Genomic DNA, 57,671 nt, shown 5'->3' on the forward strand with positions numbered 1-57,671 from the left:
AACCTCGTGGACATCATCCTGTCCAACAACGGCTACAACGTCGTCAACCTCGGCATCAAGCAGCCGGTCTCCGCGATCCTGGAGGCCGCCGAGGAGCACAAGGCCGACGTCATCGGCATGTCCGGGCTCCTGGTCAAGTCCACGGTGATCATGAAGGAGAACCTGGAGGAGCTCAACGCCCGCGACCTGGCCGCCAAGTACCCGGTGATCCTCGGCGGCGCGGCACTGACCCGCGCCTACGTCGAACAGGACCTCCACGCCATCTACGACGGCGAAGTCCGCTACGCCCGTGACGCCTTCGAGGGCCTGCGCCTCATGGACGCCCTCATCGGCATCAAGCGCGGCGTCCCCGGCGCGCGACTGCCCGAGCTCAGGCAGCGCCGGGTCAGGGCGGCGACGGTCGAGGTCGAGGAGCGCCCCGTCGAGGGCGCGGTCCGCTCCGACGTCGCCACCGACAACCCCGTCCCCGAGCCGCCCTTCTGGGGCACGCGTGTCGTCAAGGGCATCCAGCTCAAGGAGTACGCGTCCTGGCTGGACGAGGGCGCGCTGTTCAAGGGCCAGTGGGGCCTGAAGCAGGCCCGCACCGGCGACGGGCCGACCTACGAGGAACTCGTCGAGACCGAGGGCCGGCCCCGGCTGCGCGGCCTGCTCGACCGGCTCCAGACGGACAACCTGCTGGAGGCGGCCGTCGTCTACGGCTACTTCCCGTGCGTCTCCAAGGACGACGACCTGATCCTCCTGGACGACCAGGGCAACGAGCGGACCCGCTTCACCTTCCCGCGCCAGCGCCGCGGCCGCCGGCTGTGCCTGGCCGACTTCTTCCGCCCGGAGGAGTCCGGCGAGACCGACGTCGTCGGCCTCCAGGTCGTCACCGTCGGCTCCCGCATCGGCGAGGAGACCGCCCGGCTGTTCGAGGCCAACGCCTACCGCGACTACCTCGAACTGCACGGTCTGTCCGTGCAGTTGGCCGAGGCGCTCGCCGAGTACTGGCACGCGCGCGTGCGCGGCGAACTCGGCTTCGCCGGCGAGGACCCGGCCGAGATGGAGGACATGTTCGCGCTGAAGTACCGCGGCGCCCGCTTCTCCCTCGGCTACGGCGCCTGCCCCGACCTGGAGGACCGCGCGAAGATCGCGGACCTGCTGGAGCCGGAGCGCATCGGCGTACGGCTCTCCGAGGAGTTCCAGCTCCACCCCGAGCAGTCCACCGACGCCATCGTCATCCACCACCCCGAGGCGAAGTACTTCAACGCCCGGTGACCGCGTGACCCGGTGGCCGAGCCGGTGTGCCCAGGGCACGCGGGATAAACGAGGCGATTCTTTCGTGGACGACGTAAACTGGTCGGTCCACCGCAGGCCGGTTCCCCCGTGGGAACCGGCCTGATCGTCCCTCAAGGAGGTGCGCCCGTGACCAGTACGGTCCCCGCGCTCGGACCACGTACGGCCGAAGGCTCGGCCCTTCAGGCCGTGCTGCTCGACATGGACGGCACCCTGGTGGACACCGAGGGCTTCTGGTGGGACGTCGAGGTGGAGGTCTTCGCCTCCCTCGGACACACCCTCGACGACTCCTGGCGCCATGTCGTGGTCGGCGGCCCCATGACCCGCAGCGCGGGCTTCCTGATCGAGGCCACGGGCGCGGACATCACCCTTCCCGAGCTGACCGTGCTGCTGAACAAGGGCTTCGAGGAGCGCATCGACCGGGAACTGCCGCTGATGCCGGGCGCCGCGCGGCTGCTCACCGAGCTGTACGAGCACCGGATCCCGACCGCCCTGGTCTCCGCCTCCCACCGGCGCATCATCGACCGCGTGCTGGCCCGCCTCGGCACCCGGCACTTCGCCCTGTCGGTCGCCGGCGACGAGGTGGCGCGCACCAAGCCGCACCCCGACCCCTACCTGGTGGCCGCCGCGGGTCTCGGCGCCGACCCCGCGAGATGCGCCGTCGTCGAGGACACCGCCACCGGCATCGCCTCGGCGGAGGCCGCGGGCTGCCACGTCGTCGCGGTGCCGTCCGTGGCGCCCGTCGCCCCGGCCGACCGGCGTACGGTCGTGACCTCCCTGGAAGAGGTCGACCTGGCATTTCTGCGGGGTCTGATCGCCGCGCGATGACGGAAATGCGCCGGGTGTTCACCGAGCGTGCGGCGCGGATTGCACGGGAATTCCGGTCTGTTGTGCGAATGAATTCGGCCCGTCCGCACGGCCGAATTACGGCACGGGAGCGCACCGGGCCGACCGTGTGACGTTCGCCACGCGGAGGGTGCCCGGACGGGCGTCCGGCGTGAGCCGTTCACCCGATTTCGGACAGCGGCGGCGCGCCCTTGTGTCCCGTTTGATGGAGCCCTGCACCAATCTTTCCGCTGTCGCGTTTTCGGTCTGTCCACGCCCGGTTTCCCTGCGTGATGAAGCTTCAACTCCGGTTGCGGCGAAGCGGCCTGCGGGCGCGCACTAATCTCGTCACGAGGACAACACCCCCTTGCCCCGTGCTCCCGCCGCAACACCCCTGCTTGTCGGGTACACGGACCTCGACAGCTGTGGAGAAACTCGAGAATGAACCGCAAGACTCTGGTGCTGCCGACCGTGATCGGTCTGCTCGCGCCGGTGCTCGCCGCCTGCGGCGGGACCGGCGGCGACGGAGGCGACGGCATCGTCGTCGGCACCACGGACCGGTTCACCGTCTCGAAGGACGCCCCCGCCCCGCTCGACCCCGCCTACGCGTACGACGTCGGCCCCTGGAACATCCTGCGCCAGACCGTGCAGACCCTGATGGTCCAGCCGCGCGGCGACGGCGACCCCGTGCCCGAGGCCGCCGAGAAGTGCGGATTCACCGACTCCGGCAACGAGCGCTACGCGTGCACCCTGCGTGACGGCCTGACGTTCGCCGGCGGCGACGCCGTGACCGCGGACGACGTCAAGTACTCCATCGAGCGGGCCCTGGCCATCAAGGCCGACAGCGGCGTCTTCGCCCTGCTGTCGAACATCGACACCATCGAGACGCAGGGCGAGCGCGAGGTCATCTTCCACCTCAAGACCGCCGACGCCACGTTCCCGTTCAAGCTGTCCACACCGGTCGCCGGCATCGTCAACGCCGAGCAGTACCCCAGGGACCGGCTGCGGGACGGCTTCGCGGTCGACGGCTCCGGGCCCTACGTCCTGAAGTCCGAGGTCGAGGGCGACGAGCTGGTCAAGGCCGTCTTCACCAGGAACCCCAAGTACAAGGGCGCCCTGGAGGTGAAGAACGACGAGGTCGAGATGGTCTCCTACGAGGACGCCGACGCCATGGGCAAGGCGCTGGACGGGGGCGACATCGACCTGATGACCCGCACCATGTCGCCCGAGCAGATCCGCGAGCTGTCCAACCACTCCGGCGGCGAGGTCGACCTGATCGAGACGCCCGGCCTGGGCATCCGCTACCTGGCCTTCGACACCGCCGACCCGGCCGTGAAGTCCAAGGCCGTCCGCCAGGCCATGGCCCAGATCGTCAACCGCAGCGAACTCATCTCCAAGGTCTACGGCTCCCAGGCCGAGCCCCTGTACTCGCTCGTCCCGGCCAGCGTCACCGGCCACTCCAACTCGTTCTTCAACAAGTACGGCGACCCGGACACCGGCAAGGCCAGGTCGCTGCTCGAACGGGCCGACATCGCCACGCCGGTGAAGCTGACGCTGCACTACACGACCGACCACTACGGCCCGGCCACCGAGGACGAGTTCGAGGTGCTGCGCAAGCAGCTGAACGCCAGTGGCCTGTTCGACGTCGACATCAAGGGCACCCCGTGGTCGACGTTCCGCCCGGCCGAGCAGAAGGGCGAGTACCAGGTCTACGGCATGGGCTGGTTCCCGGACTTCCCGGACGCCGACAACTTCCTCGCGCCCTTCCTCGACAAGGACAACTTCCTCGGGTCCCCGTACGCCAACGGCCGGATCCGCGGCGACCTGATCCCGGAGTCCCGGCGCGAGGCCGACCGCCTGTCGGCCGCCTCCAGCCTCCAGGACATCCAGGACATCGTCGCCGAGGACGTCCCCGTACTGCCGCTGTGGCAGGGCAAGCAGTACGTCGCCGCGCGGGGCGACGTCACGGGCACCGCGTACGCCCTCAACTCGTCCTCGACCCTTCAGCTCTGGGAACTCGGCCGCGGCGTGAGCGGCTGAGACCTCCCGCCACCGGGGCCGCAGGCAGCGGCCCCGGACACCGGGGGCACGTGACCGCGGCCCCGGGACGACGAAACGACGACAAGGCACCTGCACGTGAACATGCGCAACCAGTGGCCGGTCCTGCCCCTCGTGGCGGGACTGGCCTCAGGCCTGTTGACCGGATGCGGAACGGAGACCGGGGGATCCGGGGGCAGCGGCTCCAACGTGGTGATGGGGATGTCCGACGACGTCCTCGCCACGGACCCCGCCTCCGGCTACGACCCCGGCTCCTGGCTGTTGTTCAACAACGTCTTCCAGTCCCTGCTGAGCTTCCCCAAGGGCGCCACCGAACCGCAGCCCGAGGCCGCCGAGGCGTGCGCCTTCACCGGCACGGAGACCAAGGTCTACCGGTGCACCCTCAAGGACGGCCTGAAGTTCAGCAACGGCAACCCGCTCACGTCGAAGGACGTCAAGTTCTCCTTCGACCGCATGCTGAAGATCAACGACGACGCCGGTCCCGCGATCATGTTCCCCATGCTCGACGAGGTCGAGACGCCGGACGAGAAGACGGTCGTCTTCAGGCTGAACACGCCGGACGCCACCTTCCCGAGCAAGATAGCCTCCGGCGCCGGCTCCATCGTCGACCACCGGCAGTACGAGGGCGACCGGCTGCGCTCGGACGGCAAGGCGGTCGGCTCCGGCCCGTACACGCTGGAGTCGTTCAACGACGACGAGGCCGTCTTCTCCGTCAACGAGCACTACAAGGGCACCGCCGACGTCCAGAACTCCGGCATCACCCTCAAGTTCTTCCACGGCGACCAGGCCGGGCTGAAGAAGGCCGTTCAGAACGACAAGATCGACATCGCGTACCGCGGACTCACCGCCGCCGACATCGCCGACATCGAGCAGTCCGGCACCTCGTCCGGCGTCGACGTCGTCGAGGGCAGCAGCGCCGAGGTCCAGCACCTCGTGTTCAACATGGACGACCCGGTCGCCGGCCGGCTCGGCGTGCGCAAGGCCATCGCCCACCTGATCGACCGCGAAGCGCTCATCAGGGACGTCCACCAGGGCACCGCGACCCCGCTGTACTCGATCATCCCGGCCGGCATCGCGGGCCACAACACGGCCTTCTTCGACGCCTACGGCGCCCAGCCCTCCAAGGACAAGGCCCAGGCCGCGCTGCGCGCCGACGGCATCACCGGCAAGGTGAAGCTGACCCTGTGGTCGACACCGTCCCGCTACGGCCCCGCCACCGACGCCGAGTTGAAGGCCATCGCCAAGCAGCTCAACGACAGCGGCCTGTTCGACGCCGAGATGAAGTCCGTCCCCTTCGAGCAGTACGAGAAGGACGTCGCGGCCGGCAAGTACGGCGTGTACGTGAAGGGCTGGGTGCCCGACTACCCGGACGCCGACAACTTCACCGCCCCGTTCTTCGGCAAGGGCAACGTGCTGGACAACAACTACGCGAACCGCACCATCACCGGCTCGCTGATTCCGCGCACCGCCGCCCAGAGCGACCGCTCCGCGACCGACGACGAGTACAGCCGCCTCCAGGACATCGTCGCCGAGGACCTGCCGATGCTCCCCCTCTGGCAGGGCAAGCAGTACGCGGTCGCCCGCGACGGCGTGTACGGCCTGGAGTACTGCCTCGACGCCTCGACCGTGTTCCGTTTCTGGGAACTCAGCAAGGACTGAGGCGCACACCGCAGCACGGCACGCGAAAGGGCGCCCTCCGCACCGGACTTCCGGCCGGGAGGGCGCCCTCTCGCATGCGCGAAACGGGGCGGTCGCGTCGCCTACTGGGCGCCGGGACGCACCAGCCCGCTCTCGTACGCGTACACCGCTGCCTGCACCCGGTCGCGCAGACCCAGCTTGGTCAGGACGTGCCCCACATGCGTCTTCACGGTGGTCTCGCTGACGAACAGGTCGGCCGCGATCTCCGCGTTGGACAGCCCGCGCGCCACCAGCTTCAGCACCTCCACCTCACGGTCGGTCAGCGTGTGCAGCGTGTCCGGCACCGGCTCCTCGCCGGACGGCAGATGCGTGGCGTACTTGTCGAGCAGCCGCCGGGTGATGCTCGGCGCGAGCATCGCCTCACCGGCCGCCACCACGCGGATCGCCTGCACGAGTTCGTTGGCCGGGGCGTCCTTCAGCAGGAAGCCGCTGGCCCCCGCCCGCAGCGCCTCCACCACGTACTCGTCGAGGTCGAAGGTGGTCAGCACCAGCACCTTCGCCGGGCCGTCCCGCCCGGGCCCGGTGATCTGCCGGGTCGCCTCCACGCCGTCCATCCGCGGCATGCGGATGTCCATCAGAACCACATCGGGCTGCAGCGCCCGCACCTGGTCGAGCGCCTGGAGGCCGTCTCCGGCCTCGCCGACGACCGCGATGTCCTGCTCGGCCTCCAGGATCATCCGGAAGCCCGTACGCAGCAGCGGCTGGTCGTCGACCAGTAGGACGCGGATGGCCACGTAAGTCTCCTTCGCTAGTCCGGCCCCATTCTGCCCTGCGTCGCGGCGTCCGACTCGGGCGCCCTCAGCGGCAGCGGGTAGGGCGGGGGAGTGCCGCCGAACTCCGGGCAGTGCGCCTGGTGGTCGCACCAGCCGCACAGCTTGGTCGGGCGGGGCCGCCAGTCGCCCGTCCGGGTCGCCTCCCGGATCGCGTCCCACAGCGCCAGCAGCTTGCGCTCGACCCGCTCCAGGTCCGCGAGCACCGGGTCGTACGTCAGGACGTCGCCACTGCCGAGGTACACCAGCTGGAGCCGGCGCGGCACGACCTTCTTCAGCCGCCACACCACCAGGGCGTAGAACTTCATCTGGAACAGCGCGCCCTCCGCGTACTCCGGGCGGGGCGCCTTGCCCGTCTTGTAGTCGACGATGCGCACCTCGCCCGTGGGCGCCACGTCCACCCGGTCGATGATGCCGCGCAGCCTGAGGCCCGAGTCCAGCTCCGCCTCCACGAACAGCTCGCGCTCCGCCGGTTCCAGACGCGAGGGGTCCTCCAGCGTGAACCAGCGCTCGACCAGCCGCTCCGCCTCACCGAGCCAGCGTGCCAGGCGCTCGCCCTCCGGATCGTCCGCGAACAGCTCGACGACCTCCGGGCGCGTCTCGCGCAGCCGGTCCCACTGGCCCGGGATCAGCGACTTGGCGCGCGGCGCCGTGCGCTCCGCCGCCGGGGCGTCGAAGAGGCGCTCCAGCACCGCGTGCACCAGCGTGCCCCGGGTCGCCGCCTCGCTGGGCTTCTCCGGCAGCCGGTCGATGACCCGGAACCGGTACAGCAGCGGGCACTGCATGAAGTCGCTCGCACGCGAGGGGGACAGCGACGCCGGCGGTATCGCGGCGGGCCCGGTCGCGGGGTCCGCAATCGCCACGGTCGCCGCCGGCCCCGCCGGGTCCGGCGGATCCACCGCCGGGGCAGGGCTGCTGTGGGGCACTGTCGCGCCCTCGGTGCTCGTCTCCATGACGACAGACCTTACGGCCCGGCACCGACAGCGTCCCAGCCACGGCCCCGGCGCCCCCCGAAGCTGTGGAAAACAACAGGGGGTGCCGGACGGAACGTGTCGCGACGGCCGCATACCATCGACTCCAGACCCTCCCGTCCGGCAGGCGCGGGAGACGCTTCGAACGAGGGGAAACCGGTGGACGAGAGCGGCGGGAGCGGACAGCCGCGGTCCGGCAACGACCAGTCGGCCGAGGAGCACACGGGGTCCCCGGCCCCGGCCGGAAGCCCCGCACGCCCTGAACCGCCCGCGCCGGAACCCTCCGCCCCCGAAACCGCGGCGGGTGAACCGTCGACGCCCGGCGCCGAGGCGGGTGAACCGTCGACGCCCGGCCCCGCGGCGGCCGAACCCTCCACGACCGACCCCGCCCCGGCTGAACCGTCCACGCCCGAACCCACCACGCCCGAACCGTCCGCGCCCGGCGACACCGGCGCCCGCCCTCCCGCCGGCGAACGACCCACGCCCGCCCGGGGCTTCGGGAAGCCGGCGGACGGCTCGGAGGCATCGGAGGCATCAGGGACTTCGGGGACGTCAGAGGGCGCGGGGGGCGCGCCGCCCGAGAAGGACCCCGCCCACGAGAGCTTCGGCGCGCCGACGGGCAACACCCGCGCCGACGACCACGACCCGCACCGCACCCTCGCGCACTCCGGCCGGGGCGGTCCCTCGCGGCGCCCCGGGCCCGGCGGCGGACTCCTCATGGGCCGGCCGTTCGGCGTGCCCGTGTACGTCGCGCCGAGCTGGTTCCTCGTGGCCGCCCTGATCACCTGGGTGTTCGGCGGCCAGCTCGACCGGATCCTGCCCGAACTCGGCGCCGCCCGCTATCTGGTGTCCCTCTTCTTCGCGGTCGCCTTCTACGCGTCCGTGCTCGTCCACGAACTGGCCCACACGGTCGTGGCGCTCCGCTACAAGCTGCCGGTGCGCCGCATCCAGCTCCAGTTCTTCGGCGGCGTCTCCGAGATCGAGAAGGAGGCGGAGACCCCCGGCCGCGAGTTCATGCTCGCGTTCGTCGGCCCGCTGCTCTCCCTCGTCCTCGCGGGCGTGTTCTACCTCGCCATGCAGCCCGTCGAACCCGGCACGGTCCCCGGCGTGCTGCTGGCCGGCCTGATGATCTCCAACCTCATCGTGGCCGCGTTCAACCTGCTGCCCGGCCTCCCGCTGGACGGCGGCCGCATGCTCCGCGCCGTGGTCTGGAAGCTCACCGGCAGGCCGATGGCCGGCACCGTCGCCGCCGCCTGGGTCGGCCGGGCCCTCGCCGTCGCCGTCCTCGTGGGCCTGCCGCTGCTCACGCAGTCCGGCGCGCTCGGCTCCGCAGCCGAGGACAGCGTCGGCATGGACACCGTCATGGACGCCCTGCTCGCCGCGATCCTCGCCGCGATCATCTGGACCGGCGCCGGCAACAGCCTGCGCATGGCCCGGCTGCGCGAACACCTCCCGGAGCTGCGCGCCCGCGCCCTCACCCGCCGCGCCGTGCCCGTCGAGACCGACACCCCGCTCTCCGAGGCCCTGCGCCGGGCCAACGCCGCGGGGGCCCGCGCCCTGGTCGTCGTCGACAACGAGGGCACCCCGCTGTCCCTGGTCCGCGAGGCCGCCATCGTCGGCGTACCCGAGCACCGCCGGCCCTGGGTCGCGGTCAGCGGCCTCGCCCAGGACCTCACCGAGGGCATGCGCGTCTCGGCGGAGCTGTCCGGGGAGGAACTCCTGGACGCCCTGCGCGCGACCCCGGCCACCGAGTACCTGGTGGTGGAGGAGACCGGCGAGATCTACGGCGTGCTGTCGGCGGCCGACGTGGAACGCGCCTTCGTGAAGGCCATGGCCCGCCCCGCGTGAGGTCCGCTCCCGTGGTCGGCGGCCCCGCGAAACGCCGGTAGGCTGGTCACATGTCCGAACCGACCGGTGCCGCCCGCAGGCGCGGGCCCTTCAAGGTCGGGGACCAGGTTCAGCTGACCGACCCCAAGGGCCGCCACTACACGTTCACGCTCGAGGCCGGGAAGAACTTCCACACCCACAAGGGTTCCTTCCCCCACGACGAACTGATCGGCGCTCCCGAGGGCAGCGTTGTCCGCACCACCGGGAACGTCGCCTACCTCGCGCTGCGCCCCCTGCTCCCCGACTACGTCCTGTCCATGCCCCGCGGGGCAGCCGTCGTGTACCCGAAGGACGCGGGGCACATCCTGGCCTTCGCCGACATCTTCCCCGGCGCGCGGGTCGTGGAGGCCGGCGTCGGCTCCGGCTCGCTCAGCAGCTTCCTGCTGCGCGCCATCGGCGACCAGGGCATGCTGCACAGCTACGAGCGCCGCGCGGACTTCGCCGAGATCGCCCAGGCGAACGTGGAGCGCTACTTCGGCGGCCCCCACCCCGCCTGGCAGCTCACCGTCGGCGACCTCCAGGACAACCTGTCCGACACCGACGTCGACCGTGTCATCCTCGACATGCTCGCCCCGTGGGAGTGCCTGGAGGCCGTCTCCAAGGCGCTCGTGCCCGGCGGCATCCTGTGCTGCTACGTCGCGACCACCACCCAGCTCGCGCGGACCGTCGAGTCCATCCGCGAGATCGGCTGCTTCAACGAGCCGACCTCCTGGGAGACGATGATCCGCAACTGGCACATCGAGGGCCTGGCCGTCCGCCCGGACCACCGGATGATCGGCCACACCGGCTTCCTCCTCACCGCCCGCCGCCTCGCCGACGGCGTCGAGCCGCCCATGCGCCGCCGCCGCCCCGCCAAGGGCGCCTACGGCGAGGACTACGCCGGCCCCAACGCCGACGGAGGCGCCGGCCGCTGAGGCGGCCCCGTGCCGCGTACAACGACGCAGCGCCGTGGCCGAGTTCCCGTACGTACCCGGGAACTCGGCCACGGCGCCTTCGCGTTGACGCGTCACCAGAGGGACGACAACCGGGGAAGGTTTAGGAAACGCAAACCCGCTGACCCCGCCGTTCCCCCGCGATGTGACGTGTGGCACCATGCAGGCCACCCCCACCGGCACAGCCCTCACAGGAGACACTCCTAGTGCAGCAATCCGCCGTCCCGGAGCTCGCCCACACCCACACGCGTCCCATCCACTGGCTCGCCACCGCCACGGCCGTGGCCGGCGTGGTGGCCCTGTCCTCCGTCGTGCAGCCCGGCCCCGCGACGGCGGCCCAGGCGTCCGCCCCGGAGTCGAAGTCGGCCCCGGCGGACGCCGCCCCGCCCGATCCGGCGGCCGTCGCGTTCCCGCTGGAGTGCGGGGCGGTGAAGGCGGTCGTGGTGCGCAAGGCGTCCGGCGACCTCGACGGCGACGGCAGACCGGAGACGGTGGCCGCGGTCCACTGCGACGCCCCCATGGGCACACCGCCCGACGGCCTGTACGTCCTCACCCGCGGCTCCGAGACGGCCGAACCGCGCGTGGTCGCCACCCTCGTCGACCCCAAGGACCGGCAGACGGTGTCCGAACTCGCCGTGCGCGACGGCGCCGTGGTGGGCACCCTCCTCGGCTACTCGAGCTCCGACGTGCCCCGTTGCTGCCCCGACCTGAAGGACGCGGTGAAGTGGCAGTGGAAGAACGGCTCGTTCGTCCGCTCCGCCCCCGCGGGTGCCCGCAGCGTCTGACCCGTTGACCCGGTCGGCGTGTGAGAAATCAGACAGCGGTGACGGCGCGTACCGGGCGGGTCACGCGGCGTCCGGCCCGAAGATCTCGACCTTGTCCGAAACGCGCCGCACATGGATGCACTCGCCGGGACACTCCTTCGCGGAGTCGACGACGTCCGTGAGAAGCGGCAGCGGTACGGGCGTTGTCGCGCCCTTGGCCTGCAACAGCTCGTCGCCGGAGCCCTTCACGTAGGCCAGACCGTCGATGTCCAGCTCGAACACCTCCGGCGCGTACTGGGCGCAGATGCCGTCGCCGGTACAGAGATCCTGGTCGATCCAGACCTCCAGGTCCTCGCCGTCGACTCCGGCCTCCTGCTGCACGTCCATCTCTCCTGCCGTTTGAGCGCCGAACCGGACGGGAAACCGGCCAGCTCTGACGGGTGTTGAACGCTTCGACCCTACCCCCGCCTGCTTTCCCTTCACGATCGGTGGGTATCTCCCCTCCGTGAGGGAGAGCGCAAGGGTGAAGATCGGACACACCCCGACAGTCTTTGTGATCTAGGGGTTTCAATCGACACCCGCCCAGGTAGGGTCTGGAAGCGTCCAGCTCCCCTTGGAGGAGGTGAGGACCGTGGCAGCCCACGACGACGACATGAACCGCGGCATCCGCCCGGGACGCGGGTCCGACGACCCGGCCGGGCAGATCGCCTACCTTGAGCAGGAGATCGCCGTCCTGCGACGCAAGCTCGCCGACTCTCCGCGACACACGAGGATTCTCGAAGAGCGGATCGTCGAGCTGCAGACAAATCTGGCCGGCGTGTCCGCGCAGAACGAGCGGCTCGCCAACACGCTCCGTGAGGCCCGTGACCAGATCGTGGCACTCAAGGAGGAAGTCGACCGGCTCGCTCAGCCACCGGCCGGCTTCGGTGTCTTCCTGCAGGCGAACGAGGACGGCACCGCCGACATTTTCACAGGCGGCCGCAAGCTCCGGGTGAACGTCAGCCCGAGCGTCGAGCTGGAGGAGCTCAGGCGCGGCCAGGAAGTGATGCTCAACGAAGCGCTCAACGTGGTCGACGCCATGGAGTTCGAGCGCGTGGGCGACATCGTCACCCTCAAGGAGATCCTCGAGGACGGCGAGCGCGCCCTGGTGGTCGGCCACACCGACGAGGAGCGGGTGGTGCGGCTCGCCGAGCCGCTGCTGGACGTCACCATCCGCCCCGGCGACGCTCTCCTGATGGAACCCCGCTCGGGCTACGTCTACGAGGTCGTGCCCAAGAGCGAGGTCGAGGAACTGGTCCTCGAAGAGGTCCCGGACATCGGCTACGAGCAGATCGGCGGCCTCGGCAACCAGATCGAGGCCATCCGTGACGCGGTCGAGCTCCCGTACCTCTACCCCGACCTGTTCAAGGAGCACGAACTGCGCCCGCCCAAGGGTGTCCTGCTCTACGGCCCGCCCGGCTGCGGCAAGACCCTGATCGCCAAGGCGGTGGCCAACTCGCTGGCCAAGAAGGTCGCCGAGGTGACCGGCAAGGCGGCCGGCAAGAGCTTCTTCCTGAACATCAAGGGCCCCGAGCTGCTCAACAAGTACGTCGGTGAGACCGAGCGGCAGATCCGCCTGGTCTTCCAGCGGGCCCGTGAGAAGGCGAGCGAGGGCACGCCCGTCATCGTCTTCTTCGACGAGATGGAGTCGCTCTTCCGTACCCGTGGCTCCGGCGTCAGCTCGGACGTGGAGAACACCATCGTCCCGCAGCTGCTCGCCGAGATCGACGGTGTCGAGGGCCTGCAGAACGTGGTCGTGATCGGCGCCTCGAACCGCGAGGACATGATCGACCCGGCCATTCTGCGACCCGGCCGGCTCGACGTGAAGATCAAGATCGAGCGTCCGGACGCCGAGGCGGCCAAGGACATCTTCGGGAAGTACCTCACCGAGCGCCTCCCGCTCCACGGCGACGACCTCAAGGAGCACGGCGGCGACAAGGGCGCATGCGTCCAGGCCATGATCCAGACGGCCGTGGAACACATGTACGCCGAATCGGAGGAGAACCGCTTCCTGGAGGTCACCTACGCCAATGGCGACAAGGAAGTCCTGTACTTCAAGGACTTCAATTCCGGCGCCATGATCGAGAACATCGTGGGCCGCGCCAAGAAGATGGCGATCAAGGATTTCCTCGAGCACGACCAGAAGGGTCTGCGGGTCTCCCACCTGCTCCAGGCCTGCGTGGACGAGTTCAAGGAAAACGAGGACCTTCCCAACACCACGAACCCGGACGACTGGGCCCGGATCTCCGGAAAGAAGGGCGAGCGGATCGTTTACATCCGCACCCTCATTACCGGAAAGCAGGGCGCGGACACCGGACGCTCCATCGACACGGTGGCGAACACCGGGCAGTACCTGTAAAAGGCAGGGTGGCTGCGGGTGCCCTCACCGGGTACCCGCAGCCGACTGTTTTTCAGGCCACGGCCATGACGAGAGCGTGCAAGGCAATGACGCAAATGATCTCCCCACCAGCGCAAAGGCGTTCTAGGCTCTTCCGTACCGCCGAGTCGCGCAGTGCGGGGACGGGCACCGCACACGCAACCGAGCGCCAGCGGTACTTGAGCGGCGTCCACGACCGAGGGCGCCGCCGGGCAAGGAGGGCCGCATGACCGTACGGCGAGTAATGGGCATCGAGACGGAGTACGGGATCTCCGTCCCCGGACACCCCAACGCCAATGCCATGCTCACCTCGTCCCAGATCGTCAACGCCTACGCGGCGGCGATGCACCGGGCCCGCCGGGCCCGCTGGGACTTCGAGGAGGAGAATCCGCTGCGCGACGCGCGGGGCTTCGACCTCGCCCGCGAGGCGGCCGACTCCAGCCAGCTCACCGACGAGGACATCGGCCTGGCCAACGTGATCCTCACCAACGGCGCACGGCTCTACGTGGATCACGCCCACCCGGAGTACAGCGCGCCGGAGGTCACCAACCCCAGGGACGCCGTCCTGTGGGACAAGGCGGGCGAGCGCATCATGGCCGAGGCGGCCGAGCGGGCCGCCCAGCTGCCGGGCGCGCAGCCGATCCACCTCTACAAGAACAACACCGACAACAAGGGCGCCTCCTACGGCACGCACGAGAACTACCTGATGAAGCGGGAGACCCCGTTCTCGGACATCGTGCGCCACCTGACGCCCTTCTTCGTCTCCCGTCAGGTCTTCGCCGGGGCGGGCCGCGTCGGCATCGGCCAGGACGGGCACGAGCACGGCTTCCAGCTCAGCCAGCGCGCGGACTACTTCGAGGTCGAGGTCGGGCTCGAGACGACGCTCAAGCGCCCGATCATCAACACGCGCGACGAGCCCCACGCGGACGCCGAGAAGTACCGCCGGCTGCACGTGATCATCGGCGACGCGAACCTGTCGGAGATCTCGACGTACCTGAAGCTGGGCACGACGGCCCTGGTGCTGTCCATGATCGAGGACGGCTTCATCGCGGTCGACCTCGCCGTCGACCAGCCCGTGCGCACGCTGCACCAGGTGTCGCACGACCCGGCCCTGAAGCGGCTCGTCACGCTGCGCAGCGGCCGGACACTCACCGCGGTCCAGCTCCAGATGGAGTACTACGAGCTGGCCCGCAAATACGTGGAGGAGCGCTACGGCGCGGACGCCGACGACCAGACCAAGGACGTCCTGACCCGCTGGGAGGACACCCTCAACCGCCTGGAGAATGACCCGATGAGCCTGGCCGGCGAGCTGGACTGGGTCGCCAAGCGGGAGCTCATGGAGGGCTACCGGCGCCGTGACGACCTCGACTGGGACGCCGCCCGGCTGCACCTGGTCGACCTCCAGTACGCCGACGTACGGCCCGACAAGGGCCTCTACAACCGTCTGGCGGCCCGCGGGCGCATCAAGCGCCTGCTGACCGAGGAGGACGTGGAGAGGGCCCGTACGAAGCCGCCGGAGGACACCCGCGCGTACTTCCGCGGGCGCTGCCTGGAGCAGTACGCGGACGACGTCGCGGCGGCCTCCTGGGACTCGGTGATCTTCGATCTTCCGGGGCGGGACTCGCTGCAGCGGGTTCCAACCCTGGAACCGCTTCGCGGAACGCGTAATCACGTCAAGGAGCTGCTGGATCGCTGCCGCACGGCGGAAGACCTGGTCAAGGTCCTGTCGGGACACTGAACGCACGGCGGACCGGGCACGCCCGCGCGGGGTGAAAACCCCGTGCCAGGGAATCAAGGAGGTGGGCCCCGTACGTTGGAAGAACTGCGGGGCCGATGTCGGACCCTGCTTGTAGGGTCTGATCAAGAACGTCGAACCGAGCGGGGTGAGGGTTATGGCGACCAAGGACACCGGCGGCGGACAGCAGAAGGCGACGCGTTCCACCGAGGAGGTCGAGGAGCAGGCGCAGGACGCGCAGGCCTCCGAGGACCTCAAGGAGCGCCAGGAGAAGCTTTCGGACGACGTGGACTCCGTGCTGGACGAGATCGACGACGTCCTCGAGGAGAACGCCGAGGACTTCGTGCGGTCCTTCGTCCAGAAGGGCGGCCAGTAGGCCCCCTCGGACTGACGAGCGGGCGTGAGCGCTGCGTGCGGTGCGGTCGAGACCGTGCCGCGCGCAGCATGCGTTTCGTGCCCGGACCGGGACGTGTTTCTTTGGTTCCGCCGGGCATGTGGATCACCGCCGTCGGACGGGTAGGGTCCGTGGCATACCAGGCCCGGCCGGGACACCGCGCCGGGGAGTTTTCCAGGATCGGCCCGACGTCACAGGGCGGGCTGTTGCATACGTGGAAGGAATCGCGTGGAAGCCAACACTCGTAGCACCGGGCGTCTACCAGCTGCCTTCCTGACGCCGGGATCGTCGTCCTTCGTGGACTTCCTGTCCGAGCACCAGCCCGAACTGCTGCCGGGCAACAGGAAGTTGCCGCCCGTCCAGGGCGCGATCGAGGCGCCGCACGGCACCACGATCGTGGCCGTGACGTTCCCCGGCGGCGTCGTGCTCGCCGGTGACCGGCGGGCCACGATGGGCAATGTCATCGCGCAGCGGGACATCGAGAAGGTCTTCCCGGCGGACGAGTACTCGGCGGTGGGCATCGCCGGTACGGCGGGCCTCGCCGTGGAGATGGTGAAGCTGTTCCAGCTGGAGCTGGAGCACTTCGAGAAGGTCGAGGGCGCGCAGCTGTCCCTGGAGGGCAAGGCGAACCGGCTGTCGACCATGATCCGTTCCAACCTCGGCATGGCCATGCAGGGCCTGGCCGTGGTGCCGCTCTTCGCGGGGTACGACGTGGACCGCGGCAAGGGCCGCATCTTCTCCTACGACGTCACGGGCGGCCGCTCCGAGGAGCAGGGCTACGCGGCGACGGGCTCCGGCTCGATCTTCGCGCGCGGCGCCATGAAGAAGCTCTACCGGGACGACCTGAACGAGTCCGAGGCCACCACGCTCGTGGTCCAGGCGCTGTACGACGCGGCAGACGACGACTCGGCGACCGGTGGTCCCGATGTCGCCCGCCGGATCTACCCGATCGTCACCGTGATCACCGACGACGGCTTCCGCCGGCTCACCGAGGACGAGTCCTCCGAGATCGCCCGCTCCGTCCTGCAGCGGCGTCTCGAGCAGCCGGACGGTCCGCGGGCCGCGCTGCTCTGAGCGCGGGCGCGTGAGCTTCTTGATCAGGTGATCCAGTGACTTCGACAGAAAGGGACGGATAACCGGTGTCGACGCCGTTCTATGTCTCACCCCAGCAGGCCATGGCCGACCGGGCGGAATACGCCCGCAAGGGCATCGCCCGCGGCCGCAGCCTGGTCGTGCTGCAGTACGCCGACGGCATCGTGTTCGTCGGCGAGAACCCGTCCCGCGCGCTGCACAAGTTCAGCGAGATCTACGACCGGATCGGCTTCGCGGCCGCCGGCAAGTACAACGAGTACGAGAACCTCCGCATCGGCGGCGTGCGCTACGCCGACCTGCGCGGCTACACCTACGACCGGGGCGACGTCACCGCCCGCGGCCTGGCCAACGTGTACGCCCAGACGCTGGGCACGATCTTCTCCAGCGTCGGCGAGAAGCCGTACGAGGTGGAGCTGGTCGTCGCCGAGGTGGGCGAGACGCCCGAGGCCGACCAGATCTACCGGCTGCCGCACGACGGCTCGATCGTCGACGAGCACGGCTCGGTGGCGGTCGGCGGCAACGCGGAAACGATCAGCGGCTACCTCGACCAGCGCCACCGGGACGGCATGACGCTGGCGGAGGCGCTGCGGCTGGCGGTGCAGGCGCTGTCCCGCGACACCAACGGCAGCGAGCGGGAGATCCCCGCGGAGCGGCTGGAGGTCGCGGTGCTGGACCGTACCCGGCCGCAGAAGCGGAAGTTCCGGCGGATCACGGGCAGCCGGCTGTCGCGGCTGCTCGCCGAGGGCACCGGCGAGACGCCCGCGGGCTCCTCGGACGCGGACGACTCCGACGAGTAGCCGCCACCCGCGTCACCTCGCGTCGCCGCGCGCCCCGGACCCTTGTGGGACCGGGGCGCGCGGCGTGTGCGGCGGGAGGTGTGCCGGGCGTCAGAGGCGGGCCGGCGGGGCCGTGGAGCCCCGGACGACGAGTTCGACGGGGATGTCGCCGGCCTCCGGTGCGCGGCCCTCCAGGACCGCCAGGAGGGCGCGCATGCCGCGCTCGCCGAACAGCTCCGCGTCCAGGCGGACCGTGGTCAGCTCCGGGTCGATCGCCGTGGCGAGGGCGAGGTCGTCGAGGCCGGTCACGGACACGTCGGACGGGACGGCGAGGCCCAGCCGGCGGATCGCCTTGTAGGCGCCGGCCGCGAGCTTGTCGTCGTCGCAGACCACCGCCGTCGGACGGGCGCCCGGCAGGGTCAGGGCGGCCTCGGTGGCGGCCCGGGCGCCGTCGATCGAGATGGGGGCCCGGGCGGTGCGGATCCCGGTCCCGGGCACCCGGCCGAGCCGCGCGGCGAGTTCCCGGGCGCGCACCTCGAACGTCCAGGAGGGCACGTTGGCCGCCAGATGCAGGAAGTTCCGGTGTCCCAGCGCGAGCAGGTGCTCGGTGACCTGGCGCACGCCGTCCGCGATGTTGAGGTTCACCGTCGCCGCGCCGAGGCTGCCCTCCGGGTCGCTGTCCAGCATCACCAGCGGAAGCTGGTCGCCCCGGATCGCGGAGAGCGCGTCCGCCGCCATCGAGGACGCGATGACGCCGTCCAGGGCCGCCTGGGCCGACGCGAAGGGGTCACGGGCCGGTCCGACGCCCTCGGGGGAGGGGTAGAGCACCACGCCGAAGCCGTGCTCGGCGGCGACCCGCGCGGCGCCCGTGTAGACCCCGGCGAAGAACTCCGTGGTGAGCGCCGGGACGACCAGCAGGACCGTGCGGGTGCGGCCCAGCCGCAGATTGCGGGCCGCGAGGTTCGGGCGGTAGCCCAGGTCGCGCGCGGCGTCGCGCACGCGCTGCGCGGTGGCCTCCGAGACGCGCCCGCGCCACTTGTCGCCCAGCACCAGGGAGACCGCGGCCTGGGAGACCCCGGCGGCCTGGGCGACGTCCCGGCTCGTGGGGCGTGTGCTGCCTCGTGCCACCGTGGGCCCGCTCCTTCGTCTGGACTCGTGAACTGGGCACATGGTACGTATGACAGAGGTAGTTATACGTAAAACTCGTGTCGGTGGCCGGAAGCGTCACGGGCGGACGGAGGGCGGACATGGCCACGGGATATCTGGAGATCCTCAGGGCGAAACACGCCACCCGCCTACTCGTCGGCACCCTCGTGGGCCGGCTGCCCAACGCCACGGCGGCCATCGCGATCGTCCTGTTCGTGCGCGCCGAGGGCGGCACGTACAGCCTCGCGGGCGCGCTCGCGGCCGTGTACGGCGTCTCCAACGCCGTGGGACAGCCGCTGCTCGGGCGGCTCGTCGACCTGTACGGGCAGCCGCGCGTCCAGCTGCCCGCCGCGCTCGCCTCCGCCCTGGCCATGGCCGTCTTCGCCTTCGCCGGCACCGACCCGCTCTTCGTCGCCCACCTGGCGGTCGCCGCGGCCGGCCTGTTCACGCCACCCCTGGAGGGCGGCCTGCGGGCGCTGTGGCCCAGCGTGCTGCGCAAGGACGGGCAGGTGCACACGGCGTACGCCATGGACGCCGTCGCCCAGGAAGTGATGTTCACCGTCGGGCCGCTGCTCGTGACCCTGTGCACCGCCCTGTGGTCCGCGCAGGCCGGGCTCCTCGTCCTGAACGCCGTCGGCGTGCTCGGCGCGCTCTCCGTGGTGATCTCCGAGCCCTCGCGCGCCTGGCGGTCGGCGCCGCGCGAGGCGCACTGGCTGGGCGCGCTGCGCGCGGCGGGACTCCTCGCGCTCCTCGCCGCGTTCCTGTTCGTCGGCGTGGCGCTCGGCTCCATCACCGTGGCCGCCGTCTCCTACGCGGACGACCACGGCGGCGACGCCGTCTACGGCTGGCTGATGGCGGCCATCGGCCTCGGCGCCCTCGTCGGCGGCGCCGTGTACGGCGCCCGGCAGTGGGCCGGGGAACCCGCGCGGCGACTGCGCGTCCTGGTCGCCCTGCTGGCGGTGTGTTACCTGCCCCTGATGCTGATGCCGGGCCCCGTCGCCATGACGCTGCTCACCGTCGTCGCCGGCGTCTTCCTCGCACCGGCCATCGCCTGCGCGTTCGTCCTGGTCGACCGGCACGCGCCGCGCGGCACGGTCACCGAGGCGTTCTCCTGGCTCGTGACGACGTTCACCGTGGGCGCCTCCGTCGGAACGGGCCTGACGGGACCGGTCGTAGAGGCGGGCGGCGCCCTGTGGGGCTTCGCCGTACCGGCCGTCGCGGGCGGTGTCTCGTTGCTGGTGTTGACGGTTACGGGACGGGTACTCGCAGCTCCCGCCCGGGGTGCGGTCGTTGCCGCCGGTCCGGAAAATGATCCAAACCGTGCCGTCGAACCCCGTTTCAGCTCAGGGGATCGGGCGTAATGTTCACTCATGGACCGCCGCATTTTCGGGCTGGAGAACGAGTACGGCGTCACGTGCACGTTCAGGGGACAGCGCCGCCTGTCGCCTGACGAGGTGGCGCGGTACCTCTTCCGCCGTGTCGTGTCATGGGGCCGAAGCAGCAATGTCTTTCTGCGAAACGGCGCCCGCCTCTATCTCGACGTGGGGTCACATCCGGAATACGCCACACCCGAATGTGACAACGTGATCGAACTGGTCACCCACGACAAGGCCGGCGAACGCATTCTCGAAGGACTCCTGGTGGACGCGGAACGACGCCTGCACGAGGAGGGAATCGCGGGCGACGTCTACCTCTTCAAGAACAACACCGACTCGGCGGGCAACTCCTACGGGTGCCACGAGAACTATCTCGTCGCCCGGCACGGGGAGTTCTCCCGGCTCGCCGACATCCTCATTCCGTTCCTGGTGACCAGGCAGCTCCTGTGCGGCGCCGGCAAGGTGCTGCAGACCCCGCGCGGGGCCGTCTACTGCGTCAGCCAGCGCGCCGAGCACATCTGGGAGGGCGTCTCCTCGGCGACGACCCGCTCCCGGCCGATCATCAACACGCGCGACGAGCCGCACGCGGACGCCGAGCGCTACCGCCGCCTGCACGTCATCGTGGGCGACTCGAACATGTCCGAGACGACGATGCTCCTCAAGGTCGGCGCCACCGACCTGGTGCTCCGCATGATCGAGGCGGGCACCGTCATGCGCGACCTCACCCTGGAGAACCCGATCCGGGCGATCCGCGAGGTCAGCCACGACATCACCGGCCGCCGCAAGGTCCGCCTGGCCAGCGGCCGCGAGGCCTCCGCCCTGGAGGTGCAGCGGGAGTACTACGAGAAGGCCGTGGACTTCTGCGAGCGGCGCGGCATCCGCACCGGCACCGTCGAGCAGGTCCTGGAGCTGTGGGGCCGCACGCTGGACGCGATCGAGACCGAGGACCTCGACCGCATCGGCACCGAGATCGACTGGGTCATGAAGTACAAGCTCCTGGAGCGGTACCGCGCCAAGCACAACATGACCATGTCGCACCCGCGGGTCGCGCAGATAGACCTCGCCTACCACGACATCCACCGGCGTCGTGGCCTCTACTACCTGCTCGAGAAGAAGGGTCAAGCAGCCCGGATCTGCAACGACTTGAAGATCTTCGAGGGCAAGTCCGTTCCGCCGCAGACCACCAGGGCCCGGCTGCGCGGCGACTTCATCCGGCGGGCCCAGGAACAGCGCCGCGACTTCACCGTCGACTGGGTGCACCTGAAGCTGAACGACCAGGCGCAGCGCACGGTGTTGTGCAAGGACCCGTTCCGCTCCGTGGACGACCGCGTGGAGAAGCTCATCGCCGGCATGTGAGCCGGTGCCGGACACCCTCTGGGGGCCACGGCCGGTCCGGCGACGGCTCACGAAAGGACGCCCGGTGCCCGGAGGTGTTCACCGCCTCCGGGCACCGGGCGTTCTCAGGTCGTAGAGTGGCGGCCATTGCCCCCCACCCCCGAACCCAGTTGGACTGATGAACTACACCATGAAACGACGCGTCGCGGCGCTGCTCGCCGTTCCCGCACTGTTGTTCACCGCCGCGTGCGGTTCGGACGACGACAGCAACGGCGACGCGGCGGCCGGCGTCGCCCAGGTCAAGGGAAAGGTCGGGGAGAAGCCCGAGATCTCCGTGCCCAAGGACGGCAAGCCGTCCCAGAAGACGGTGACCGAGACCGTCTCCGAGGGCAGCGGCAGCGCGATCAAGGCCTCCGACTTCGTCCGGCTGGACTGGACCGTCAGGAAGTGGGGCGGCGACCAGGACCTGGGCGGTACATGGGCGGCTCCGCAGACCGGCGCCAAGACGCCCAAGCAGCAGTCCGTCGAGCAGGTCGGCAAGCAGAGCCAGCAGCTGCCCGCCAAGGTCCTCGAGGCCGTCAAGGGCAAGAAGGCGGGCAGCCGCATCCTCGTGCAGGGCACCGCCGGTGACCTCATCGGGCAGAACCTCAACCCCCAGTCCGGCATCACCGCCAAGGACGTGCTGATCTGGGTCGTCGACCCGGTCGGCGCCGCCGCCGTCGACGCCAAGGGCGAGGCCAAGGGCGAGCAGGCCGCCTCCGAGGCCGGCCTGCCCGAGGTGAAGGCCGCACCGCGGAAGGCCGCGACCATCACCGTCCCCAAGGGCGTCAAGCCCCCCAAGGACCTCAAGCAGCAGGTGCTGATCAAGGGCGACGGCAAGAGGGTCGAGGCCGGCCAGGGACTCGTCGCCCAGTACACCGGGGTCAAGTGGGAGGACGGCAAGAAGTTCGACTCCTCCTGGGACCACGGCGGCGCCACCGCCTTCCAGATCGGCACCGGAGCCGTCGTGCAGGGCTGGGACAAGGGCCTCGTCGGCAAGAACGTGGGCGACCGCGTCCTGCTGGTGATCCCGCCCTCCCTCGGCTACGGCGCCAACCCGCAGAGCGAGCTGGCGAAGAACACGCTGGTCTTCGTGGTCGACATCCTCGGCACCGTCTGATCCCCCGGCACCGTCCGGCGGGGAAGTCTGTGAGACTGTCCGCGACGCAGGTCAGCAACAAGGAGAGATGAAGTGAGCATCGACAAGCCCGAGATCGACTTCCCGGGCGGCGAGCCCCCGGCGGACCTCGAGATCAAGGACATCTGGGAGGGCGACGGCGAGGTGGCCAAGGCCGGCCAGACCGTCACGGTCCACTACGTGGGCGTGGCCTTCAGCACCGGCGAGGAGTTCGACGCCAGCTGGAACCGTGGCACCCCCTTCCGCTTCCCGCTGGGCGGCGGCCGGGTCATCAAGGGCTGGGACCAGGGCGTGCAGGGCATGAAGGTCGGCGGGCGCCGCCAGCTGACCATCCCGGCCCACCTCGCCTACGGCAACCAGAGCCCGACCCCGGCCATCAAGCCCGGCGAGACCCTGATCTTCGTGGTCGACCTGCTCGGCGTCTGACCGTCGTACGACAGGACCCGATCACCTGGGGCCCATGCCCGTCCGGGCATGGGCCCTCGGCTTTTGTCAGGACACCGCGGAGCGGTACGGTCATCGATCGTAAGCACCATAGGGAGGCGAAGCGCGTCGATGGCCATTGCCAAGGCCGAGCGGCTGATGAACCTGGCGCTGTGTCTGCTCGGGACGCGGCGGCCGCTCAGCAAGCGCGAGCTGCGCGAGTCCATCGAGGCCTACCTCGAAGCGGGCACTGACGACTCCTTCAACCGGATGTTCGAGCGCGACAAGGACGACCTGCGCGAACTCGGCCTCGTCATCGAGACCGTGGAGAACATCGACGGCGAGGTCGGCTACCTCGCCCGCCGCGACAGCAACCGCCTGCCGCCCATCACCCTCGACGCCGAGGAGGCCGCTGCCCTCGGGCTGGCCGCCAAGGTGTGGCAGCAGGCCCGGCTCGCCGGCGCCGCCAGCGGCGCCCTGCAGAAGCTGCGCGCCGCCGGTCTCCCCGAGGACGTCGACCCGTACGAGGCGCACAGCGCGCTGGAACCGCGCATCCCCGTGCACGAGGCCGCCTTCGAACCGCTGATGCTGGCCTGCCGCGACCGCCGCCCCGTCGTCTTCGACTACCGCAAGGCCACCGCCGCGCGCCCCGAGCAGCGGCACGTCGAACCCTGGGCGCTGGAGTGCTGGCGCGGCCACTGGTACCTGGCCGGCTGGGACCGCGACCGGGGCGCCGAGCGCGTCTTCCGGCTGTCCCGCATCACCGGCAAGGTGCGCTCGCGCGGCGGCCTGTTCACCGCCCAGGTCCCCGACGTCGTCACCGTCCGCGAGACCGTCGCGAGCTGGGCCGGCGAGACCGCGGACCGCACGGCGCGCATCCGGCTGCGCACGGACGCCGGTTACCCCCTTCGGGCGAAGGCCACCGCCGTCCGGGAACTCGGCGACGGCTGGGACGAGTTGGAGATTCCGTACGGGCACGGACTGGACGCCTGGCTGGTCGAGTTCGGGCCGGACGTGGTGGTCCTGGAGCCCGCCGAGCTGCGGGCCGACGTGGTGGACCGGCTGCGTGCCGTCGCCAAGGGCTGAGGGGGAGCGGACAACACTGTGGCAGGCAAACCGGTCAGGCCCACGAGCGCCATCGACCAGACCCGGCGGATGCTCTCCCTGGTGACCTATCTGCGGGAGCGCCCCGGCGCCCGCATCGAGGACGTCGCGCGCGCCTTCGGCATCACCGAGGACGAGCTGGTGTCCGACCTCGACGTGCTGCCCATGTGCGGCACCAGCTTCCGCGGCGGCGACCTGCTCGACATCGACACCGACGGCGAGCGCATCTGGTGGCACAACCCGGCCGCCCTCGGCGCCGAGGCCGCCGAGCCGCTGCGCCTCGCCGCCGACGAGGCGACCGCGCTGCTCGTCGCCGCCCGCGCCGTGGCCACCCTGCCCGGCCTGCGCGAGAGCGACCGGCAGGCCCTGCTGCGGGCCACCGCCAAGGTGGAGACCGCCGCCGGCGAGGCCGCCGGCGCCAGCTCCCGGCTCTCGGTCACCTTCGAGTCGGAGGGCGGTGTCTTCGCCGACGTCGACCGCGCCATCGCCGAGCGCCGCCGCCTGTGGATCCGCTACTACTCACCGGCCCGCGACGAGGTCACCGAGCGGGAGATCGACCCCATCCGCCTGGTCAGCGTCGGGCACACCTACGTCGAGGCCTGGTGCCGGCGCTCCGAGTCGCGCCGCACCTTCCGGCTGGACCGGGTCGCCGAGATCAAGATCCTGGACGAGCCGTCCGCACCGCCCGAGGTGGAGCTGCGGGACCTGTCGGAAGGGCTCGTGCAGCCGGCCGCCGAGGACCCCGAGGTCGTCGTCGAGGTCGGTCCGGGCGGCCGCTGGGTCGCCGAGTACTACCCGCACGACAGCGCGGACGAGCTGCCGGACGGCGGGCTGCGCATCAGCCTGCGCACCCCCGACCCGGCCTCCCTGCGGCGCCTCGCGCTGCGGCTCGGCCGCGACGGCCGGATCGTCTCCCCGCCCGAGCTCGCCGACAGCGCCCGGCAGGCGGCCCGCGAGGCCCTGGCGGCGTACGAGGAGACGGCGCCGGGGCAGCCGGGGGCGGTGGTGCCCGTGGCGCAGGACGGGCAGGACGACAGGCAGGAGCGGGTGCTGTGAGCGAGTCGGCGACGTCGGGTGCGCGGGGCATGACGGTGGCGTCCGCGTTCGCGGGGATGAGAAGCGTCGCCCCGGTGGTGTTCCGGGCGGGCTGCCCGGAGTGCCGCGCGAGTTTCGAGCTCGCCGCGGGCGACCTGCGCCTGACCATAGGCGCCACGAGCCGCACCACGTTCTACACCTTCACCTGCCCGGACTGCGGCACGGCGGTGCGCAAGCCGGCGGGCGAGCGGATAGTCGAGCTCCTCACCGGCGGCGGCGTGCGGACGCTGCGGGTGCACTCGACGGTCTAGGCTCGACGTCATGTTCTGGCCGATGTTCGCGATTGCTCTGGGTTTCCTGGGACTTCTGGTCCTCGCGGTGTTCGCCGTGCGTGTCTTCGTGGAGGCGGAGCGTCTCGGCAGGCAGGTGTCGGACTCCGCGCGCCGTATCAACAGGGCGGCCGAGGATCTGGAGCGCGCCGCGGAGAGCACGGCGCGCGCCGCGGAAGCGCTGTGAGCGCCGCGGAAGCCCTGTGAGTGACGCCGCGCCCGCCCTCGGGGGTGGGCCCGGAGCTCAAGCCGTTACGGACCGCTTCGCCCTGTTGGCCTGCGGGGGCGGCAGGTAGGCTGCTTGTCGCGGCCGGAGAACGAGGCCCGGCCGCGGACGGGAGTACGCACAGGGGTCGCACGGGGATTGCCTCACGTTCACCCCTGAGCGTTACGATCGCTGGCAGCGCGATCTGTCGGACAGGTGTCCGACCGGTCGGACGGCATCCCACCCCAAGCCGCCTCGGTGAGAAGGTAAAGACTTATGTTCGGAAGGCTCGGCGCTCCCGAGATCATTCTCATCCTCGTCGTCATCATCCTGCTGTTCGGCGCGAAGAAGCTTCCGGACATGGCGCGTTCGCTCGGCAAGTCGGCGCGCATCCTGAAGAGCGAGGCCAAGGCGATGAAGGAGGAGAAGTCCTCCACCCCCGCCCCGGCCGACCCGCCCAACAACGACGAGCAGCCCCCGGCCCAGCGCATCATCCAGGCCGCTCCCGGCGACGTGTCCACCTCCCGTCCGGTCAACGAGCCGACGGACACGACCAAGCGCTGACGCGGGGCCGGTGACCTCCGGCCCGCCCGCACGAGATGGGAATGTGGGTTGCTGAAGCCTGCCCGCAAGAAGGAGAAGGATCCGGAGGGGCGGATGCCCCTCGCGGAGCACCTTCGTGAGCTCCGCAACCGGCTCGCGAAAGCGCTGCTGGCCATCGTTGTCGTCACGGTCGGCGCCGCCTTCTTCTACAACGACATCATCAACTTCTTCACGGAGCCGATCCTCAAGTCGGTGGGTTGCAAGGAGTCCTTCGAGGAGCTGGCGAACTCCCGCTCCACGTCGCCGTGCGCGCAGATCACCATCAACGGTCTGCTGACGCCGTTCACACTGGCGCTGAAGGTGTCCCTGATGGCCGGTGTGGTGCTGGCCGCCCCCGTGTGGCTCTACCAGCTGTGGGCGTTCGTCGCCCCCGGTCTGCACGGGCACGAGAAGAAGTACGCGTACGCGTTCGTGGCCACGGGCTTCCCGCTGTTCCTCGGCGGCGCCTACTTCGCCTACCGGGTGCTGCCCACCACCGCGAAGGTCCTGATCGAGTTCACCCCGTTCGGCGTCGACAACCTGCTGCCGCTGGACGACCTGCTCGACCTGGTCACGCGCATGGTGATCGTCTTCGGGCTCTCCTTCGAGCTGCCGCTGCTGCTGATCATGCTCAATCTCACCGGAGCGCTGAGCGGCAAGCGGATGCTCGGCTGGTGGCGCGGAATGATCATGGGCATCACGGTGTTCGCGGCCATCGCGACGCCGAGCACGGACCCGCTGACGATGATGGCCCTCGCCGGACCCATCTGGATCCTGTACTTCACGGCGGTCGCCGTCTCCCTCCTCAACGACCGGCGCCGGCGCCGCCGCGAGGCTCTGGAGCCCGCCGACGACGAGGCGTCCGAGCTGGACCTGACCCCCGAGGACATCGGCGAGGTCGAACCGGTGACCGCGCGGCGCGCCCTGCCCGAGCAGGCGGGCGGCGACCGGGTCAACGGTTATGACGACGTGACCTGAAGACCGGGCAGTACCTCATAAGGTCAGGCCGTGACCTGCGAGATCACCCTCTTCGTCAACCCCACCGCGGGCCGCGGCCGGGGCGCCCGCGCGGCGCAGCCGGCCGCTTCCGCGTTGCGGGCGGCCGGCTTCTCCGTCCGCACCGTCCTCGGCGAGCACGCCGAGGACGCCCTCATACGCGCGCGTGCCGCCGTCGCGGACGGCACCGGCGCCCTGATAGCCGTCGGCGGCGACGGCATGGCGAGCCTCGCCCTGCAGGCCGTCGCCGGCACGAGCACCCCGCTCGGCCTGGTCGCCGTCGGCACCGGCAACGACTTCGCCCGCGCCCTCGGCCTGCCGGTGCGCGACCCGGCCGCCGCGGGCCGCCTGATCGCCGACGCGCTCAAGGGCGGGCGGCTGCGCGACGTCGACCTCGGCAGGGTGGGCGACCAGTGGTTCGGCACGGTGCTCGCCTCCGGCTTCGACTCGCGCGTGAACGACCGCGGCAACCGGATGCGGTGGCCCACCGGCCGTGCCAAGTACGACCTGGCGATGCTCGCCGAACTCGCGGCGTTCCGGCCCTTCCCGTACCGCATCCGGCTCGACGACGGCGAGGTCCGGGAGGTCGAGGCCACCCTCGTCGCCGTCGGCAACGGCTCGTCGTACGGCGGCGGCATGCGGATCTGCCCCGGCGCCGACCTCGGCGACGGGCTGTTCGACATCACGGTGGTCGGGGACTGCTCCCGGGCGACGCTGCTGAAGGTGTTCCCGAGCGTCTACAAGGGTGCCCACGTCGACCACCCCAAGGTCACCGTGGTGCGGGCGGCGCGGATCGAGATCGCCGCGGACGGGATCACCGGGTACGCCGACGGCGAGCCGCTCGGCCCGCTGCCGCTGACGGCACGCTGCGTGCCCGGCGCGGTACGCGTCGTGGGCCCGTGAGCTGGGCGTACCCCGGGTCCGGCGGGATGCGATCCGGATAATGATCGTCCTGTTGTCAGTGCGGCCCGGTACGCTCGAAAGCACGATGACAGAGGATCTCTCACCGGCCGAGCGGTACGCGGCCGCCCGCAGGCGCGCTGCCGAGCAGGCCACCGCGCTCGCCTCCTTCCGCGAGATGTACGACTTCGGCCTCGACCCCTTCCAGATCGAGGCCTGTCAGGCCCTCGAGGCCGGAAAGGGCGTGCTGGTGGCGGCGCCCACCGGCTCCGGCAAGACGATCGTCGGCGAGTTCGCCGTCCACCTCGCCCTCCAGCAGGGCAAGAAGTGCTTCTACACGACACCCATCAAGGCGCTGTCGAACCAGAAGTACGCCGACCTCTGCCGCCGCTACGGCACGGACAGGGTCGGCCTGCTCACCGGCGACAACAGCGTGAACTCCGACGCGCCGGTGGTCGTCATGACCACCGAGGTCCTGCGGAACATGCTGTACGCGGGCTCCCAGACCCTCCGCGGACTGGGATACGTGGTGATGGACGAGGTGCACTACCTCTCCGACCGCTTCCGCGGCGCCGTCTGGGAGGAAGTGATCATCCACCTTCCCGAGTCGGTGACGCTGGTGTCGCTGTCGGCGACCGTGTCGAACGCCGAGGAGTTCGGCGACTGGCTCGACACCGTCCGCGGCGACACCGAGGTGATCGTCTCCGAGCACCGGCCCGTGCCGCTGTTCCAGCACGTCCTGGCCGGGCGCCGGATGTACGACCTCTTCGAGGAGGCCGAGGGCCACAAGAAGGCCGTCAACCCCGACCTGACGCGCATGGCCCGGCTGGAGGCGAGCCGTCCGTCGTACCAGGACCGGCGGCGCGGCCGGCACATGCGCGAGGCCGACCGGGAGCGCGAGCGCAGACAGCGGTCCCGGATCTGGACGCCGAGCCGGCCCGAGGTCATCGAGCGGCTCGACGCCGAGGGCCTGCTGCCCGCGATCACCTTCATCTTCAGCCGCGCCGCCTGCGAGGCCGCCGTCCAGCAGTGCCTCTACGCGGGCCTCCGGCTCAACGACGAGGAGGCCCGTGAGAGGGTCCGGACCCTCGTCGAGGAGCGCACGGCCTCCATCCCGCCCGAGGACCTGCACGTCCTCGGCTACTACGAGTGGCTGGAGGGCCTGGAGCGCGGCATCGCCGCCCACCACGCGGGCATGCTGCCGACGTTCAAGGAGGTCGTGGAGGAGCTGTTCGTCCGCGGCCTGGTCAAGGCCGTGTTCGCGACGGAGACGCTGGCGCTGGGCATCAACATGCCGGCCCGCTCCGTGGTGCTGGAGAAGCTCGTCAAGTGGAACGGCGAGCAGCACGCCGACATCACCCCCGGCGAGTTCACCCAGCTCACGGGACGAGCCGGGCGGCGCGGCATCGATGTCGAGGGCCACGCCGTGGTGCTGTGGCAGCGCGGCATGAACCCCGAGCACCTCGCCGGACTCGCGGGCACGCGCACGTATCCGCTGCGCTCCAGCTTCAAGCCGTCGTACAACATGGCGGTCAACCTGGTCGAGCAGTTCGGGCGGCACCGCTCGCGCGAGCTGCTGGAGACCTCGTTCGCGCAGTTCCAGGCCGACAAGTCGGTCGTCGGGATCTCCCGGCAGGTGCAGCGCAACGAGGAGGGCCTGGAGGGCTACAAGGCCTCCATGACCTGCCACCTCGGCGACTTCGAGGAGTACGCGCGGCTGCGCCGCGAACTGAAGGACCGCGAGACCGAGTTGGCCAGGCAGGGCGCGTCCCAGCGTCGCGCGGAGGCCGCCGTCGCGCTGGAGAAGCTCAAGCCCGGCGACGTCATCCACGTGCCCACCGGCAAGTACGCGGGCCTCGCCCTCGTGCTGGACCCGGGCCTGCCCGCGGGCCGGGCGGGCGGACACCGCGGCGTCGAGTACCACGACGGGCCGCGCCCGCTGGTCCTCACCGCCGAGCGGCAGGTCAAGCGGCTCGCGTCCATCGACTTCCCGGTGCCCGTGGAGGCCCTGGAGCGGATGCGGATCCCGAAGTCCTTCAACCCGCGCTCGCCGCAGTCCCGCCGCGACCTCGCGTCGGCGCTGCGCACCAAGGCCGGGCACATCCCGCCCGAGCGGCACCGCAAGCGCCGTTCGCAGGCCGCCGACGACCGGGAGATCGCCCGGCTGCGCACCGCGCTGCGCGCCCACCCCTGCCACGGGTGCAACGACCGTGAGGACCACGCCCGTTGGGCCGAGCGCTACCACCGGCTGCTGCGCGACACCTCGCAGCTGGAGCGCCGTATCGAGGGGCGCACGAACACGATCGCGCGGACCTTCGACCGGATCGTGGCGCTGCTGACCGAGCTGGACTACCTTCGCGGCGACGAGGTCACGGAGCACGGCAAGCGGCTCGCCCGGTTGTACGGCGAGCTGGACCTGCTCTCCAGCGAGTGTCTGCGCGAGGGTGTCTGGGAGGGCCTCGGGCCCGCCGAACTCGCCGCGTGCGTCTCGGCGTTGGTGTACGAGGCGCGGGCCGCCGACGACGCCATGGCGCCGAAGCTGCCGTCGGGGAAGGCCAAGGCCGCGCTGGGCGAGATGGTGCGGATCTGGGGGCGCCTCGACGCGCTGGAGGAGGACTTCCGGATCACCCAGACCGAGGGCGTCGGACAGCGCGAGCCGGACCTCGGCTTCGCTTGGGCCGCCTATCAGTGGGCCTCCGGGGCGGGCCTCGACGAGGTCCTGCGGGAGGCGGAGATGCCGGCCGGGGACTTCGTGCGCTGGTGCAAGCAGGTCATCGACGTGCTCGGGCAGATCTCGGCGGCCTCCGCCGCGGAGGGCTCGACGGTGGCGAAGAACGCCCGCAAGGCCGTCGACGGGCTGTTGCGGGGCGTCGTCGCCTACTCCTCCGTCGGGTAGCCCGCGAGGGTCGTCGTGGAGTGCGTGGCCGCGCGGAAGCCGGGATCGGTGAGCGCGGCCCGCACCCGCCGCAGGCCGGTCCCGTCGCCGTTGTCGTCGCCGCGCGCCTCGGTCCCGGCCAGTGCCGCATCGAGCCGCCGCAGCGCCTCGCCGCGGTCGGAGCCGTGGGCGACCACCCTGGCGGCGGGCGAGGCGTCGTGCGCCGCCGTGTCCCCGGCGCCGGTGGCCCCGTACAGGCGGGCCTCGACCGCGTGGCCGCGCGGCGGGCCGGGAGCCCGGACCACGCCCCGCTCACCCCGCGCCAGGCGCAGCGCCCAGGTGAGCAGATCGACGCCGTGGACCTCCTCGGTGACCGGATGGTCCGTCCCGCGCCGGGTGTCGACCTCCAGGAAGTACGCCTCCTCGCGGGCGGCGTCGTACAGGAACTCGACGGTACCCGCCGAGCGGTAGTCGAGCCACGCGCACAAGTCCCGTGCCCATGCCGCAAGCTGGGCGCGGACGTGATCGGGGAGTCGCGGGGCCGGGGCCTCCTCCAGCAGCCGCCGGCCCCGGTGCCGCAGGGAGCCGTCACGGTCGCCGAAGGTGACGACGAGGCCCTCGCCGTCGCCGAAGACCGGCACCTTCACGTGCCGGGCGTGCTCCACGAAGCGCTCCAGGTAGACGCCGCCCGTGAGGGGTGCCGTCCGCAACCGGTCCCAGGCGGCTGACAGTTCACCGGGGGAGCGGCATGTCGACATGGTGATTCCGCGGCCCCCGTCGGCCGGCTTCGGCAGCACCGGGTAGCCGATGCGGTCGGCCTCCCGCAGCGCCTCCTCGGCAGAGGTGAGCACGTCCGTGCCCGGGGTGAGGAGCAGCCCGGCCGCGTCGGCCGCGGCGCGCGCCGTGGGCCTGGCGCCGAACAGCTCCAGTTGCTCGGGCGTCGGGCCCACGAAGACGAGCCCGGCGTCCTCGCAGCGCCGCGCGAAGTCGGCGCCCCCGGTCGCGCGGCCCCGGCCCGGGTGGATCGCGCCCGCGCCGGTGTCCTTGGCGGCACGCAGGGCGAGGTCGGGGTCGGCGTACCCCGCGACGGCGCGCAGGCCCAGGGCGTGGGCCGTGCGGACGACGCGCTCGGCGACTTCGCCCTGGTCGGCGACGAGCAGCTTGTCGAAGGTCATGCGGCCCCTCGGTGCAGGCGGGTGCGGGCGGGTGCGGGCGGGTGCGGGCGAGAAGAGTACGGGGGACGGTCGTTGACGCCCGTGACGCACCGTGTGCGAGCGGCGCCCGAGCGTGCAAATGGGGCCGAGGGTACTCCTGTCATGAGACGGGTTTCAGGTGCTTGCCGAATATGCCATGAGGTTGATCCGGTCGGGCTAAGCTCGCCCGCAGCGCACCGAGTTGAGATGAATTCGCACGCTTGTTCCCCAATGCGCGGAAGGTGCCGCCTGCCTCCATGACGTACCCCTGCTTTCCCTTGGTTTCCATGACACATCCCCTTCCCCGGCAAGCTCCCCGTTCCTCCAGCCGATTCGTTTCAGAGGGCCTACATGGTGAGTGTTGAATCCCCTCCCGGTCGCCGTGAACTTCCGTACGCGCGCGTGCTGTTGCTGCCGGCCGCCCTGATGGCCGCGGTGACCGGGGCCGCCGTCGCCCTGGTGGCCGAGCCGGCCCGGACGGCCGTCGGCTGGTGCGGGGCCGTCGCCACGCTGCTGGTCGTCGCGGCCGCCGCCGAAGCCGTCCGCCGCGGGCGTGTCCTGCGCGACCTGCGTGCCGAACACGCCCGTCACACCACGTACCTGGAGCAGCGGCTCGCCGCCCAGGAGAGGGAGATGGGCCGCCTCGCCGAGGAGATCCTGCCCGCCGCGCTGCACCTCCTGCACGGCGGACTCTCGCCCCGCGACGCACTGCTGCGGCTGCCCGAACTCGACCCGTCCTACGCCGACTTGCGGCCTCCGCAGGTGTCGTTGCTCAAGACCGTGCTCAAGGTCATCGACACCGAGGAGTCCCTGCGCGACGCCTCGCAGCGCTCCTTCGTCAGCATCGCCCGGCGCGTCCAGGCGATCGTCCACCAGCAGGCCAAGGAACTGCGGGAGATGGAGGAGGACCACGGCCGCAACCCCGAGGTCTTCGACGACCTGCTCCGCATCGACCACGGCACCGCCCTGATCGGCCGCCTCGCCGACTCCGTCGCCGTCCTCGGAGGCGGCCGGCCCGGCCGCCAGTGGCCCCAGCCCGTCGCCCTCTACAGCGTGCTGCGCGGCGCCATGTCGCGGATCCTGGAGTACCGCCGCATCGAGCTGCACTCCATCGCCAAGGTCAACATCAAGGGCGTCTCCGTCGAGCCCGTCATCCACGCCGCCGCCGAACTCCTCGACAACGCCACCCGCTACTCGCCCCCGCACACCAAGGTGCACGTCACCGCCGTCGAGGTGCAGACCGGCGTCGCCATCGAGATCGAGGACGCTGGAGTCAACCTCAGCGAGGAGGCCCGCGACCGCATCGAGGGCATGCTGGAGCGCGCCAAGGCCGGCGCCGACCTCCAGGACCTCGGCGAGCACCCGCGCCTCGGCCTCGCCGTCGTCGGCCGCCTCTGCAAGGCACACAACATGCAGGTGTCGCTGCGCGCCTCCGCGTACGGCGGCGTCCGCGCCGTCCTGATCGTTCCGAGCAAGATGATGACGACCGAACCCGGCGTCGGACTCGCCCACGGCATCGGCGCCACGTCCGTGCCCAAGCAGGGCCCCGGCGCCCTGGAGGGCCCCAAGCGGACCCCCAAGAGGCGCCGCCCCACGAGCCCCCGCATCCCCGCGACGGTGTCCATGGAGGACGACGTCCCCGAGGTCACCGAGTGGACGGCGAACGGCCTGCCGCAGCGCCGCAGCAAGGTGAAGACCTCGCTCACCCAGCGCTACGCCGAACAGGCCGCCGCCGAGCGCGCCGCACGCGAGGCCCAGCGGTCCGGGGTCCCGGACGCCGCCGAGTCCCTCTGGACGGCGCCCGCGAGCGCGACCTCGCCCAAGGAGGAGGAGCCCCCGCCGGGCCTGTGGGTCGAGGCGTTCTGGGCGGGCCTCAAGGGCGACCCGGACCCCACCGCACTCACCCAGCCGACCACCCAGCCGACGACCGAGCCGGCCCGTGCCGAGGCCGACGACGAAGGGGACTTCAAGTGATCCAGCAGCGAGCCAACTTCGACTGGATGCTCAAGGACCTCGCCGACGGCGTGCCGGGCATCGAGATGATCGTCGTGCTGTCCGCCGACGGCCTGCGCATCGCCCGGCACGGCGGCGACCCCGACGCGGCCGACCGGGTCGCCGCCGCCTGCGCCGGACTGCAGAGCCTGGCGAGCGCCGTCGCCACCGAGATCCCCGACAGCGACGGCCGCATGAAGCTGGTCATCATCGAGATCGACGGCGGCTACTTCTACCTGATGGCCGCGGGCGCCAACGCCTACCTCGCCGTCCTCTCCGACGTCGTCGCCGAACCCGGCCTGATGAGCAACCGCATGCGCGACCTCGTCGTCCGGATCGGAGCCCACCTGACAAGTCCGCCCCGGCGGAACGGGCAGACCGTATGACTCCTCCGCGACGCCAGAGGCGCAACCCGCCGGAGGGACCTCCCCCGGACACCAAGGAAGCCAAGGAAGCCGAGGACTCCAAGGACGGCGAGGGCGAGGGCCGCAACCCCGAGCGGCTCTACGTCGTCGCCGGACCCGACGGCGAACGGGCCGAACTCGACCTCGTCACGCTGATCGTGGCCCGCGCCGAGCCCTCACCGTCCGCCACCCCCGAGCAGGCGGCACTTCTCCGGCTGTGCGCCGCCCCGCTCTCCGTGGCCGAGCTGTCGGCCTATCTGAACCTGCCGTTCAGCGTGGTGACCGTGCTGATCACCGAGCTGCTGACGGCCGAGCAGGTGCAGGCGCGCGCCCCGATCGTCCGCCAGGCGCTCCCCGACCGATCGATCCTCGAAGCGGTGATGCATGGACTTCAACGGCTCTGACACCATCCCGGGCCCACGGACCGAGGACCAACTGCCGCACACGGCCTCGGCCGCGGTGAAGATCGTGATCGTCGGGGGCTTCGGCGTCGGCAAGACCACCATGGTGGGTTCCGTCAGCGAGATCAGACCGCTGACCACCGAGGAGACGATGACGCAGGCCGGCATCGGCGTCGACGACGACTTCGGCTCGCCCACCAAGACGGCCACCACCGTGGCGATGGACTTCGGCCGCATCCGGATCACCGACCAGCTCGTCCTGTACCTGTTCGGCACGCCCGGCCAGGAGCGCTTCTGGTTCCTGTGGAACGGCCTGTTCGAAGGCGCGCTCGGTGCCGTCGTCCTCGTCGACGCCCGGCGCCTGGAGGGCAGCTTCGACGTTATGGGCCGCCTGGAGGAACGCGGCGTGCCGTTCGTCGTCGCCGTCAACTCCTTCCCCGACGCGCCCCGTTACCCGGTGCCCGACCTGCGGGCCGCCCTCGACCTGGCCGAGGACATCCCCATCATCGAGTGCGACGTGCGCCGCCGGGCCTCCAGCCGTGACGTCCTGCTGACCCTGATGCGCTTCCTGCACTCGCTCGCCATGTCGGGCTCCCTCACCTGACACCGCGCCCACCCGATCCGAACTCCCCCCGCTTCTCATGTCTTTCACGTCCTTCAGCTTCGGAGCGACCCACTGTGACGCCTGAATCCCACGCCCCGACCGGACCGGGCGACCCCCGGCTCGTCCCGCCCCCCGGCTGCCCCGCGCACGGCCTCGGCCCCGGCGGACTGCAACGGCTGCACGAGGTGGACGACCTGGAGGAGCTGTACGAGAAGCTGCGGGCCGAACACGGCCCCGTGGCGCCCGTGCTGCTCCACGACGACGTCCCCATGTGGGTCGTCCTCGGCCACGCCGAGAACCTCCACATGGTGCGCACGCCCTCCCAGTTCTGCCGCGACAGCCGTATCTGGACCCCGCTCAAGGAGGGCAGGGTCAAGCCCGACCACCCCCTCATGCCGCACATCGCCTGGCAGCCGATCTGCTCGCACGCCGAGGGCGACGAGCACAAGCGGCTGCGCGGCGCGGTCACCGGCGCCATGTCGACCATCGACTACCGCACCCTGCGCCGGCACATCAACCGCCACACCCAGGCACTCGTCAACCGCTTCTGCGAGCAGGGCCGCGCAGACCTCGTCGGACAGTTCGCCGAGCACCTGCCGATGGGCGTGCTGTGCGAGATCCTCGGCATGCCCGAGGAGTTCAACGACCGGCTGGTGGAGGCCGCCCGCGACACCCTCAAGGGCACCGAGACGTCCATGGCCAGCCACGCCTACGTCATGGAGGCCCTCGGCCGGCTCACCACGCGCAGCAGGGCCCGGCCCGACGAGGACTTCGCCGGCCACCTCGTCACCCACCCGGCCCGGCTCACCGACGACGAGGTCCGCGAGCACCTGCGCGTGGTGCTGCTCGCCGCCTACGAGGCCACCGCCAACCTCATCGGCAACGTGCTGCGCGTGGTGCTCACCGACCCGGGGTTCCGGGCGCAGCTCAGCGGCGGTCAGATGACCGTGCCCGAGGCGGTCGAGCAGTCCCTGTGGGACGAGCCGCCGTTCAGCACGGTCCTCGCCTACTTCGCCAAGCAGGACGTGGAGCTGGGCGGGCAGCACATCCGGGCCGGCGACGGCCTGCTGTTCGGCATCGCGCCCGGCAACGTCGACCCCCGGGTGCGGCCCGACCTCGCGGCCAACATGCAGGGCAACCGGTCCCACCTGGCCTTCGGCGGCGGCCCGCACGAATGCCCCGGCCAGGACATCGGCCGCGCCATCGCCGACACCGGCGTCGACGCGCTGCTGCTGCGGCTGCCCGACGTACAACTCGACTGCGACGAGGACGAGTTGTCGTGGCGGTCGTCCATCGCGTCGCGTCACCTGGTGGAGCTGCCGGTGCGCTTCGAGCCCAAGGAGCAGCAGGCGCTGACGGACGCGCCCGGCACGCCGGTCCCGCAGCAGAGCACCGACTGGGTCATCGGCACCGAACCGCCGCGGTCCGAGCCCGCGCCCCCGGCCCCGCCCGCACCGGCGGCCGTCCCGTGGCCCCAGCCGCCCGTCCCGCCGCAGCCGGCGCCCGCACCGGCCCGCCCGCTCGGCGCCTGGCAGCGCTTCCTGCGCTGGTGGCGCGGCTACTGACCGCCCGCCCACGTGTCGTACGACGCCCAGGCGTCGAGCACCCGCGCACTGCGGAACCGGTGGCGCCTGCCCGTGACCGGATCGGTGAACTCCAGCGCCCGCGCGAGCAGTTGCAGCGGGCGACGGAAGTCGCCGGCCGGTACGGGGCCGGTCACCACGGGATACAGCGGGTCGCCGAGGATCGGCACGCCCAGCGCGGTCATGTGCACCCGCAGCTGATGGGTCTGGCCGGTGCCGGGCAGCAGCCGGTACCGGCCCAGGCCGTGCGGCGCGGCGCCCGCGGCGGGGCCGTCCGCCGCCCGGTGCTCGACCAGTTCGATCCGGCTGACGGCGTTCGGCTCGCCCTCGACCTCGCGGGCGGTGAGGACACCGCGCTCCTTCACGATCCGGCTGCGCACCGTACGGGGCAGGCCGAGCCCGGGAGCGTACGGGGCTACGGCCTCGTACTCCTTGCGGACCTCCCGGTCCCGGAACAGCGTCTGGTAGGCGCCGCGCTCCTCGGGCCGCACGGTGAACAGCACCAGCCCGGCGGTGAGCCGGTCCAGGCGGTGCGCGGCGGTCAGCGTCGGGATGCCCAGCTCCCAGCGCAGCCGTGCGAGCGCGGTCTCGGCGACGTGGCCGCCGCGCGGGGTGGTGGCGAGGAAGTGCGGCTTGTCGGCGACGACGACGTGCTCGTCGCGGTGGACCACCTCCAGCGGGAACGGCACCCGGACCTCGGGCGGCAGTTCGCGGTGGAACCACACGAACATGCCCGGCTCGTACGGGGCGTCCGGCGCGACGGGACGCCCGTCCGTGCCGACGACCAGGCCCGCCTCGAACATGCCGTCGACCACCCCGGCGCCGGCCGCCGCGAGCCGCTCGGCCAGATGCTCCCGGACCGTGGCCCACGTCCCGCCGTGGGGCAGCCGCACCCGCACCGGGTCGACCCCGTCCCGCTGGGGGAGTGGGGCGGCGGGGACCGGTCTGCGGCGTCTCATCGGGCCAGCGTATGCGTGCGGGGACTACTGTCCGCGGGCCGCCCGTTCCACCTCCGCCTCCAGGGACTGCCGGGACGTCCCCTGCTCGGCGGCGTGCTCGGCGATCGCCCGCTGCGTGTCGCGGGAGAGGTCGCGCCAGGCCCGCCAGGCGGTCTCCCAGGTGGTGGTCTGCTGCGCGGACCAGGTGTGGTCGGTGGGGCGGCCGTACGCCTGCCGGAGCTTCTCGACCCGGGCGTGGGCCTCGTCGGCGGCGCGCTGCATGGCGACGAGTTCGTCGAAGGTGTGTGCCACGCGGCCGGATCCTAGGCGCGGCCGGGACACCCACCGGCCGCGCCATCCCGGCGGGCGGCCGAGCCGACCCCCTTCGGCGGACACGGCGGCAACCGGAGACCGCCGTTCAGCTCTGAGCCCCGCGCGGTCGAGCAGCCCGCCCCCATCCGGCGAGCCCGCCCTCTCTGGCGAGCGCGCCGCCTCCGGCGAGCCCGGCCCCTCCGCCACCCCGGAGGCCGAAGAGGCGCCCCCAATGTCCTACGCCGCCGACCCCGCGCCCTCCTGCTCGGCCTCGATGCGTGCGTTCCACTCGCGCTTGGAGGCCTGCCAGCCGTCCTCGTTGTGACCGAGCCGCCAGTAGCCGGAGATCGACAGGTCCTCGCGGGCGACGCCGCGCTCGACCCGCAGCAGCCGGCGCAACCGCTTCACGAAGTGCGCCTCGCCGTGCACGAACGCGTGCACGCGGCCCGCCGGGAAGTCCAGCGCCTCCACGGCCGCCACCAGCGCCTCGCCGATGGGCCGCTCGCCGCGGTGCAGCCAGACGACATCCACGTCGGAGTCGATCTTCTGCTCCTCCTCGGGCCCGGCGACCTCGATGAAGGCGTGGGCCCGCGCTCCCCGCGGCAGCGCCTCCAGGGAGCGGGCGATCGCGGGCAGCGCGCTCTCGTCGCCGACGAGGAGGTGCCAGTCGGCGGCCGGATCGGGGGCGTAGGCGCCGCCGGGGCCCAGGAAGCGGACGGTTTCGCCCGGTCGTACGCGCGTGGCCCACGGGCCGGCGAGGCCCTCGTCGCCGTGGATGACGAAGTCGAGCGTCAGCTCCCGGTGTTCGGGATCCCAGTGGCGGACCGTGTAGGTGCGGGTGACCGGCCACTGCTCGCGGGGGAACTCGGCGCGGACGCGCTCCAGGTCGAACGGCTCCGGGTAGGTCGCGCCCCCAGCCGGGAACAGCAGCTTCACGTAGTGGTCGGTGCACGTGTCCGGCGAGAAGCCGGCGAGACCCTCACCGCCGAGCACCACGCGCTGCATGTGGGGCGTCAGCCGCTCGGTGCGGACGACCCGCGCGGCGTACGGCTTGCGCGGCTTGCGGTCCGGTCGCTCTGCCATGAGGGATCTCCCTGCTTCGTGCTTAGGGTTACCTAAGTTAGCACTTCGTTCCGGTGAAAACCCCTTCCACGATCACCTGCTGGACGCCCGCCGCGCGTGCCGTCACGCCCCGAGCGTCGTCAGCAGCCGGTGCAGCGAGCCGCCGAGGCCCCAGCGGGCCGCCAGCGCCTCCAGGGCCGCCGGGTCGCGCGGCGCGGCCGGCACGGCCGTGTCGACCTCGGGCAGCGGCACGTCGTCCGCGACCCGCACCACCTTCGGCGCGACCGCGAGATACGGCCGCGCCTCGTCCAGCCGCCTGCGCTGCGCCGGGGTCAGCTTCGCCCGCGGGTCGTCGACCGCGGCCAGGATCCCGGCGAGGTCGCCGAACTCGGCCAGCAGCTTCGCGGCCGTCTTCTCACCGACGCCCGGCACGCCCGGCAGCCCGTCGCTCGGGTCGCCGCGCAGCGTCGCCAGGTCCGCGTACCCACGTCCGTCCACTCCGTACTTCTCGCGCAGCCACGACTCGTCGGTCAGCTGGAGCGAGCCCACGCCCTTGAGCGGGTACAGCACGCGGATCCCGCGCTCGTCGTCCACCAGTTGGTACAGGTCGCGGTCGCCGGTCACGATGTCGACCGGTCCGGCGGCGCGGGCGGTGAACGTGCCGATCACGTCGTCCGCCTCGTACCCCGCGACGCCCACGCGCGCGATGCCCAGCGCGTCCAGCACGGCCTCGATGACGGGCACTTGCGGGGAGAGGGTGTCGGGCACCTCCTCCTCGTCCGGCCCCGCCGCGTGCTCCTCGGCCACCCGGTGCGCCTTGTACGAGGGGATCAGCTCGACCCGCCAGTGCGGGCGCCAGTCGGCGTCCATGCAGGCCACCAGCCGGTCGGGACGGTGGTCCTTCACCAGGCGGTCGATGAATTCGAGCAGCCCGCGCACGGCGTTCACCGGTGTGCCGTCCGGGGCGCGGACCGAGTCCGGGACTCCGAAGTAGGCGCGGAAGTAGAGCGAGGCGGTGTCGAGGAGCATCAGTCGTTCCGTCACGTTCCGCATCATGCCGCACGCCACCGACAATCACGCACGGTCACCGCCCGACCGCGTTCCGCCGGGAAACGCAGGGTAGCCGTAAACGCTGTGTGAACTCGACCACTTGTGCGTTTGTCGTGGGAGGTCGGGGGCAGGCGCCGCCTCGGAGCGATGCCGGTTGCGCGTTCAACTGTTTCAGCTGTCCGCGACCTCGTCGCTTCCTTTCCATTGCCGTCGAGACGAGAAGGTACGCGTGTCAGCGACGCTTGAGGCCGAGCACCTGTTCAAGGTGTTCGGAAGACGACCGGACGAGTCGGTCACACAGCTTCAGCAGGGGGCCGACCGGGAGGAGCTGCGCGCGGAGGGCACCACCGCCGCCGTGATCGACGCCTCCTTCGCGGTCGAGCCCGGCCAGATCTTCGTGGTCATGGGCCTGTCCGGCTCGGGCAAGTCCACCCTGCTGCGCATGCTCAACGGTCTGCTCGAACCGACCGCGGGCCACGTCCGCTTCGACGGTCAGGACCTGACCGCGCTCGGCGACCGTGAACTGCGCGAGGTCCGCTCCAAGAAGATCAGCATGGTGTTCCAGCACTTCGCGCTCTTCCCGCACCGCAGCGTGCGCGAGAACGCGGCCTACGGTCTGGAAGTGCAGGGCGTGCCCCGCGCCGAGCGCGTGCGGCGCGCCGACGAGGCGCTCGCCCTGTGTGGCCTGGCCGGCTGGGAGGACTCCTGGCCCGACGAGCTGTCCGGCGGCATGCAGCAGCGCGTCGGCCTGGCCCGCGCGCTGGCCACCGACGCGGACCTGCTGCTGATGGACGAGTCCTTCAGCGCCCTGGACCCGCTGATCCGCCGCGACATGCAGGACCAGCTGCTGGAGCTCCAGCGGTCGCTGAAGAAGACCATCGTCTTCATCACCCACGACCTCAACGAGGCCATGCGCCTCGGCGACCGCATCGCCGTCATGCGCGACGGCCGCATCGTGCAGATCGGCACCGCCGAGGACATCCTGCTGCGGCCCGCCGACGACTACGTCGCCTCCTTCACGCAGGACGTCGACCGCTCCCGCGTGCTGACCGCCGAGTCCGTCATGGACCGCGACGTCAGCGGCCACGAGGCCGACTGCGACTGCGCCACCGCGACGCCCGGCACGCCGTTCACCGACCTGTGCGCCCTCAGCGCCCGGCTGACCCACCCGGTCGCCGTCCTCGACGAGCACGACGCGGTCGTCGGGGTCGTCCCCCGGCAGCGGCTGATCGGCTTCCTCGGCGACGAGGAGGCGGCCCCCGAACCCTGCGGCTCCCCGAGCGGCAACGACGGGGAGAAGGTGACCGCCCGTGCCTAGGATCCCCTTCGGCGACTGGGTCAACAGCTCCGTCGACTGGCTGCTCGAGAACGTGGCCTGGCTGTTCGACTTCCTCAAGACGGTCTTCCTCGGCGCCTACGACGGCATCGACGCCGTCCTCCAGGCCCCCGAGCCCCTCCTGCTGGCCGGCATCTTCGCCGTGATCGCCTTCTGGCTGCGCGGCACCGTCGCCGGTGTGCTCTCCTTCGCGGGATTCGCCTTCATCGACTCCCTCGGGCTGTGGGAGAACGCGATGATGACCCTCTCCCTGGTCCTCGTCGCGACGATCATCGCGCTCGTCGTCGCCGTGCCCGTCGGCATCTGGGCGGCACGCTCCGAGCGCGTCAGCGGTGTCGTCCGGCCGGTGCTGGACTTCATGCAGACGCTGCCCGCGATGATCTACCTCATCCCGGCGATCCTCTTCTTCGGCAGCGGCGCCCCCGCGGGCATCGTCGCCACCCTGATCTTCGCGCTGGCCCCCGGCGTCCGCATGACCGAGCTGGGCATCCGGCAGGTCGACAAGGAACTGGTCGAGGCCGCCGAGGCGTTCGGCACCACGCCGCGCAACATCCTGCTGCGCGTGCAGCTCCCGCTCGCCCTGCCCACCGTGATGGCGGGCGTCAACCAGGTCATCATGCTCGGCCTGTCGATGGCCGCCATCGCCGGCATGGTCGGCGCCGACGGCCTCGGCGGCGACGTCAACGAGGCCATCGGCCAGCTCAACGTCGGTCTCGGCTCCGAGGCCGGTGTCGCGATCGTCATCCTCGCGATCTACCTCGACCGCATGACCAGCGCCCTCGGCACCCAGGTCTCCCCGCTCGGCCGCCGTGCCGCCGCCCGGGTGCGCGCCACCCAGGGCCTGAAGATCTGGTCGTACCGGCCGCGTCCGTCCGTCGCCGTGATCGGCGTCGTCGTGCTCGCCCTCGTCGCGGGCGGCATGGGCATGTTCGGCAACGCCGACAAGGGCGCCGCCACCGCCGCCGACGGCAACGTCGGCCAGGGCAAGAAGATCAGCATCGGCTACATCCCGTGGGACGAGGGCGTCGCCTCCACCTTCCTGTGGAAGGAGATCCTGGAGCAGCGGGGCTACGAGGTCGAGACCAAGCAGATGGAGGCCGGCCCGCTCTACACCTCCCTGGCGAGCGGCGACATCGACTTCCAGACGGACGCGTGGCTGCCCACCACCCACGCGTCGTACTGGAAGAAGTACGGCAAGCAGCTCGACGACCTCGGCTCCTGGTACGACGAGACGTCCCTGGAGCTGACCGTCCCGTCGTACATGAAGGACGTCGACTCGCTGGAGGACCTCAAGGGCAAGGCCGGGCAGTTCGGCGGGAAGATCACCGGCATCGAGCCCAGCGCCGGAATGATGTCCCTGCTCAAGAGCAAGGTCCTCAAGGAGTACGGCCTCGACGGCGAGTACAAGGTCGTCGACAGCTCCACCCCGGCGATGCTCGCGCAGCTCAAGCGCGCCTACGCCGACAAGAAGCCGATCGTCGTCACCCTGTGGTCCCCGCACTGGGCCTACAGCGACTACGACCTGAAGAAGCTCAAGGACCCGAAGGGCACCTGGGGCAAGGGCGACGGCGTGCACACGCTGTCCCGCAAGGGCTTCGCGGGCGACAACCCCGTCGTCGGCAAGTGGCTGAAGAACTTCACGATGACCGAGAAGCAGCTCACCAGCCTCGAAGCCGAGATCAACAAGGCCGGCAAGGGCCAGCAGCAGCAGGCGGTCAAGACCTGGCTGAAGCAGAACCCCGGCGTCGTCGACAAGCTGGCCCCGGCCGGCGACGCGGGCGGCGCCACGCCCGCCGAGGCGAAGCGTCCGGTCGACGTGGCCTGGTTCCCCTGGGACGAGGACATCGCCGTCACGTACCTGTGGAAGAACGTCCTGGAGCGGCGCGGCTACAAGCTGAACCTCAAGCAGATGGACGTCGGCCCCGTCTACACCGGCCTGGCCTCCGGCGACCTCGACCTCAACTTCGACGCCTGGCTGCCGTACGCCCAGAAGAACTACTGGGACCAGCACAAGGACAAACTCAAGGACCTCGGCACCTGGTACGAACCGACGTCCCTGGAACTGGCCGTCCCCTCGTACGTGAAGGACGTCAAGTCCCTCGCGGACCTCAAGGGCAAGGCCGACCGCTTCGACGGGAAGATCATCGGCATCGAACCCGGCACCGGCGAGATGAACCTGCTGAAGAAGGACGTCCTGCCGGGCTACGGCCTCGACAAGGAGTACAAGGTCGTCGACGGCTCCACCCCGGCGATGCTCGCGGAGCTCAAGCGCGCCTACGCCAAGAAGGAGCCGATCATCGCCGTGCTCTGGTCGCCGCACTGGGCGTACAGCGAGTACGAGCTGACCAAGCTGAAGGACGAGAAGAAGCTCTTCGGCGAGGGCAACACGATCCGCACCATCTCCAGCGAGAAGTTCCCGGAGCAGTACCCGCAGCTCACCAAGTGGATCAAGGGATTCCATATGAGTGAGGACGAGCTGGGCACGCTGGAGGCCGAGATCAACGAGCGCGGCCAGGGCAACGAGGAAGAGGCCGTCGCCGCGTGGCTGGAGGAGCACCCGGACATGGTCGAGCGGATGACCCCGCAGTGACCCCCGGCCCCGGCTCCCGGCCTCTCCGGGCCCGACACCGGGCGCGATACCGGGCGTGCCGGGTGTCCTGACGGATCCGGCACGTCCCACGAAAGGGTGGACCTCCGTCGCGCGGCTGTGCGACGGAGGTCCACCCTTTCGGTATTCCGGACAGCTTCCAAACCGGGCGCCCCGCCCGGACACCCGCCCGCCCGCCCGGCGCGTGCGGTACGGATTCGGCCAAACACGCAGCGCGACGGCCGCGCGCCGCGGGAGGGGAAACCTCCCGCAGGACGGGAACACGGAAGAGCGACCGCGCATTGACCCCACCGAACCTCCCGTCGTTCCATTGGCGCGAACCGTGGGGTCGCAACCCACGCGGCGTGACAGGCATGTGGCGGGCGCGTGAATCGGTTTGCCGAACATGCGTAGGGTGCAGAGAACCCAACAGAAGAGGCGCGCCGGCGCCGGGCGCGGATGGCGAGCGACGAGCGAAGGAGGGAGCCGGAGCGATGGGCGACCACAAAGAACAGCCCCCGCGGGTGGGCGCGGCCGTGCGGCGACGGCGCCGGGCCCTGGAGCTCACCCTCGCCGTCGTGGCCGAACGCAGCGGCCTGTCCGTGCCGTTCCTCAGCCAGATCGAGAACGAGCGGGCGCGGCCCAGCACCAGCTCCCTGGAGAAGGTCGCCGACGCGCTGCGCACCACCGCCGTCGAACTGCTCGCGGCGGCCGACCCGGCGTGCAGCGTCGACGTGGTGCGCGCCGAGACGGTCGAGGTGCTCCCGGAGCCCCGGGTGCGGTCCCTGGTGCGCGGCCACCACCAGATGCACGCCTCGGAGTTCACCGGCGACCACGACGCGGGCCGCGAATTCCAGTACCGCAACGACCAGTTGATGTACGTGGCCGACGGCGCCGTGGAGATCGAGGCCGAGGGCCGCGCCTACCGCCTCGGCCGCGGCGACACGCTCTACCTCACCGGCGGCGTGCGGCACCGCTGGCGGGCCACGGTCTCCGACACGCGGCTGCTCGTCGTCGCCGTCGCCGAGCACATCGAGGCGGTCCGGGACCGGCCCGCGCAGTGAGGGTCGTCAGCCTGGTGCCGTCCCTGACGGAGGCGGTGGCCGTCACCCTGCCCGGCGTCCTCGTCGGCGCCACCGACTGGTGCACGCACCCGGCGGACCTGGACGTCGTCCGCGTCGGCGGCACCAAGAACCCCGACGTCGCGTGCGTCCTCGCCCTCGCCCCCGACCTCGTGATCGCCAACGAGGAGGAGAACCGCGCCCCCGACCTCGACGCCCTGCGCGCGGCCGGTGTCGACGTGCTCGTGACGGAGGTGCGGGACGTGCCGGGGGCCTTCCGCGAACTGGCGCGGGTCCTGCGGGCGTGCGGGGCGGCCGGCCGGCCCCGGTGGCTGGACGAGGCCGAGGAGACCTGGTCGGCGCTGCCGCCGCCGGAGCGCCGCACGACGGCCGTCGTGCCCGTGTGGCGCCGCCCGTGGATGGTGCTCGGCCGGGACACCTTCGCCGGTGACGTGCTGGCCCGCCTCGGCGTCGACCACCTCCACGCCGGCCACGCCGAACGCTATCCGCGCATCCCCCTGGACGACCTGCTCGCGGCGGCACCCGACCTCGTCGTGCTCCCCGACGAGCCGTACCGCTTCACCGCCGACGACGGACCCGAGGCCTTCCCCGGACTGCCCTGCGCGCTGGTCGACGGCCGGCACCTCACCTGGTACGGCCCGTCGCTGGCCGAGGCGCCCCGGGTGCTGGGGCGGGCCCTGCGAGCAGCGCGCCACCGGCCAGACCGCGCACCGTAGCCACCGCGGCCGTCGCCCACGCGGCGACGAGCACGCCGTACAGGCCGACGGCGAGCGCGTCGAACACGACGAGCCCGGTGTGCCGGCCCAGCGCCGCCGCGCCCGTGACACACGTGCCGACCGGGAACGTGAACGCCCACCACGTCATCGCGAACCGCATCCCCAGCCGCCGCGCCCGCACCACGTACGCCGTCGCAAGACCGAACCAGAGCAGCGCGAACCCCGTGACCGGGACGCCGTACAGCACGACGAGCATCCCCGAGCCCTGCCCGTACGGCGCCGGCAGGCTGCCCGGAACGGCGTCCGCGAACGCGCCGACGGCGGTGGTGGACTGGCCGAGCGGACCCAGCACCAGGAACAGCGTCGGCGTCAGGGCGAGCGGCAGCGGGCCGCCGGTGAGGAGTCGGCCGAAGACGACCGGCAGCATGAGCAGCGTCGCGAGCAGGCTCACCCCGAACAGCGCGAGACAGCCGAGCAGCAGGGTCTCCCGCAGCGGGCCCCCGGGCAGGTGAGCCACCAGCGGCGGCCCGAGCGCGGCCGACACCATCGGCGCGACCAGCGGCAGCAGCCACACCGGCGTCGCCTGCCCCGGCTCCACCCGGTGACGCACGGCCATCAGGTACGGCACGGCCACGGCCGCCACCAGCCCGACCGCCGCGCCGGCGGTGAACAGCACCGCGTCCAGGGCGAGGGCCGCGCGCAGGCCGGTCCAGTCGCGTCCGGCGGCGAGTGCGCCGCCGCCGACGGCCGACAGGGCCATCGAGAGGCAGCCGTAGAACGGCGCCGTGGCCGGGTCGAGGAGGTGGGCGCGGGCCTGGTCCCGGTGGTGGCGCCAGTGCAGGGCCCGGGCGCCGAGGAGCGCGACCAGCAGGACGAGGGACAGCGCCCAGGCCGCCGCGCAGGCGGTGCGCAGGCCGGGGAGGGGCAGCGGGAGCGCGGAGCCGGCCAGGGCGAGGGCGGCGGTGCCCATGACGGCGGCGTACCAGTTGGGCCCGAGGTGACGGACGGCGGCGGCGCGCGGGGGACGTGCGGTGGCACGGGGGAGGAGCGGTGGGGCGGCGGTGACCATGGCCTCCACGGTCGCGCCCGGCGTCCGCCATCACCAGGGAGGATGTCTCTATGGCAACATAAGCTGGACTTATGAGCAGGAGTAGGAGCAGCGACGGCGCGAGCACCCCGGACACGACGGGAACGCCGCACACGAACGGCAGCGCGGACGCGAACGGCACCACGGACGCGAACGGCAGCGCGGACGCGACCGACGCGGTGGGGGAGCACGACGCCTCCCGGTCGGCCGCCGGGCCGCTCGCGCACCGGGTGCCCGACCTCGGAGCGCTGGAACTGCTCCTGGCCGTCGCGCGGCTCGGCAGCCTCGGCGGCGCCGCACGCGAACTCGGCATCACCCAGCCCGCCGCCAGCAGCCGCATCCGGTCGATGGAACGCCAGCTCGGGGTGGCCCTCGTGGACCGCTCGCCGCGCGGCTCCCGGCTCACCGACGCGGGCGCCCTCGTCACCGACTGGGCGCGGCGGATCGTGGAGGCCGCCGAGGCGTTCGACGCCGGGGCGCAGGCGCTGCGCGACCGGCGCGACTCCCGGCTGCGGGTGGCGGCCAGCATGACGATCGCCGAGTACCTGCTGCCGGGCTGGCTGCTCGCGCTGCGCGCCCAGCGCCCGGACACGGCGGTGTCGCTGCTCGCCGGGAACTCGGCGGCCGTCGCGCAGCGCCTGCTGTCGGGCGAGGCGGACCTGGGCTTCGTGGAGGGACTGTCGGTCCCGGCCGGCCTGGACTCCGCCGTCATCGCCCACGACCGGCTGATCGTCGTCGCCGCGCCCCGCCATCCCTGGGCCCGCCGCCGCAAGCCGCTCGACGCGCAGGAGTTGGCGACGACGCCGCTGATCCTGCGCGAGAAGGGCTCCGGCACCCGGCAGGTCCTGGACGCGGCCCTGGGCGGCCTGGCGCGCCCGCTGATCGAGCTGTCTTCCACGACGGCCGTGAAGGCGGCGGTGGTCAGCGGAGCGGGCCCGGCGGTCCTGAGCGAACTCGCGGTCGGCGAGGAGCTGGCGATGCGCCGGCTGGTGCGCGTCCCGGTGGACGGCATCACCCTGGCACGGGACCTCCGCGCGGTCTGGCCGACGGGCCACCGCCCGACGGGCCCGGCCCGCGACCTGCTGTCCCTGACGCGCGGCTAGCCGAACGCGCCACCGCGGCAGGCCACGCGGGCGGGGCACGCGCGGTCGTGTGCCGCCCGCGCGTCAGGCGGACCGGTCACCCGCGGTCGCGGGCCGCCCGTACCAACCCCCGCATCACCCGCAGGTCCGTCCCCATCTCCGGATGCCACTGCACGCCCAGCGTCCACCCCGCCGCCGACGGAAGTTCCAGCGCCTCCGCCGTGCCGTCCTGCGCCCGCGCCGACACCACGAGTCCGTCCCCGAGCCGGTCCACCGACTGGTGGTGGTACGTCGGGACGACCGTCTCCTCCGGGACCAGCGCGGCGTACCGCGTCCCCGGCACCGGCTTCACCGGGTGCCCGCCGAACACCCCCACCACCTCCGCGTGCCCCTCCAGGTGCTGGACGAGCGTGCCCCCGAGGGCGACGTTCAGCAGCTGCATCCCGCGGCAGATCCCCAGCAACGGCACGCCCGCCTCCAACGCCGCCCCGATCAGCGCCAGTTCCCACGCGTCCCGCTCCGTGGCCGGCGGTCCCGTACGCGGGTCGCGGTCCGCCCCGTAGCGCGCCGGGTCCACGTCCGGACCGCCGGCGATCACGACCCCGTCGAGGCGGGCCACCGTCGCCGCGGCGTGTTCCGGCGCGTCCGGCGGCAGCATCGCGGCCAGACCGCCCGCCCGCTGCACCAGCCGCGGATACCCGGCCGGCAGCAGCGCCGCCTCCAGCTCCCACACGCCCCAGCGCGCCCCGGCCTCCAGATACGTACTGACGCCGATCAGCGGCCGCCGTCCGGTCACCTCGACCCTCCCTGCGATGGCGAAAAGCAACGGAAATCAATGGAAAGCGATAAAAGGCGATAAAAAGCAAGGGGAAATCAATGGTGTGAACCAGTACCTTTAACGGCGTCCATGCCGCGCGGCCGGTTCACGTGAGGAATCCGCGCAGCAGCGCAGCCGTCCCGCCGCAGTGCTCCCGCATCATCTCCCGCGCCCCGTCCACGTCCCCGTCGAGCACCGCCTCGACCAGCGCCGTGTGCTGCCGCTGCGAGTGCTCCAGGTTGCGCACCAGCAGCGGAATGCAGTCCAGCAGGTCGTTCAGCGTCGCGCGGACCGCCGCGTACTGCGCCGCCAGTGTCGGCGATCCGCACAGCTCCGCGAGCGTCAGGTGCAGCATCGTGTCCAGACGCCGGTACTCGGCGAGCGGCGCGTCGTGCGTGCGGTCCAGGGCCTCCCGCAGCCGCGCCGCCCGCGCGCCGTCCAGCCCGTGTGCCGCGCACAGCCCGGCCGCGCCCACCTCCAGCACCTCACGGAACCGCAGCACGTCCTCCACGTCGACCTCGGCGACCCGACGCCGCAGCGCCTCCTCGCCGGGGTCGGCCCGCCGCGGCAGCACGAACGTCCCGCCGTACCGCCCGCGCCGCGACTCCAGCAGGCCCTGGTCCTGGAGCACCTTCAGGACCTCCCGCAGCGTCACCCGGCTGATCCCCAGCCGCTCCGCCAGCTCCCGCTCCGCCGGCAGCCGCCCGCCCTCCGGCACCAGTCCGAGCCGCACCACCTGGAGGATCTGCTCCAAAGCCTCCTCGAAGCCGTTGCCCGCCCGCACCGGCCGCAGCACCGGCGTCAGACCGTCCCCGCCGCCCGGTTCCTCCCGCATACGGCCGTGCCCCCTTCCCAAGCAAAGGTCCTCGGCAATACCTTATGGATCACGACCTTATGGCTCATGGCGGCGACGAAGAAGCCCAAGGAGGCTCTCCCGTGGCAGACCGCACACCCCCGCTCGGCATCGAGGAACTGCACGCCCTCGTCGCGGGCGGTGACATCGACACGGTCGTGCTGGCGTTCCCCGACATGCAAGGGCGGCTTCAGGGCAAGCGGTTCGCCGCGCGCTTCTTCCTCGACGAGGTCCTCCACCACGGCACCGAGGGCTGCAACTACCTCCTCGCCGTCGACGCCGACATGAACACCGTCGACGGCTACGCCATGTCCTCCTGGGACCGCGGCTACGGCGACTTCGCCATGCACCCCGACCTGTCGACGCTGCGCCGCGTGCCCTGGAACGAGGGCACCGCCCTGCTCGTCGCCGACCTCGCCTGGAGCGACGGCTCCCCGGTCGCCGCCGCGCCCCGCCAGATCCTGCGCCGCCAGCTCGACCGCCTCGCCGAGCACGGCCTCACCGCACAGGTCGGCACCGAGCTGGAGTTCATCGTCTTCAAGGACACCTACGAACAGGCCTGGGACGCCGGCTACCGGGGCCTGACCCCGGCCAACCAGTACAACGTCGACTACTCCGTCCTCGGCACCGGCCGCGTCGAGCCCTTGCTGCGCCGCATCCGCAACGAGATGGCCGCCGCCGGCCTCACCGTCGAGTCCGCCAAGGGCGAGTGCAACCCCGGCCAGCACGAGATCGCCTTCCGCTACGACGAGGCCCTCGTCACCTGCGACCAGCACGCCGTCTACAAGACCGGCGCCAAGGAGATCGCCGCCCAGGAGGGCGTGTCGATCACCTTCATGGCCAAGTACAACGAGCGCGAGGGCAACTCCTGCCACATCCACCTCTCGCTCGCCGACACCGACGGCACCAACGTCATGGCCACCGGCCCCGGCACCGAGATGTCCGACGTCATGCGGCACTTCCTCGCCGGACAGCTCGCCGCGCTGCGCGACTTCGCCCTGCTCTACGCGCCCAACATCAACTCCTACAAGCGGTTCCAGCCGGGCTCCTTCGCGCCCACCGCCGTCGCCTGGGGCCACGACAACCGCACCTGCGCGCTCCGCGTCGTCGGCCACGGCCGCTCCCTGCGCTTCGAGAACCGGCTGCCCGGCGGCGACGTCAACCCGCACCTCGCCGTCGCCGGCATGGTCGCCGCCGGACTGCACGGCATCGAGCAGCGCCTCGAACTGCCCGAACCCTGCCCGGGAAACGCCTACGCCGCCGACTTCGCGCACGTCCCGACCACGCTGCGCGAAGCCGCCGAACTGTGGGAGAACAGCCCCCTCGCCAAGGCCGCCTTCGGCGACGAGGTCGTCGCCCACTACCGCAACATGGCGCGCGTCGAACTCGACGCCTTCGACGCCGCGGTCACCGACTGGGAACTGCGCCGCTCCTTCGAACGCATGTGAGGCCCTCCTTGTCCGACCAGCTCCAGGTGGTCAACCCGGCCACCGAAGAGATCGTCGCCACCGTCCCCGCCGCGACCGCGGCCGACGTCCACACGGCCGTGGAACGCGCCGCGCGCGCCCAGACCCGCTGGGCCGGCCTCGCGCCGGGCGACCGCGCCCGCCTGCTGCGCCGCTTCGCCACCGCCGTGGACGAACACCTCGAAGAACTGGCGCGGTTGGAGGTCAGGGAGGCGGGCCACCTGATCGGCAACGCCCGCTGGGAGGCCGGCAACGTCCGCGACCTGCTCGACTACGCGGCCGGGGGAGTGGAACGGCTGACCGGCCGTCAGATCCCCGTCGCGGGCGGACTCGACGTCACGATCCTCGAACCGCTCGGCGTCGTCGGCGTCATCGCCCCCTGGAACTTCCCGATGCCGATCGCGGCCTGGGGCGCGGCGCCCGCGCTCGCCGCAGGCAACGCGGTCCTCCTCAAGCCCGCCGAGACGACACCCCTGACCGCCCTGCGCCTGGCCGAACTCGCCCTGGAGGCAGGACTCCCCGAAGGCCTCTTCCAGGTGCTCCCCGGCCACGGCCCCGTCACCGGCGCCGCCCTCGTGGACCACCCCGGCGTCGCCAAGATCGTGTTCACCGGGTCCACGGCCGTGGGCAAACAGGTGCTGGCGAAGGGCTCGGCCCAGCTCAAGCGCGTCACCCTGGAACTCGGCGGCAAGAGCCCCAACATCGTCTTCGCCGACTCCGACCTGGAGGCCGCCGCCGCGGCAGCACCCATGTCCTTCCTCGACAACTCCGGCCAGGACTGCTGCGCCCGCACCCGCATCCTCGTCCAGCGCTCCGTCCACGACCGCTTCCTCGAACTCCTCGCGCCCGCGGTCGAGTCGGTCCTCGTCGGCGACCCGGCCGACGAGAACACCGCGATGGGCCCGCTCATCTCCCGCACCCAGCTGGACCGCGTGCGCGCGTACGTCCCCGACGACCTGCCCGGCATCCGCGGCAAGGCCCCCGAGGGCCCCGGCTTCTGGTTCCCGCCGACCGTCCTCACCGGCGTCGACCCGCACGCGCGCGTGGCCGTCGAGGAGGTCTTCGGCCCCGTCGCCGTCGTGCTGCCCTTCGAGGACGAGGCGGAGGCCGTCGAGCTGGCCAACGCGACCGCGTACGGCCTCTCCGGCTCCATCTGGACCCGTGACGTGGGCCGCGCCCTGCGCGTCTCGGGGGCCGTCCGCGCGGGCAACCTGTCCGTCAACTCCCACTCCAGCGTCCGCTACTGGACCCCGTTCGGCGGCTTCAAGCAGTCCGGCATCGGCCGCGAACTGGGCCCGGACGCCCTGACCGCCTTCACCGAGACCAAGAACGTCTTCATCAGCACGGAGGGCCCCGCACAGTGACCTCATCGACCTCTGACCCCGTCTGCCGCCGCCTGGTCGGCCGCACCGCCGTCGTCACCGGAGCCGGCAGCGGCATCGGCCTCGCCACCGCCCGCCGGCTCGCCTCCGAGGGCGCCCACGTCGTCTGCGGCGACGTCGACGAGACCCGCGGCAAGGCGGCGGCCGAGGAGACCGGCGGCATCTTCGTCAAGGTCGACGTCACCGACCCCGAGCAGGTCGAGGCGCTGTTCAAGACGGCGTACGACACCTACGGCAGCGTCGACGTCGCCTTCAACAACGCCGGGATCTCCCCGCCCGACGACGACTCCATCCTGGAGACCGGCCTGGACGCCTGGAAGCGCGTCCAGGAGGTCAACCTCACCTCCGTCTACCTGTGCTGCAAGGCCGCCATCCCGTACATGCGCCGCCAGGGCAAGGGCTCCATCATCAACACGGCGTCCTTCGTGGCGAGGATGGGCGCGGCCACCTCGCAGATCTCGTACACCGCGTCCAAGGGCGGCGTGCTCGCCATGTCCCGTGAACTGGGCGTGCAGTTCGCCCGCGAGGGCATCCGCGTCAACGCCCTGTGCCCGGGCCCGGTCAACACCCCGCTCCTCCAGGAGCTGTTCGCCAAGGACCCGGAGCGCGCCGCGCGGCGCCTGGTGCACATCCCGCTCGGCCGGTTCGCCGAGGCCGACGAGATCGCCGCCGCCGTCGCCTTCCTCGCCAGCGACGACTCGTCCTTCGTGAACGCCACCGACTTCCTGGTCGACGGCGGAATCTCGGGGGCGTACGTGACGCCGCTGTAGAGGGTCTGACTACAGTGCCGGGATGAGCATGACGCCGCCGCCCGGCTGGTACCGCGACCCGTCCGGCCCGCACCAGGAACGCTGGTGGGACGGCACGGCCTGGACCGAGCACCGGCGCGCGCCGGAGGCGGCGGCACCGCCCGCGCCGCCGCCGGCCCCGCCGGGAGCCCCCGTGCCGCCGGGAGCCCTCGCCCCGCCGGGAGCCTCCGTGCCGCCCGCCGCCTCCGGCAGCCGGGCCGGGGCCGTCGCCATGACCACCGCCGGTGCCGTCCTCGTCGCCGTAGTCGTCACGGGCGCGGTCCTGCTGGGCAAGGACGACGGCGACCCCGGTACACAGAACCCGCCGCGGACCGCCCCCACCGTGTCGTCCTCCGCCGCGCCGACGGACGACCCCACCACGCCGTCCCCGTCCCCCGCCACGTCCGCCGCCGAGGACCCCAACCGCGTCGTGGACGAACTCAACGGCATCACCCTGCCGCTCCTCGACGGCTGGATCCGCCCGGAGCACGTCTCCCAGGACGACGTCGTCATGACCAGGGACGGCACCTACGACTGTCCCGGCGACGGCGGCCTGTGCCGGCACGGCCTCGTCATCTCCCGCACGATCACCGCCAACGACGAGCGCTCGCCCCGGGCTCTGGCCCGCGAGGACATCTCCGACGCGGCCGACGACGCCTACGACCGCGACATCCTCGACCGCCGGCCCTACGGCGGCATCGAGTCCCACGAGGAGATCGCGGCCGGCCCCGTCGCGGTCGCGGGACGCGCCGGGTACTTCGTGCGCTGGCGGGTGACGACAGCGAAGGGCCCCGGCGGCTACGTGCAGTCGCTGGTGTTCCCCTCCACCGTCGGCACCGAGTCGCCCGTCCTCGTCCGCTACGTCTTCGACGCGGGCGAGGACGGCCCGCCGCTCGCCGACATGGACCGCATCACCAAGGGCATACGGCCGGCCGACGACGCGTCCACCGGCGGCGGCGTCGGAAGCAGCATCGGCCCCACCGACTGACGGCCCTCAGAGGAAGGTGCGCCCCTCGCCGCGATACGTCGGCACGGACCCCGTCACCACGTCGCCCTCCACCAGGTGCAGCGTCTCGAACCGCTCGCACAGCTCGCCCGCCTTGGCGTGCCGGAACCACACCTTGTCGCCGACGAGGAGATCGTCGGCGGGCGAGCCGACCAGCGGCGTCTGCACCTCGCCCGCGCCCTCCTGCGGGTCGTACCGCAGCCCTTCCGGCAGATACGGCACCGGCAGCCGGTCCGGACCGGCCGCCCCCGATGCCGGGTAGCCGCCGCCGAGCACCGTCACCACCCCGACACCCGGACGCCGCACCACCGGCTGCGCGAACAGCGCGGCCGGCCGGCCCGTGAACGACGTGTAGTTGTCGAACAGCCGCGGCACGTACAGCCCCGACCCGGCGGCGACCTCCGTCACCGCGTCCTCGGCCGCCGTGTGCTGCACACTGCCCGTGCCGCCGCCGTTGACGAACTCCAGGTCCGGCACCACGGCCCGCACCGCCCGCACCGCCGCCGCACGCCGCTCCGCGAGCTCCCGGCGCGCCGCGGCCTGCATCAGCCGCACGGCCCGCGACCGCAGCGGCCGCCCGGCCACCGCGTCCCCGACACCGGCGACATGACCCTCGTACGCCATGATCCCGACGACCTTGCAACCCGGCCGCCGGGCCACCGCGCGCGCCAGGTCGGCCAGCCGCGCCGGGGAGTGCAGCGGGGAGCGCAGCGCGCCGACCCGCACCCGCCCGCCGAACAGCCTCAGCGAGGTGTCCAACTCCAGGCACACGCGCACCACTTCGCGCCCGCCGTCACGGGATGCGTCGATCAGGTCGAGCTGCGCCGGGTCGTCCACCAGCACGGTCACGGCGGCGGCGAGTTTGGGGTCCTGGGCGAGCTCCGCGAAACCGGCGCGGTCGGCGGACGGGTAGGCGAGCAGGACGTCGTCGAATCCGGAGCGGGCCAGCCACAGGGACTCGGCCAGCGTGAACGACATGATCCCCGCGAAGCCGTCCCGGGCCAGGGCCCGTTCGAGCAGGGCACGGCAGCGCACGGACTTGCTGGCGACCCGGACCGGCTTCCCGCCGGCCCGGCGGACCAGGTCGTCGGCGTTGGCGTCGAACGCCTCCAGGTCCACGATCGCGAGAGGAGCGTCGAGATGGGCGGTGGCCCGGTCGTAACGAGCCCGGTCGGCGGAGCGTGCGGTCATGACCGCAGCCTGCCAGAAGGGATTACCGCAGGGTAGGGGGACGTTCCCGGGCAGATGCCCCGGTGCCGCGGACTGGTTCCCGCTCCGGTGCCGACACGCCGTAGAGTGACGCGCACGCACGCGGAACGCCACCCGCCGCAACCGCGCGGGGTGCCGGCACGCGCGCGCGGGTATGCGTGCCCGAGGGCCGCGGCGGTGCCCGCTGGACGGTACGGGGCCCGGGCACGGGACGGCACGACCCGGGGACGAGGAAACGGGGGGCGGATGAGCACGGAAGCGCGGCGCGCCTCCACACCTTCCTCGCCCGCGAACGCGACCCCCGACGACCGGGACGCTCCCGCGGCCCGCCCGGAAACCGTCACCGGCCCCACCGCCGTCCCCGCCCCACCGGCCCCGAAGGCCTCGGCCCGCTTCCCGGACACGGCCCCGACGGTGGGCCGGACCACCCCACCCGAAACCCCGGCCGACCGCCCCGCCTCCTCACCGGCCCCGCCCGCCGGCGACACCCGCTTCGGAATGCCGGGTGGTGGTCCGGCCCGCCTTGAACCGCCGGCCGGCGGCCCTGCCCCGTCACCGGCCCCGCCCGCGGGCGACACCCGCTTCGGAATGCCGGGTGGTGGTCCGGCCCGCCTTGAACCGCCGGCCGGCGGCCCTGCCCCGTCACCGGCCCCGCCCGCCGGTGACACCCGCTTCGGAATGCCGGGTGGTGGTCCGGCCCGCCTTGAAACGACGGGCGACGGCCCTGCCTCTTCACCGGCCTCGCCCGCCGGCGACACCCGCCTCGCGATGCCGGGCGGTGGCGCCGCCCGCCCCGCAACGTCGGGCGGCGGCGCCGTACCGCCTCAGCCGGCCGGCCGCCCGCCGGTACCCCCGCGTCCGCGTTGTCCGGCCGCTCCACCTGCCGCTCCACCGTCGGCTGCGGACCCGGCCCGGCGGTCGGCCGTACCGCCGCATCCGGCCCGCCCGGCCAATCCGGCGCCCGCCGACCCGCCCCGGCGCCCCGCCGTGCCTCCCCGCCCGGCGGGCCGGCCCGCCGCGCCCGCCGAGACGCCCAGCGAGACCACCACCCGGCTGCGTCCGGTCCCTCCGGGCCCGGAGACCGGCCCGGAGACCGGCCCGGGGGCCGTACCTGGCGGCCGCACCTCGTCCGGCACCGGGTCGTTCCGCACCCCGGAGACGCCTTCGGCGCCGCCCAGTGGCCGGTCCGGCACCGGGTCGTTCCGCACGCCGGACGCGCCCTCCGTACCCCCCGGCGCCCAGCCCCGCACTGTGCCCCCTCGCACGCCCCCCGCCCCTCCCGGCGTCCCGCCCACCCCGCCTGACCCCTCCCTCGCCTGGAGCGCGCCCACGGGGGTCCCCCGTGGGGGCACCGGCGCGCGCCCCGCCGTGTCGTTCGCGGTGCCCGAGGGGTACGACGATCAGGCCCGGCCCCGGGTGCTCGGCGCGGCCCGGCGGTCGCGGACCGCTGCCGCCGCCGTGTGTCTCGTGCTCGGCCTCGGGCTCATCGGCGGTGCCGTCACCGGCAGTTGGCTCGCGGGTGAGCCCGGTGACGGCGGCGCGCGCGAGACGTACGAGGCCGCCGGTGGGCTGTGGCACAGCGTCCCCGTCGACCAGCTCTTCCCGCCCACCGTGGACGGCCGCGGCGCCGGACCCGGCGGAGCCG

Annotated in this window: 51 protein-coding genes and 1 pseudogene (1 of these 52 running past the window's edge); 39 read left to right on the forward strand and 13 right to left on the reverse strand. The window is 72.0% G+C overall.

Annotated features, from left to right (window positions below; translation table 11 throughout):
* The 4 genes from ACZ7D7_RS23220 to ACZ7D7_RS23235 all read left to right on the forward strand — a co-directional run.
* The coding region (locus ACZ7D7_RS23220) for a vitamin B12 dependent-methionine synthase activation domain-containing protein (protein ID WP_470826667.1) at positions 1–1,257 on the forward strand (1,257 nt) is incomplete at its 5' end.
* Between the two features lie 147 nt (positions 1,258–1,404).
* Entirely contained in the window at positions 1,405–2,103 is a 699-nt protein-coding gene (locus tag ACZ7D7_RS23225) for an HAD family hydrolase (protein WP_470826668.1), read from the forward strand.
* A 438-nt stretch (positions 2,104–2,541) separates the two neighbouring features.
* Positions 2,542–4,140, forward strand: coding sequence for an ABC transporter substrate-binding protein (locus ACZ7D7_RS23230; protein WP_470826669.1), 1,599 nt, complete (start codon positions 2,542–2,544; stop codon positions 4,138–4,140).
* A 96-nt stretch (positions 4,141–4,236) separates the two neighbouring features.
* Positions 4,237–5,817 carry an ABC transporter substrate-binding protein gene (locus ACZ7D7_RS23235; RefSeq protein WP_470826670.1) on the forward strand — a complete coding sequence of 527 codons (1,581 nt, stop codon included), beginning with the start codon at positions 4,237–4,239 and terminating at the stop codon, positions 5,815–5,817.
* 101 nt (positions 5,818–5,918) lie between these two features.
* On the opposite strand, the gene ACZ7D7_RS23240 is transcribed toward ACZ7D7_RS23235, so the two are convergent.
* Together ACZ7D7_RS23240 and ACZ7D7_RS23245 are read right to left on the reverse strand one after the other, a co-directional pair.
* On the reverse strand, positions 5,919–6,590 hold the full coding sequence (locus ACZ7D7_RS23240; protein WP_014671700.1) for a response regulator: 672 nt from the start codon (positions 6,588–6,590) through the stop codon (positions 5,919–5,921).
* 14 nt (positions 6,591–6,604) lie between these two features.
* Positions 6,605–7,579: a RecB family exonuclease gene (locus ACZ7D7_RS23245; protein ID WP_470826672.1), complete on the reverse strand. Its 975-nt coding sequence runs from the start codon at positions 7,577–7,579 to the stop codon at positions 6,605–6,607.
* A 177-nt stretch (positions 7,580–7,756) separates the two neighbouring features.
* Here ACZ7D7_RS23245 and ACZ7D7_RS23250 point away from each other — a divergent pair, with 177 nt between their 5' ends.
* From ACZ7D7_RS23250 to ACZ7D7_RS23260, 3 genes are all read left to right on the forward strand, one after another.
* Positions 7,757–9,445, forward strand: coding sequence for a site-2 protease family protein (locus ACZ7D7_RS23250; RefSeq protein ID WP_470826673.1), 1,689 nt, complete (start codon positions 7,757–7,759; stop codon positions 9,443–9,445).
* A gap of 50 nt (positions 9,446–9,495) precedes the next feature.
* Positions 9,496–10,398 carry a tRNA (adenine-N1)-methyltransferase gene (locus ACZ7D7_RS23255; RefSeq protein WP_470826674.1) on the forward strand — a complete coding sequence of 301 codons (903 nt, stop codon included), beginning with the start codon at positions 9,496–9,498 and terminating at the stop codon, positions 10,396–10,398.
* A gap of 224 nt (positions 10,399–10,622) precedes the next feature.
* Positions 10,623–11,201 carry a hypothetical protein gene (locus ACZ7D7_RS23260; protein WP_470826675.1) on the forward strand — a complete coding sequence of 193 codons (579 nt, stop codon included), beginning with the start codon at positions 10,623–10,625 and terminating at the stop codon, positions 11,199–11,201.
* 60 nt (positions 11,202–11,261) lie between these two features.
* Here ACZ7D7_RS23260 and ACZ7D7_RS23265 read toward each other — a convergent pair whose 3' ends face one another.
* Positions 11,262–11,567: a ferredoxin gene (locus ACZ7D7_RS23265; RefSeq protein WP_470826677.1), complete on the reverse strand. Its 306-nt coding sequence runs from the start codon at positions 11,565–11,567 to the stop codon at positions 11,262–11,264.
* Positions 11,568–11,811: 244 nt separating this feature from the next.
* Between ACZ7D7_RS23265 and arc the strand changes: the two genes are divergently transcribed.
* The 5 genes from arc (at position 11,812) to prcA (ending at position 17,614) form a co-directional block, all read left to right on the forward strand.
* The gene (gene arc, locus ACZ7D7_RS23270; protein ID WP_470826678.1) at positions 11,812–13,578 is read left to right on the forward strand and encodes a proteasome ATPase; all 1,767 of its coding nucleotides are present in this window, start codon (positions 11,812–11,814) and stop codon (positions 13,576–13,578) included.
* A gap of 244 nt (positions 13,579–13,822) precedes the next feature.
* On the forward strand, positions 13,823–15,334 hold the full coding sequence (dop, locus tag ACZ7D7_RS23275; protein WP_470826679.1) for a depupylase/deamidase Dop: 1,512 nt from the start codon (positions 13,823–13,825) through the stop codon (positions 15,332–15,334).
* Between the two features lie 154 nt (positions 15,335–15,488).
* Positions 15,489–15,707, forward strand: a complete 219-nt coding sequence (locus tag ACZ7D7_RS23280) for a ubiquitin-like protein Pup (RefSeq protein ID WP_016325855.1) — start codon at positions 15,489–15,491, stop codon at positions 15,705–15,707.
* A 246-nt stretch (positions 15,708–15,953) separates the two neighbouring features.
* Positions 15,954–16,799: a proteasome subunit beta gene (gene prcB, locus ACZ7D7_RS23285; RefSeq protein WP_470826680.1), complete on the forward strand. Its 846-nt coding sequence runs from the start codon at positions 15,954–15,956 to the stop codon at positions 16,797–16,799.
* A 65-nt stretch (positions 16,800–16,864) separates the two neighbouring features.
* Positions 16,865–17,614 (forward strand): proteasome subunit alpha, encoded by a 750-nt coding sequence (gene prcA, locus ACZ7D7_RS23290; RefSeq protein WP_470826681.1) that lies wholly within the window; start codon positions 16,865–16,867, stop codon positions 17,612–17,614.
* A 90-nt stretch (positions 17,615–17,704) separates the two neighbouring features.
* Here the strand turns inward: prcA and ACZ7D7_RS23295 are convergent, their stop codons facing one another.
* Complete coding sequence (locus tag ACZ7D7_RS23295) at positions 17,705–18,721, reverse strand: LacI family DNA-binding transcriptional regulator (RefSeq protein WP_470826682.1); 1,017 nt, start codon at positions 18,719–18,721, stop codon at positions 17,705–17,707.
* Positions 18,722–18,840: 119 nt separating this feature from the next.
* On the opposite strand from ACZ7D7_RS23295, the gene ACZ7D7_RS23300 reads away from it, so the two are divergent.
* From ACZ7D7_RS23300 to ACZ7D7_RS23355, 12 genes are all read left to right on the forward strand, one after another.
* Positions 18,841–20,100, forward strand: a complete 1,260-nt coding sequence (locus ACZ7D7_RS23300; protein ID WP_470826684.1) for an MFS transporter — start codon at positions 18,841–18,843, stop codon at positions 20,098–20,100.
* Positions 20,101–20,109: 9 nt separating this feature from the next.
* Positions 20,110–21,471 (forward strand): Pup--protein ligase, encoded by a 1,362-nt coding sequence (gene pafA, locus ACZ7D7_RS23305; RefSeq protein ID WP_020274871.1) that lies wholly within the window; start codon positions 20,110–20,112, stop codon positions 21,469–21,471.
* Between the two features lie 157 nt (positions 21,472–21,628).
* Positions 21,629–22,609: an FKBP-type peptidyl-prolyl cis-trans isomerase gene (locus ACZ7D7_RS23310; protein ID WP_470826686.1), complete on the forward strand. Its 981-nt coding sequence runs from the start codon at positions 21,629–21,631 to the stop codon at positions 22,607–22,609.
* 72 nt (positions 22,610–22,681) lie between these two features.
* Complete coding sequence (locus tag ACZ7D7_RS23315) at positions 22,682–23,053, forward strand: FKBP-type peptidyl-prolyl cis-trans isomerase (protein WP_006132299.1); 372 nt, start codon at positions 22,682–22,684, stop codon at positions 23,051–23,053.
* Positions 23,054–23,182: 129 nt separating this feature from the next.
* Entirely contained in the window at positions 23,183–24,136 is a 954-nt protein-coding gene (locus ACZ7D7_RS23320) for a helix-turn-helix transcriptional regulator (RefSeq protein ID WP_470826688.1), read from the forward strand.
* 18 nt (positions 24,137–24,154) lie between these two features.
* Positions 24,155–25,210 (forward strand): helix-turn-helix transcriptional regulator, encoded by a 1,056-nt coding sequence (locus ACZ7D7_RS23325; RefSeq protein ID WP_470826690.1) that lies wholly within the window; start codon positions 24,155–24,157, stop codon positions 25,208–25,210.
* On the forward strand, positions 25,207–25,500 hold the full coding sequence (locus ACZ7D7_RS23330; RefSeq protein WP_470826691.1) for a hypothetical protein: 294 nt from the start codon (positions 25,207–25,209) through the stop codon (positions 25,498–25,500). The genes ACZ7D7_RS23325 and ACZ7D7_RS23330 overlap by 4 nt, the downstream gene beginning before the upstream one ends.
* Before the next feature lie 10 nt (positions 25,501–25,510).
* Positions 25,511–25,705, forward strand: coding sequence for a hypothetical protein (locus ACZ7D7_RS23335; RefSeq protein ID WP_470826692.1), 195 nt, complete (start codon positions 25,511–25,513; stop codon positions 25,703–25,705).
* A gap of 294 nt (positions 25,706–25,999) precedes the next feature.
* Positions 26,000–26,287, forward strand: coding sequence for a Sec-independent protein translocase subunit TatA (gene tatA, locus ACZ7D7_RS23340; protein WP_470826694.1), 288 nt, complete (start codon positions 26,000–26,002; stop codon positions 26,285–26,287).
* 48 nt (positions 26,288–26,335) lie between these two features.
* On the forward strand, positions 26,336–27,283 hold the full coding sequence (gene tatC / locus ACZ7D7_RS23345; RefSeq protein WP_470826695.1) for a twin-arginine translocase subunit TatC: 948 nt from the start codon (positions 26,336–26,338) through the stop codon (positions 27,281–27,283).
* Between the two features lie 30 nt (positions 27,284–27,313).
* Positions 27,314–28,204: a diacylglycerol kinase gene (locus tag ACZ7D7_RS23350; protein WP_470826696.1), complete on the forward strand. Its 891-nt coding sequence runs from the start codon at positions 27,314–27,316 to the stop codon at positions 28,202–28,204.
* A gap of 40 nt (positions 28,205–28,244) precedes the next feature.
* A complete protein-coding gene (locus tag ACZ7D7_RS23355; RefSeq protein ID WP_470826698.1) occupies positions 28,245–31,097 on the forward strand; it encodes a DEAD/DEAH box helicase in 2,853 nt (950 codons plus the stop codon).
* Positions 31,098–31,099: 2 nt separating this feature from the next.
* Here the strand turns inward: ACZ7D7_RS23355 and ACZ7D7_RS23360 are convergent.
* Positions 31,100–32,251 (reverse strand): annotated as a pseudogene (locus tag ACZ7D7_RS23360) (ATP-binding protein); the annotation flags it as partial.
* 369 nt (positions 32,252–32,620) lie between these two features.
* Between ACZ7D7_RS23360 and ACZ7D7_RS23365 the strand changes: the two are divergent.
* From ACZ7D7_RS23365 to ACZ7D7_RS23385, 5 genes are all read left to right on the forward strand, one after another.
* The gene (locus tag ACZ7D7_RS23365; RefSeq protein ID WP_470826699.1) at positions 32,621–34,243 is read left to right on the forward strand and encodes a sensor histidine kinase; all 1,623 of its coding nucleotides are present in this window, start codon (positions 32,621–32,623) and stop codon (positions 34,241–34,243) included.
* Positions 34,240–34,647, forward strand: a complete 408-nt coding sequence (locus ACZ7D7_RS23370) for a roadblock/LC7 domain-containing protein (RefSeq protein ID WP_470826700.1) — start codon at positions 34,240–34,242, stop codon at positions 34,645–34,647. The genes ACZ7D7_RS23365 and ACZ7D7_RS23370 overlap by 4 nt, the downstream gene beginning before the upstream one ends.
* Positions 34,644–35,069: a DUF742 domain-containing protein gene (locus ACZ7D7_RS23375; protein WP_470826701.1), complete on the forward strand. Its 426-nt coding sequence runs from the start codon at positions 34,644–34,646 to the stop codon at positions 35,067–35,069. Before ACZ7D7_RS23370 ends, ACZ7D7_RS23375 begins: the two co-directional genes overlap by 4 nt.
* Positions 35,050–35,670 carry a GTP-binding protein gene (locus ACZ7D7_RS23380; protein ID WP_470826703.1) on the forward strand — a complete coding sequence of 207 codons (621 nt, stop codon included), beginning with the start codon at positions 35,050–35,052 and terminating at the stop codon, positions 35,668–35,670. Before ACZ7D7_RS23375 ends, ACZ7D7_RS23380 begins: the two co-directional genes overlap by 20 nt.
* Before the next feature lie 74 nt (positions 35,671–35,744).
* A complete protein-coding gene (locus tag ACZ7D7_RS23385) occupies positions 35,745–37,235 on the forward strand; it encodes a cytochrome P450 (RefSeq protein WP_470826705.1) in 1,491 nt (496 codons plus the stop codon).
* Here the strand turns inward: ACZ7D7_RS23385 and ACZ7D7_RS23390 are convergent.
* The 4 genes from ACZ7D7_RS23390 to ACZ7D7_RS23405 form a co-directional block, all read right to left on the reverse strand.
* Positions 37,229–38,212, reverse strand: a complete 984-nt coding sequence (locus tag ACZ7D7_RS23390) for an RluA family pseudouridine synthase (protein WP_470826707.1) — start codon at positions 38,210–38,212, stop codon at positions 37,229–37,231. The two genes, ACZ7D7_RS23385 and ACZ7D7_RS23390, sit on opposite strands and share 7 nt — an antisense overlap.
* A gap of 24 nt (positions 38,213–38,236) precedes the next feature.
* On the reverse strand, positions 38,237–38,503 hold the full coding sequence (locus tag ACZ7D7_RS23395; RefSeq protein ID WP_470826708.1) for a hypothetical protein: 267 nt from the start codon (positions 38,501–38,503) through the stop codon (positions 38,237–38,239).
* Between the two features lie 237 nt (positions 38,504–38,740).
* Positions 38,741–39,586, reverse strand: coding sequence for a siderophore-interacting protein (locus ACZ7D7_RS23400; protein ID WP_470826709.1), 846 nt, complete (start codon positions 39,584–39,586; stop codon positions 38,741–38,743).
* A 102-nt stretch (positions 39,587–39,688) separates the two neighbouring features.
* Positions 39,689–40,618, reverse strand: coding sequence for a 5'-3' exonuclease (locus ACZ7D7_RS23405; protein WP_470826988.1), 930 nt, complete (start codon positions 40,616–40,618; stop codon positions 39,689–39,691).
* Positions 40,619–40,844: 226 nt separating this feature from the next.
* On the opposite strand from ACZ7D7_RS23405, the gene ACZ7D7_RS23410 reads away from it, so the two are divergent.
* From ACZ7D7_RS23410 to ACZ7D7_RS23425, 4 genes are all read left to right on the forward strand, one after another.
* The gene (locus tag ACZ7D7_RS23410; RefSeq protein ID WP_470826711.1) at positions 40,845–41,933 is read left to right on the forward strand and encodes a quaternary amine ABC transporter ATP-binding protein; all 1,089 of its coding nucleotides are present in this window, start codon (positions 40,845–40,847) and stop codon (positions 41,931–41,933) included.
* Positions 41,926–44,541 (forward strand): ABC transporter permease/substrate binding protein, encoded by a 2,616-nt coding sequence (locus ACZ7D7_RS23415; protein WP_470826713.1) that lies wholly within the window; start codon positions 41,926–41,928, stop codon positions 44,539–44,541. The genes ACZ7D7_RS23410 and ACZ7D7_RS23415 overlap by 8 nt, the downstream gene beginning before the upstream one ends.
* Positions 44,542–45,032: 491 nt before the next feature.
* Positions 45,033–45,602, forward strand: coding sequence for a helix-turn-helix domain-containing protein (locus ACZ7D7_RS23420; RefSeq protein WP_470826714.1), 570 nt, complete (start codon positions 45,033–45,035; stop codon positions 45,600–45,602).
* Complete coding sequence (locus ACZ7D7_RS23425; protein WP_470826716.1) at positions 45,599–46,336, forward strand: helical backbone metal receptor; 738 nt, start codon at positions 45,599–45,601, stop codon at positions 46,334–46,336. Before ACZ7D7_RS23420 ends, ACZ7D7_RS23425 begins: the two co-directional genes overlap by 4 nt.
* On the opposite strand, the gene ACZ7D7_RS23430 is transcribed toward ACZ7D7_RS23425, so the two are convergent.
* Entirely contained in the window at positions 46,245–47,405 is a 1,161-nt protein-coding gene (locus ACZ7D7_RS23430) for a TDT family transporter (protein WP_470826717.1), read from the reverse strand. The genes ACZ7D7_RS23425 and ACZ7D7_RS23430 overlap by 92 nt on opposite strands.
* A 71-nt stretch (positions 47,406–47,476) precedes the next feature.
* Here ACZ7D7_RS23430 and ACZ7D7_RS23435 point away from each other — a divergent pair, with 71 nt between their 5' ends.
* A complete protein-coding gene (locus tag ACZ7D7_RS23435; protein WP_470826719.1) occupies positions 47,477–48,526 on the forward strand; it encodes a LysR family transcriptional regulator in 1,050 nt (349 codons plus the stop codon).
* A 76-nt stretch (positions 48,527–48,602) separates the two neighbouring features.
* Here ACZ7D7_RS23435 and ACZ7D7_RS23440 read toward each other — a convergent pair whose 3' ends face one another.
* Together ACZ7D7_RS23440 and ACZ7D7_RS23445 are read right to left on the reverse strand one after the other, a co-directional pair.
* Positions 48,603–49,301, reverse strand: a complete 699-nt coding sequence (locus ACZ7D7_RS23440) for a gamma-glutamyl-gamma-aminobutyrate hydrolase family protein (RefSeq protein WP_470826721.1) — start codon at positions 49,299–49,301, stop codon at positions 48,603–48,605.
* Between the two features lie 127 nt (positions 49,302–49,428).
* The gene (locus tag ACZ7D7_RS23445; RefSeq protein ID WP_470826723.1) at positions 49,429–50,157 is read right to left on the reverse strand and encodes a FadR/GntR family transcriptional regulator; all 729 of its coding nucleotides are present in this window, start codon (positions 50,155–50,157) and stop codon (positions 49,429–49,431) included.
* 101 nt (positions 50,158–50,258) lie between these two features.
* On the opposite strand from ACZ7D7_RS23445, the gene ACZ7D7_RS23450 reads away from it, so the two are divergent.
* From ACZ7D7_RS23450 to ACZ7D7_RS23465, 4 genes are read left to right on the forward strand one after another with little or no spacing between them, the layout of a single operon-like run.
* Entirely contained in the window at positions 50,259–51,623 is a 1,365-nt protein-coding gene (locus ACZ7D7_RS23450; protein WP_470826724.1) for a glutamine synthetase family protein, read from the forward strand.
* An 8-nt stretch (positions 51,624–51,631) separates the two neighbouring features.
* On the forward strand, positions 51,632–53,005 hold the full coding sequence (locus ACZ7D7_RS23455) for an aldehyde dehydrogenase family protein (protein ID WP_470826726.1): 1,374 nt from the start codon (positions 51,632–51,634) through the stop codon (positions 53,003–53,005).
* Entirely contained in the window at positions 53,002–53,793 is a 792-nt protein-coding gene (locus ACZ7D7_RS23460; RefSeq protein WP_470826727.1) for a 3-oxoacyl-ACP reductase, read from the forward strand. Before ACZ7D7_RS23455 ends, ACZ7D7_RS23460 begins: the two co-directional genes overlap by 4 nt.
* A 28-nt stretch (positions 53,794–53,821) precedes the next feature.
* A complete protein-coding gene (locus tag ACZ7D7_RS23465) occupies positions 53,822–54,799 on the forward strand; it encodes a DUF2510 domain-containing protein (protein ID WP_470826990.1) in 978 nt (325 codons plus the stop codon).
* A gap of 6 nt (positions 54,800–54,805) precedes the next feature.
* Here the strand turns inward: ACZ7D7_RS23465 and ACZ7D7_RS23470 are convergent, their stop codons facing one another.
* Positions 54,806–56,008 carry an amino acid deaminase/aldolase gene (locus ACZ7D7_RS23470; RefSeq protein WP_470826728.1) on the reverse strand — a complete coding sequence of 401 codons (1,203 nt, stop codon included), beginning with the start codon at positions 56,006–56,008 and terminating at the stop codon, positions 54,806–54,808.
* A 1,386-nt stretch (positions 56,009–57,394) separates the two neighbouring features.
* On the opposite strand from ACZ7D7_RS23470, the gene ACZ7D7_RS23475 reads away from it, so the two are divergent.
* Positions 57,395–57,671, forward strand: the 5' portion of a protein-coding gene (locus ACZ7D7_RS23475; RefSeq protein WP_470826730.1) for a hypothetical protein. The gene runs 536 nt beyond the window's last position; only the first 277 of its 813 coding nucleotides appear in the window; it begins with the start codon at positions 57,395–57,397; its stop codon lies beyond the right edge, outside the window.

The organism is Streptomyces sp. NPDC037054 (assembly GCF_055606745.1).

Coding starts and splice junctions, on each gene's coding strand:
- dop (WP_470826679.1), top strand. CDS start 13,823: ATGACCGTACGGCGAGTAATGGGCATCGAGACGGAGTACGGGATCTCC.
- ACZ7D7_RS23310 (WP_470826686.1), top strand. CDS start 21,629: ATGAACTACACCATGAAACGACGCGTCGCGGCGCTGCTCGCCGTTCCC.
- ACZ7D7_RS23230 (WP_470826669.1), top strand. CDS start 2,542: ATGAACCGCAAGACTCTGGTGCTGCCGACCGTGATCGGTCTGCTCGCG.
- ACZ7D7_RS23400 (WP_470826709.1), bottom strand. CDS start 39,586: ATGGCAGAGCGACCGGACCGCAAGCCGCGCAAGCCGTACGCCGCGCGG.
- tatA (WP_470826694.1), top strand. CDS start 26,000: ATGTTCGGAAGGCTCGGCGCTCCCGAGATCATTCTCATCCTCGTCGTC.
- ACZ7D7_RS23320 (WP_470826688.1), top strand. CDS start 23,183: ATGGCCATTGCCAAGGCCGAGCGGCTGATGAACCTGGCGCTGTGTCTG.
- ACZ7D7_RS23300 (WP_470826684.1), top strand. CDS start 18,841: ATGGCCACGGGATATCTGGAGATCCTCAGGGCGAAACACGCCACCCGC.
- ACZ7D7_RS23245 (WP_470826672.1), bottom strand. CDS start 7,579: ATGGAGACGAGCACCGAGGGCGCGACAGTGCCCCACAGCAGCCCTGCC.
- ACZ7D7_RS23435 (WP_470826719.1), top strand. CDS start 47,477: ATGAGCAGGAGTAGGAGCAGCGACGGCGCGAGCACCCCGGACACGACG.
- ACZ7D7_RS23265 (WP_470826677.1), bottom strand. CDS start 11,567: ATGGACGTGCAGCAGGAGGCCGGAGTCGACGGCGAGGACCTGGAGGTC.
- ACZ7D7_RS23355 (WP_470826698.1), top strand. CDS start 28,245: ATGATCGTCCTGTTGTCAGTGCGGCCCGGTACGCTCGAAAGCACGATG.
- ACZ7D7_RS23420 (WP_470826714.1), top strand. CDS start 45,033: ATGGGCGACCACAAAGAACAGCCCCCGCGGGTGGGCGCGGCCGTGCGG.
- ACZ7D7_RS23470 (WP_470826728.1), bottom strand. CDS start 56,008: ATGACCGCACGCTCCGCCGACCGGGCTCGTTACGACCGGGCCACCGCC.
- ACZ7D7_RS23280 (WP_016325855.1), top strand. CDS start 15,489: ATGGCGACCAAGGACACCGGCGGCGGACAGCAGAAGGCGACGCGTTCC.
- ACZ7D7_RS23390 (WP_470826707.1), bottom strand. CDS start 38,212: ATGAGACGCCGCAGACCGGTCCCCGCCGCCCCACTCCCCCAGCGGGAC.
- ACZ7D7_RS23405 (WP_470826988.1), bottom strand. CDS start 40,618: ATGCGGAACGTGACGGAACGACTGATGCTCCTCGACACCGCCTCGCTC.
- ACZ7D7_RS23380 (WP_470826703.1), top strand. CDS start 35,050: ATGGACTTCAACGGCTCTGACACCATCCCGGGCCCACGGACCGAGGAC.
- ACZ7D7_RS23445 (WP_470826723.1), bottom strand. CDS start 50,157: ATGCGGGAGGAACCGGGCGGCGGGGACGGTCTGACGCCGGTGCTGCGG.
- pafA (WP_020274871.1), top strand. CDS start 20,110: ATGGACCGCCGCATTTTCGGGCTGGAGAACGAGTACGGCGTCACGTGC.
- ACZ7D7_RS23365 (WP_470826699.1), top strand. CDS start 32,621: ATGGTGAGTGTTGAATCCCCTCCCGGTCGCCGTGAACTTCCGTACGCG.
- ACZ7D7_RS23465 (WP_470826990.1), top strand. CDS start 53,822: ATGACGCCGCCGCCCGGCTGGTACCGCGACCCGTCCGGCCCGCACCAG.
- ACZ7D7_RS23375 (WP_470826701.1), top strand. CDS start 34,644: ATGACTCCTCCGCGACGCCAGAGGCGCAACCCGCCGGAGGGACCTCCC.
- ACZ7D7_RS23255 (WP_470826674.1), top strand. CDS start 9,496: ATGTCCGAACCGACCGGTGCCGCCCGCAGGCGCGGGCCCTTCAAGGTC.
- ACZ7D7_RS23335 (WP_470826692.1), top strand. CDS start 25,511: ATGTTCTGGCCGATGTTCGCGATTGCTCTGGGTTTCCTGGGACTTCTG.
- ACZ7D7_RS23430 (WP_470826717.1), bottom strand. CDS start 47,405: ATGGTCACCGCCGCCCCACCGCTCCTCCCCCGTGCCACCGCACGTCCC.